Below are 56150 nucleotides of genomic sequence, written 5' to 3'. Positions count from 1 at the left end.
CAGCGCACCGATCAGCGTGGCGGTGCGGACGTCGTTGTCCTTGGCGTGGCCGAGCTCGTGCGCCACCACGCTGACCACCTCGGCCGGCGGTGCCTCCCGCAGCAACGTGTCGTAGACGACGATGCGGCGGGTCGGCCCGAGCCCCGACACGTACGCGTTGACCGCACGTGTGCGCCGCGACGCGTCGGCGACCAGCACGTCACGGACCGGCACCCCGTCGGTGCGGGCGAGCTGGACCAGCTCGGTCCGCAACGGGCCGTCGGCCATGGGCGTGAACTTGTTGAACACGGGCTCGACCAGCACGGGCAGCACGAACGTGAGCAGCACCACGAGCGTGGCGGCGCCGGCGGCGCCCCAGGCCCACCACCAGCGAGGGGCGAAGTGGGTGATCGTGTAGAAGCCGAGCAGGGCGACCGCGCCGATCACCGCGGACACCGCCCAGCCCTTGAGCAGGTCGACGGTCCAGCCGCCCCAGCCCTGGGTCGAGAGGCCGCAGCGGGACAGGACCGTGTGCCGCCAGGCCGCGAACGGCAGGGTCAGCAGGTCGGCCACCAGCACGACGACCAGGCCGCCGAGTACGGCCTGGGCGACCCAGTTGCCGCCGAAGGGCCGGCCGACCGCCTCGATCAGCCGCGCGCCGAGCGGGGTGAGGCCCAGCACGAGGGCGATCACCAGCCCGACCAGCAGGCTCCCGTAGCCGGCGGGGCGCAGCGCGCTGTGGAAGGCCCGGCCCGCGGCGACCTGGTCGGCCGGCAGCGACCGCAGCGCGGCGACCTGGTCGGCCCGCGGCGCGGGCGGCCGGTGCCAGGGCACCAGGACGAGGACGGCCACCGCCAACGCCACCGCGAGCACGGCGAAGGCGACCACGGCCCAGGACCGCGGCGTCATCAGGGCTCGCTCCGCCAAGGCATCGGATCATCTTACGGCGCAGCCCCCGAGCCGAGACGAGGTCCAGGCACCGTCCGACGCCGCCAGCCTGCGGCTGGCCCGCCGCAGGCCACGCCGACCGGCAGAATGCGGCCTACGCCGCGCCGACCGGCAGGACGCGGCCCACGCCGCGCCGACCGGCAGGACGCGGCCCACGCCGCGCCGACCGGCAGGACGCGCCCTACGCCACGCGGTAGCCGCGGCGGTGTGGGGGGCGGGCCATGCGTAGGGCGGCCGGTTGTTGGCTGACCACCTCGACCTCGAAGCCCGCCCGGGCGAAGACCTCGATCGCGCGTAGCTCGTCGGCGTCGAGGCTCTCGATCTCGGCCGGCGCGTCGAGCAGCGCCGTCACCAGGCAACCCGGGCAGGCCGCGCCCCGCACCGCGCAGCTGGAGCAGTCGATGAGCATCACAGGCTCCTGTCTAGGAAGACACCGTCCGTGACAAGAACGCTAGCGAGCGGGTCCGACAAAAATCCCGCTCAGCTCCGGGAGAGCCGCCTGACCAGGGCGTCGGCGCCCATGGGGTAGGCGCCGTGGCGGCGTACGCCGTCGGCTACCTCACGGTCCGAACTTACGACGACGACCGGGCGGCCGCCCGGCTCCGCCCGGACCAGCCGGCGGATCAGCTCGTCGGCGGTCTCGCCCTTGCGGGAGAAGAGCACCCGGACCCCGCGCGGCGCGGGCGGCAGGCCGTGGACCCGCTCGGCGCCGTCGAAGACGACGGTGATCTCGTCGCCGGTCTGCGCGGCGATTCCGCCCAGACCGGTGATCAGGCGCTTGCGCTGCTGCTCGAGCGACATGTCGCCGTACCCCCGCTTGGTGACGTTGTAGCCGTCGACCACGAGATGCGCCCGGGGCAGGGCGAGCAGCTGGTCGAGGCGGGCGGGGTCGTCGGTGTCGAGGGCCCGTGCGCCGGGAGCGGCACCGGGCGCCTCACCCTGCGACTCGGCGACGTAGTCGGCCGGGCGCCGGTCGGTGGGCTCGAGGGCCAGCTCGCGGCGCAACCCGACGGCAGCCTGGCCGATCGTCTCGAGCAGCAGCCACAGCCGCGCGTCGTCGACCGACCGGGCCTCCTTGGCGCTCTGCCGCCCGCTCGCGGCCGCCGTCTCGGCCTCGGCCAGCCGGGCCCGGACCCGGCGCAGCTCGGCGTCGTGGTCAGCCGCCGCCCGGGCGGCCCGGCCCTTCTCGGTGGCCAGCATCTCGGTGGCCTTGCGCTCGCGGCTCTGTATCTCACGCAGTTGTCGCGCCTGCACCCGCAGCTCCTCGCGGAGCTGCCCGAGCTCGGTGCTGACCCGCGCCAGCTCGTCGCGCAGCTTGTCGGCCTCGCTGCGGGCGACGGCGCGGTCGTGCTCGGCCCGGGCGGTGCGCTGCTCGGCCTCGCGGACCAGCCCGGCGATCGCGGCGCTGTCGGCCTCGGCACGCACGGCCTCGCCGGCCGCCTCGACCAGCTCGCGCCAGCCGGCGGGCCGGGCCAGGTAGGCCAGCGCGGCCACCTCGACCGGGTCGGCGGCGGCCGGGCAGATCCCGTCGAGGACGGCCGCGCCCAGGTCGCCGACCTCGGCGATGACCCGCGCGGAGATCCGCTGGCGGAACAGCGAGTCGCTGGCGAGCTGGGCGGCGATCTGCGGACCGCCGAGCCGGGCGCGCCGGTTGGGGGCGAACTTGGCCACGCGGCGCAGCGGCACGGGCTGCTCGTCGAACGGCAGCCCGGGCAGCGCGGAGGCCGCCAGGGCGACCACACGCTGGCGGACCGGCTCCGGCAGGAGAGGCTCGATCTCCGGCTCCGGACCGGCTGACGACGGCGACACCGCTTCCTCGGGAAGGCGGCCGTCGCGCGGTTCGGGCTCGGACATGGAGCAAGTCTCCCACCGTCGGCCACCCGAGCGCCCGTCGATGTAGTCGATCTTTTTCCCACGCGTACGCGAAACGCCTGGGGCCGCTGTGCCAGAAGTGTCGTACCAGTGTTCTAACGTCCTCGCCGTGGTGGATCAGCTCTTCGTCCAGGGCACGCTCGACGGCCTGTTGACGGCCGGCGACGCGACCGACCTGCGCGACGCGACCTTCGTCGTGGTCGACCTGGAGACCACCGGCGGCGCGCCCGACGGCGGCGGCATCACCGAGGTCGGGGCGGTCAAGGTCCGCGGCGGCGAGCAGGTCGGGGTGCTTGCCACGCTGGTCAACCCGGGCCAGCCGATCCCGCCGTTCATCACCGTGCTGACCGGCATCACGCAGGCGATGGTGCTGCCCGCTCCGCCGATCGAGGAGGTGCTGCCCCCGCTGCTCGAGTTCATCCAGGGTGCCGTGCTGGTCGCCCACAACGCCCCTTACGACGTGGGCTTCCTCAAGGCGGCGTGTGCCAAGTTCGGCTACACGTGGCCCAACCCGCGGGTCCTCGACACCGCCGCGCTGGCCCGCCGGGTGCTGATCCGCGACGAGGTGCCCAACCGCAAGCTCGGCACGCTGGCCGCGCACTTCCGCACGCCCAACCAGCCGACGCACCGGGCGCTCGACGACGCCAAGGCCACGGTCGACGTGCTGCACGCCATGATCGGCCGGCTGGGCAGCCACAACGTGACCACGGTCGCCGACGCGATCGAGTTCGCCAAGGCCGTCACCCCGACCCAGCGGCGCAAGCGGCACCTGGCCGACGGGCTGCCGCACGCGCCGGGGGTCTACATCTTCCGCGCCGCCGACGGCCGCCCGCTCTACGTCGGCACGTCGGTCGACATCGCGACCCGGGTCCGCAGCTACTTCACCGCCGCCGAGAAGCGGGCCCGGATCTCCGAGATGCTGGCCGCCGCGGAAAAGGTCGAGGCCGTCGAGTGCGCCCACGGGCTCGAGGCCGAGATCCGCGAGCTACGCCTGATCGCCGCGCACGCGCCGCCCTACAACCGCCGGTCCAAGTTCCCGGAGCGGGTGGTCTGGCTGAAGCTGACCGACGAGGCCTACCCGCGGCTGTCGGTGGTCCGCGCGCTGGCCGCCGGCGACGACGCCTATCTCGGGCCGTTCACCTCCAAGCGGGCCGCCGACCTGGCCGCCGCGGCGGTGCACGACGCGATCCCGCTGCGGCAGTGCACGCTCAAGCTCTCCACCAGGACCACGACCGCCGCGTGCGCGCTGGCTGAGCTGGGCAGATGCGCGGCGCCGTGCGAGCACAAGATCAGTCCGGAGGCGTACGAGGAGGCGGCGGCCGAGCCGTTCCGGGCGGCGACCACCGGCGACCCACGCGCCGTCGTCGAGGCGCTGCTGGGGCGCATCACCGTGCTGGCCGACGCGCACCGCTACGAGGACGCGGCGGTGGTCCGGGGCCGGCTCGCCGCCGTGCTGCGGGCGACGGTCCGCATGCAGCGACTATCCGGGCTGACCACGATCGCCGAGCTGGTCGCGGCCCGGCGGGGTGGCGACGGCGGCTGGGAGCTGGCGATCGTCCGGCAGGGCCGGCTGGCGGCGGCCGGCAACTCCCCACCGCGTCAGCATCCACGGGCGACGATCGAGGTGCTCCGCGCCACGGCCGAGACGGTGCTGCCCGGCCACGGCCCGGTGCCGAGCGCGACCGCCGAGGAGACCGAGCGGATCCTGTCGTGGCTGGAGCGCCCCGACACCCGTCTGGTGGAGGCGTCCGCCGGGTGGGCGTCGCCCGTCCGTGGAGCAGCCCGCTACCGCGAGTTGCTCCGAAAGGCGGAAGCCCAGGGCTAACCTTCGAGACTCACCCGTTCGCCTAGAAGCAACTGACCATTTGGACTACGGTGCGTGACTTAGTCTGGTAGAGAAATGCACTCGTGACTGTCTCGCCCGATTTCCCGGGCGAAGGCACGACTCACGGGTGCCAGCCTCGTCAGGAGGTGTGCGGGCGTGGATGTCGACGCCGGTCACGGCGCCGCGCTGGGTCGTGTGGTGCCTGTCCAATCCAGCGACCTGCCCATCTCCCGCCGGCTACGGACGTTCCTGTCCTGGCCCGGGTCCGACGACGACCCCGTCACGAGACTCGTCCGCACCCACCGCGAGGTGCACTCCGGCGACGCCAACGTGCTCCGCCGGGCCTACGGCATCGCCGAGAGCATGCACCGCGGGCAGTTCCGCAAGAGCGGCGAGCCGTTCATCACGCACCCGCTGGCGGTCGCCCAGATCCTCGCCGAGCTCGGTATGGACACGACGACGCTGGTCGCGGCGCTGCTGCACGACACCGTCGAGGACACCCGCTACACGCTGCAGGCGCTGCACGGCGACTTCGGCCCCGAGGTGGCGCACCTGGTCGACGGCGTGACCAAGTTCGACAAGGCGTTCTACGGCAAGGCGGCCGAGGCCGAGACGATCCGCAAGATGCTGGTCGCGGCCGGCAAGGACGTCCGGGTGCTGATCATCAAGCTGGCCGACCGGCTGCACAACATGCGCACCCTCGACGCCCGCTCCCCCGCCTCCCGCGCCCGGATCGCCAAGGCGACCCTCGACGTGCTGGTGCCGCTCTGCGACCGGCTCGGCATCCAGCTCCTCAAGCGCGAGCTCGACGACGCGGTGCTCTACAACCTCGAGCCCGACGGCTACAGCGTGGTCGACGAGCACATCCAGGCCCGCACGGGGTGGGACGAATACCTGACCGAGGTGGCGCTGCGGGCCAAGGCCACGCTGCGCCGCGGCCGGGTGACCGCGGTGGTCACGCCCCGGCCCCGGCACTACTACTCGATCTGGAAGGACACGGTCGCCGCCGGCTACGCCGTGCCGCATGACCTGCCCCGGATCGCGGTCGTCGTGGACGGCACCGACACCGACTGCTACGCCGCGCTGGGCGCGATCCACGGCTGTTGGCGGCCGGTCCCGGGCCGGTTCAAGGACTTCATCGCGTCACCCAAGAACAACCTCTACCGCTCGCTGCACACCACGGTGATCGGCCCCGACGACCGCTCGGTCGAGGTGCTGATCCGCACCGAGGCGATGCACCAGCTCGCCGAGTACGGCATCGCCGCGCACTTCCGCTACCCGAAGACGCCGGCCGCGATGGCCGAGGCCCGGGTCGAGCAGCTGGCCTGGCTGCGCCGGGTGCTCGACTGGGAGCAGGCCACCTCCGACGCCGCCCAGTTCCTCGAGTCGCTGCGCTGCGACCTCGCCGAGTCGCAGATCCAGGTGTTCGCCGAGGGCCGCCAGGTCGTGCTGCCGTCGGGCTCCACCCCGGTCGACCTGGCCTACGAGCTGGCCACCGAGCGCGGCGAGCACTGCCTCGCGGCCACCATCAACGGCCGCCTGGCCCCCCTGTCGTCCGAGCTCAACGAGGGCGACGTGGTCGAGATCTTCACGGAGGCCGACTCCACCGACGGTGCCCCGGCCGCCGTGCCGGCCGGCCCGCGCAAGGAGTGGCTCGGCTTCGTCAAGTCGCCGCAGGCGCAGATGCAGATCAACCGCTACTTCGCCGACCACGACGAGCCGGGAATCAGCATCCCCGACAAGGTCCGCCTCGGCCGCGCGACGATCGGGCTGGCGCTGCGCCGGCACGACCGGGGCCTGGCCAGCGACCTGCCACTGCGCCAGCTCGCCGACGAGATGGGCTACCCCGACCTGGAGACGCTGCTCGTCGCGGTCTTCGACCGCGCGATCACGCCGGAGTCGGTCGTCGACCGCCTCGTCGCCCTCGTCGACCGTCGCGAATAGGGCCGACCCGGGCGGGCCGGCGTGCCCGCTGCCTTTAGCCTTGCTCTGTGAACTCCCGCCCACGCGCGTTGCGCGCTCTCGTGTACGGAGTCTTCTACCGGCTTCCGCATCCTGTGCGCAGGCGGATCGTGCGGTCGTTCGTGCCCAAGTACATCGTGGGCGGTGTGACGCTGGTGCGCGACTCGGAGGCGCCCGCGCCCGGGCGCCTGCTGCTGCTGCGCCAGCCGCCCGGCCGCGGCTGGGGTCTGCCGGCCGGCCTGCTCCGGCGGGGCGAGGCGCCGATCGTCGGCGCCGCGCGCGAGCTGGCCGAGGAATCCGGCATCACAGTGGACCCCCGGGAGCTGACGCCGGCCGTGCCCAACGCCGTCGTCCACGCCAAGGGCTGGGTCGACATGGTCTTCGAGCTGTCGGTGCCGGCGTCGACCACCGTGCTCGAGGTCGACGGTGCCGAGGTCTACGAGGCGAGGTTCCACCCGATCGACGACCTGCCGCGGCTGACTGTGGCGACCGCGCGGCTGCTGGCCTACTACGGCATCGGGCCGCTGGTGGCGCCGGACGACCCGACCAGCATGGCCCGGCCGACCGCGCCCGCCCGGGATGAGTGATCTCTGCGCGGTGGTGCTCGCGGCCGGCGAGGGCCGGCGCCTGCGACCGCTGACCGAGCTGCGGCCCAAGGCGCTCTGCCCCGTCGGCAACGTACCCCTGCTGGATCTAGCCCTGGATCGCGTCGCCGGCTTCGGGCTGCGCGGGCCGGCGGAGGTCGCGGTCAACGCGAGCTACCTCGGCGCGCAGGTCGTGGCGCACGTCGGCGACCGGGCCCAGCTCTCGGTCGAGCCCGACGGCCCGCTGGGCACGTCCGGCGGGCTCGGCAACCTGCGCGACTGGATCGGCGGCCGCGGGGTGCTGGTCGGCAACGCCGACGCCTACCTGGCCGGCGGCGACCTCGCGGCGCTGCTCACCGGTTGGGACGGCGAGACGGTGCGGCTGCTCGGCCAGCCGGTACGCGACACGCGGCAGCCCGGGCTGTTCAGCGGCCACCGGTTCGCGGGCTTCTCGCTGCTGCCCTGGCACCGGGTGCGCGCGCTGTCGACCGCGCCGGCTGAGCTCGTGCACACGGTCTGGCGGCCGGCCGAGGCCGCGGGCGCGCTGGAGGTCGTGCCGTTCGACGGCGTCTTCATCGACACGGGTACGCCGCGCGACTACCTCGCCGCCAACCTGCACGCGGCGGCCGGCGAGAACCTCGTCGCGGGTACGGTCACCGGCCGCTGCGTGCGATCCGTGGTGGGCGCCGGGGCGGTGGTGGCCGGCGACGTCACCGACAGCGTGGTCTGGCCCGGCGCGTCGGTGGCGGCCGGTGAACGGCTCGACCGCGTGATCCGGGCGGGCCGGCAGCTCACGGTGGCGGGCCGCTAGCATTCGTCCAGGCACGACGAGAGGAGCCCATCGGTGATCACCGCGATCGTCCTGATCGACTGCGCCGCCGACTCGATCCCCGAGGTGGCCCAGCAGCTCGCCGACCTCGACGGCGTCAGCGAGGTCTACTCGGTCGCCGGCGGCGTCGACCTGATCGCGATCGTCCGGGTCCGCGAGTTCGACCAGATCGCCGACGTCATCGCGGGCGGCATCTCCAAGGTCGACGGCGTGATCAACACGGACTCGCACATCGCCTTCCGGGCCTATTCGCACCACGACCTCGAAGAGGCGTTCGCGATCGGTCTTCGTGAGTCCGACTGAGGTCGACCGGGGCACCGACCGCCTCGCCCTGCGCCACTATCCCGCGGCGTCGCCCACGGCCCCGGTCGCGGTGGTGCTGCCGGCGATGGGCGTGGCGGGCCGGTTCTACCGGCCGCTGGCCGAGTCGCTGGGCAGCGCGGGCTTCGCGGTGGTGGTCGCCGACCTGCGCAGCACGGGTGACAGCACGCCGCCTCCGAGCCGCGCGTCGACCTACGGCTACGCGGACCTGGCCGACGACGTGGGCGCGGTCCTCGACGCGCTGAAGGCCGACTACGCCGACCGCCGCACGATCCTGGTCGGCCACTCGCTGGGCGGGCAGGCGGCCCTGATGCACCTGGCGACGACACCGGACGCGCCGGTCGACGGCCTGGCCTTGGTCGCGGCGGCCATCCCCTACTGGCGCGCCTATCCCCGGCACCGCCTCGTCGTGGGCGCCTACATGCAGTCGATCGGCGTCAGCGCCGCCGCGCTCGGCGTCTGGCCAGGGTGGACGTTCGGCGGGCGGCAGGCCCGCGGGGTGATCCGCGACTGGGCGGCGTCGGGCCGCACGGGCCGGTTCCCCACGGTGCGCGGCGTCGACACGGACGCGGCGGTCGGCGCGCTGACGACGCCGGTGCTCGCGGTGAGCTTCGACGGGGACGTCTTCACCCCCCACGAGGCCGCGGACCACACCACCGCGAAGTTGGGCCGGTCGGCGGTCCGCCGGGAGCGCCTCCCCCGGATCGAGGCCGAGGGCCGCCCGGCCCACTTCGCCTGGGTCCGCTCCCCCGCGCCGGTCACCGCCCTGATCAGCGACTGGTCCGCGACTCTCCCGGCCCGCGACTAGCTCGGCCTACTGACTCGATCAGGACGACGTCGGAGAACGTGCGGTTCTGCCTCGACCGGATCGAGGTCGTTCGGCCCGGCTCGTCCACCCTCGTCGTCACCGGATCCGCCACCACGCTTGCCGCCCCGGAACGGGTCTGGACCGTACCTCGAGGGCCGGCCCGGCTGATCGCCGGGCGCACCGCGCCGCGCGGTGGCTCGGCGAGCCCGGGTTCGTGCCCGGAGGCCGGTTCGAGCAGACGCCGGCCCTCGGCTTCCCGCCGGCGGGTCGACAACCTGGCCCCGGCCGGGGCTCACCACCAGTCGTTGTCCTGGCCGGTACGGCGCCTCCAACGCCGCGATCTCCTCGTCGCTGAGCCTTAGGTCCAGGGCCGCTACGGCGTCGGACAGGTGGTGGGGCTTCGTCGCGCCCACGATCGGTGCGGAGACCACCGGCTTCGACAGCACCCAGGCGAGCGCCACCTGGGCCATCGGCACGCGCGTGCGAACGCCACCCGTCCCACGGCGTCGATCACCGGCTTGTCGACGTCCCGGTCGAAGGCCCGGGCGACATCGTCCGCGGTGGACCGGGTCGTTCGCTCCCCCCGGGCCGCGTTGCCCGGCCTTTCGCCAGCGGCGAGTACGGCGTCAGCCCCACGCCCTGGTCGGCGCACATCGGGATAATGTCGCGCTCCTCCTCGCGCTTGAGCACGTCGTCCGGCCGTGCACGACCGCCGCCTGCTGCAGCTTGGCGAACTGCCATGCCCACATGGACGACGCGCCCAGGTAGCGGACCTTGCCCGCCCGGACCAGGTCGTCGAGCGCCGACACTGTCTCCTCGACCGGCGTCGCGTCGTCGAAGCGGTGCAGGTAGTAGACGTCGATGTAGTCGGTGCCCAACCGCCGCAGGGACCCCTCGACCTGTTCGAGGACGGCCTTGCGGGACAGCCCGCTGCCGCCGGGGCCGTCGTGCATCCGCCCGCTCACCTTCGTGGCGAGCACGACGTCCTCGCGGCGGGCGAACCTGGTGATCGCCCTGCCGACGAACTCCTCGGACGTGCCGCCCTGGTAGACGTTGGCGGTGTCCCAGAACGTGACGCCCGCCTCGGCCGCCTGCCGGAAGAACGGGGGGCGGCGGCGTCCTCGTCGAGCGTCCACCGGTGCGGGCCCGCGTCGGCGACGCCGTAGCTCATGCAGCCCAGCGCGATCCGGCTCACCCGCAGCCCCGTCGCGCCCAATCGCGTGAACTCCACCGCGGCACCCCTCCTCGAAGCCGACGGGCGCCAGCCTACGAGACCCTAGGCGGCGCGGCGTTGTTCCGGGGCCACGGCGCCCTTGCGGCTCGACCGGAGCCAGACCGTGATGGGGGCGACCACCTGCGCGGCGCCGCAGCCCGCGCAGACGAGGTCCGGGGAGTTGTCGTCGCGGGGTGCGCAGGGCATCGCCGTGTCGCACACGGCACAGGTGAGTTCCTCCTCGCCACGCATGGCGTCTCCTCTCGAAGAGCGGAAGCCCGAACGCGAGCGGCCGTCATCACCACTCACGGGTCACGCTGCCACGCGAGTCGGGTGCACCGTGGGAACCGGGCGGCGTGTCGCCTCGACAAAACGGGCATAACGAAGGGCGAGGACCTCCCCGAGAGGAGATCCTCGCCCGTCGCGAAGAGGAACTCAGTGCTTGGACTCGATCTCCCGCCGCTCCGGCGGGGCCTCGACCGGCGGGTGGCCGGGTGAGACCGGCGCCTCGGCCGGACGCTCGATCGGCTTGAAGAAGCCCTTCACCGCCGGCCCGAGGGCACCGAGGCGGTTCATCTTCTTCGGGACGACCCAGCCCGCGTACTCCAGTTCCTTGTGGTCCGTCGACAGCGGCTGGTGCACCTCGTAGAACCGGCCGTCGGGGGCCCGGCGGATGATGCCCGTCTCGACACCGTGCGCCAGGACCTCGCGGTCGTGCTGCTGGAGGCCGAGGCAGATCCGGTAGGCCACCCAGTAGAACAGCGGCGGCAGGATCAGCAGGCCGATGCGGCCGGCCCAGGTCATCGCGTTCAGGCTGATGTTGAACTTGTCGGCGATCACGTCGTTGCCGCCGGACAGCGTCAGCACCAGGAAGAACGTCACCGCCATGACGCCGACGGCCGTGCGCTGGGGCACGTCACGCGGGCGCTGCAGCAGGTTGTGGATCTTGTTGTCCTTGTTGAGGCGTGCCTCGACGAACGGGTACATCGTCGACAGGCCCACCAGGATGCCGGGCAGCACCACCGTCGGCCAGAAGATCGGCGGGATGACGTAGCCGTTGCCTATGCCGATGTTGATCTGCCAGGCGGGCATCAACCGCGTCGAGCCGTCGAGGAACATGACGTACCAGTCGGGCTGGGACGCCGCCGACACGACGCCGGCCTCGTACGGACCGAACAGCCAGATCGGGTTGATCTGCATCGCGCCCGCGAGCAGCGCGATCACGCCGGCGACGGCCATGAAGAAGCCGGCCTGCTTGATCGTGTAGCGCGGGAAGAACCGCTCGCCCACCACGTTGGTGTTGGTCCGGCCGGGGCCGGGCCACTGCGTGTGCTTCTGCTTGAACACCAGCGCGAGGTGCACCGAGATCAGCGCGACCAGCAGTGCGGGAATCAGCAGCACGTGCGCGATGAAGAACCGGCTGATGATGATGTCGCCCGGGAACTCGCCGTTGAAGATTGACGAGGTGAGCCAGGTGCCGATCAGCGGGATGGACAGCATGATCGCCGAGGCGATCCGCAGGCCCGTGCCGGAGAGGGCGTCGTCCGGGAGCGAGTAGCCGGTGAAGCCGGCCAGGAAGCCGACCCAGAACAGCAGCGAGCCGATGATCCAGTTGACCTCGCGCGGCTTGCGGAACGCACCCGTGAAGAAGATGCGCAGCATGTGCACGATGATCGCGGCCATGAAGACCAGCGCCGACCAGTGGTGCATCTGACGCATGATCAGACCGCCACGGACGTCGAAGGACAGGTCCAACGACGACGCGTACGCGGCGGACATGTGCACGCCCCGCAGCGGGGCGTAGCTGCCGTCGTACGTGACCTCCTTGAGCGAAGGCTCGAAGAAGAGGGTCAGGAACGTGCCGGTCAGCAGCAGCACGATGAACGAGAACAGCGCGATCTCGCCCAGCAGGAACGACCAGTGGTCGGGGAAGACCTTGTTGATGATGCTGCGCAGCGGGGTGGCTACGCCGAGTCGGTCCTCGACCTCGTTGCCCGCCTTGGCGGGCAGTGCCCGCACGTCGATCTTTCGGCGCTTCACGGCCGCTCCCAGAAGTCAGGTCCGACGGTGGCCTGGTAGTCCGACTTCGCCACCAAGTATCCCTCGTCATCGACGTCGATCGGAAGCTGCGGAAGGCTGCGGCTCGCCGGGCCGAACACGGGCTTCGCGTTGTCGGTGATGAGGAACTGCGACTGGTGACACGGGCAGAGCAGCCGGTTGGTCTGCTGCTCGTAGAGGCTCGCCGGGCAGCCCGCGTGGGTGCAGATCTTCGAGTACGCGATGTAGTCGCCGTACATGAAGTCGGCCCGGCTGAACTTGTCGTGCCCGGTGCCCTTGACGTTGTTGGCCCGCGCGACGGCCGCGTCCTCGGGCCGCAGGTGGATCAGCAGCGTCGGGGAGTCGGCGTGCACGTTGGTGGCGCCCTCCGGGATGCCCGGGAAGACCGTCATCTGGCCGCCGGCGCTCACGTCCGCGGGGCGGATCGGAGTGCCGTCGTCACGGGTCAGCCGGACCAGGCGGGTGCTGCCGTCGGGCTCCGCGATCGGCGCCCAGCCGGTGGTGAACATCTGGTTGTCGGCGTGCGGGTTCTTGATCAGCCCACCGACGATCGGCGCACCGACCACCACGGCGACCGGTGCGAGACCGGCCGCGGCCGCGAGGCCGAGCAGCGGCCGCCGCTTCACGCCCAGTTCCTCGACCATGTAGGCCAGGGTCTGGCCGACGGCCCGGCGGTCGCCCTCGGGCGCGCCGCCGTCGTGCCGGTCCTGGATCGAGACCTCGCGGGGCAGCAGCTTCTTGCCCCAGGTCAGGATCGCGAACGCGAGGAACAGGAACGCCAGGCCCAGGGTGATGCCGAGCAGCGGCGTGTACCACCTCATCAGCGTGTCGCCCTGCTCCCACCGCCACGGCCAGACGATGTAGAGGACCACGAACGCCGTGCCGAACAGGCCGACGAGCAGGAACATCAGCGAGACCGTGCGGGTCATCCGCTTCTCGGTCTTCGAACCGCCCGCGGGGAACTGCGGCTCGTAGTGGACGATCTCGACGCCGTCCTGGCGGGCGGCGGCCTTGACCTTCTCGAACCGGGTCGTACGCGGGTCGTCGTAGTCGATCTCCTCCGGAACGGGCGACCGGTGGCCGTTGCCGTTGTCTCCGGTGGTCTGGACGGTCATGACTTCCCCGCAATCCACAGTGCCGTGAAGATCAGCGCCGTAATGCCGACCACGAAGACCGCCAGGCCCTCCGTCGTCGGGCCGAGCCGGCCAAGGTTGAAGCCGCCCGGGTCACTGTTCGAGTCGCCCAGCGTCTCCTGGATGTAGGCGATCACGTCGCGCTTCTCGTCCGGCGAGAGCTGGTTGTCACCGAAGACCGGCATGTTCTGCGGGCCGCTCAGCATGGCGCCCCAGATGACCCGGTCGGTGGTGTCGCTGAGCCGCGGCGCGAACTTGCCGGACGACAGCGCGCCGCCGCCACCGCCGAACGCGTGGCAGGACGAGCAGTTGAGCCGGAAGATCTCGCCACCGGCCGCGATGTCACCGCCCGAGTGCAGGTCGTTACCCTCCGGGATCTGCGGGCCGCCGCCGAGCTCCTGCACGTACTGCGCGAGCTGGCGGGTCTGCTCCTCGTTGAACACCGGCGGCTTCTCGACCGCCTGGGCGTTCTGGGAGCCGAGCGGCATGCGGCCGGTGCCCACCTGGAAGTCGACGGAGGCGCCACCGACGCCGATCAGGCTCGGGCCGCGCCCCTCGATGCCCTGGGCGTTCATGCCATGGCAGGTGATGCAGCTCGTGTCGAAGAGCGCCTTGCCCTCCATGGCGGCCGGCGACAGCGGCGCGTCCTGCGCGGAGATCGCCGGGGCGAACGCCGTGTAGAGGCCGCCGGCGAGCACGAGCGCGGCGAGCAGCCGGGTCGCCGCGCCGATCCGGCGCCGGACCTTGCTCCGCGGCACCGAGCGCCGCCTGCGCATCCGGGCGAGCAGACCGCCGGACCGGTGCGGAGTTGTCATCAGGCTTTGTCCTTCATGGGTGTGCGACCTTGTCCCTTTGACGATGCGGGGGTCGGAAACGTGACGCTCATGATCACTGGAGACCGTAGATCATGAGGAAGAGACCGATCCACACGACGTCGACGAAGTGCCAGTAGTACGACACGACGATCGCCGACGTCGCCTGCGCCGGGGTGAAGCGCCCCATCGTCGTCCGGATCATGTAGATGATGAAGGCGATGAGACCGCCGGCCACGTGCAGACCGTGGAAGCCGGTGGTCAGGTAGAACATCGAGCCGTAGCCGTCAGCGTTGATCTTGATGCCCTCGCCGACCAGCGTGTGGTACTCGAAGAGCTGGCCGCAGAGGAACGTCAGGCCCATCAGGAACGTGATGGTGAACCAGCGCCGCAGCATGAACACGTCACCGCGCTCCGCCGCGAACACGCCCATCTGGCAGGTGATCGAGGAGAGCACCAGGATGACCGTGAACGTCGTCGCGTACGGCAGGTTCAGATGCTGCGTGTGCTCCGCCCACAACTCGGGCGCCGCGGCGCGGATCGAGAAGTACATCGCGAACAGAGCCGCGAAGAACATCAGTTCGCTGGAGAGCCAGACAATGGTTCCCACCGAGACCATGTTGGGTCTCGTCAGGGAATGGATCCGGCTCTTGTCGATCGCTGGGGCCGCAGTCACGCGGTCATTATTGCGCTCGACCACGCAAGACGATCGTCGGGGTGCGCCCGGCGCGCCGTGGCCCGGCAAATGCCACCAACCCACCCGGGACTAACCTGGCTGCGTGGTACTGGCAGAAGCGACACCGCCGCCGTTCAGCGTGGCATCCGTCTTCACCGAGATCCGGCTCGACAGCTGGCTCACGGTCCTGCTGGTCGTGGCGGCCGGCCTCTACCTGTACGGCGTGCACCGGCTGCGCGTGCGCGGCGACCGCTGGCCCGTCTCCCGCACGGTGTTCTTCCTGGTCCCGGGCCTCGGCGGTATCGCCTCGGTCACGGTCAGTGGCCTGCACGCGTACGACACGACGTTGCTCTCCGTCCACATGGTGCAACACATGGTGCTCTCCATGGTCGCGCCGATCTTCCTGGCCCTCGGCGCGCCGATGACGCTGGCCCTGCGCACGCTGCGTGGCGCCCCCCGGCGCCGGCTGCTGGCCGTCGTGCACAGCCGCGTCGCGACGGTGCTCACGTTCCCGCTGGTGGCGTTCGGCCTGTTCGTGGCCACCCCGTTCGCCCTCTACTTCACGAGCCTCTACGAGCAGACCCTGCGGCACGAGTGGCTGCACGAGCTCACCCACGCGCACTTCATCGCGGTCGGCTGCCTGTTCTTCTGGCCGCTGCTCGGCCTCGACCCGCTGCCCGGCCGCTGGCCGTACCCGGCCCGGGCGCTGCTGATGCTGCTCTCCGTGCCGTTCCACACGGTGCTGGGGCTGACCATCATGCAGAGCAAGACGCTGCTCGGCGGCACCTGGTACCCGGGGCTGCACCTGGACTGGTCCAACCCGTTCGACGACCAGAAGGTGGCCGGCGGCATCCTCTGGGCGGGTGGCGAGTTCGTGAGTGTGACGATGATCGCGGTGCTGGTGGTGCAGTGGATCCGCGCCTCCGAGCGGGAGGCCCGCCGGATCGACCGCGAGCTCGACCGGCAGGAGGCCCGGGAGCGGGCTCAAGATCAAAACGACGCGACGGTACGATCGGCGGCGCGCGACTAACCACGTGGGAGCCTTTCGATGACCGACCGCACGTACACCGTCCTGCTCTACAGCGACGACCCGAAGGTCCGCGACCGGATGCGCCTCGCCGTCGGCACCCGCCCGGCGGCTGACCTGCGGGTCGAGTTCGTCGAGGCCGACGACTACGACGCCTGCGTGCGCCTGGTCGACGACTACGAGATCGACCTGATGCTGCTCGACGGCGAGGCGACCCCGGCCGGTGGACTGGGCCTGGCCCGGCAGATCAAGGACGACCGCCCCAACGCCGCCCCGCCCACCTGTGTGGTGCTGGCCCGGGCCGCGGATCGCTGGCTGGCGGCCTACGCCCAGGTCGACGGCACCCTGATGTACCCGCTCGACCCGATCGAGACCGGCCGCACCGTCGCGGCCATGCTTCGGTCCTACGCCACCGGCGGGCCCGTCACCACCGCCTGACCAGGGGCGCCATCCTCACCCACCCTCTGCCCGCCACGGGAGGCCCGGCATGGGCGATCGGACCTGGCCCAACCTGCTCACCGCGCTGCTGCGCGCCGAGGAGCTAGCGACCCCGGACACCGCCTGGGCGATGGGCGAGATCATGGCCGGCTCGGCCACGCCGGCCCAGATCGCCGCGTTCATGATGGCGCTGCGGGCCAAGGGCGAGACGCCGGCCGAGCTGGCCGGCCTGGTCGAGGCGATGCTCGAGGCGGCCGTCCGGGTCGACCTGCCCGAGGAGCTGCGCACCGACGCCGTCGACGTGGTCGGCACCGGCGGCGACCGGGCGCACACGGTCAACATCTCGACGATGGCGGCCATGGTGGTGGCGGCCTGCGGCGTCCGCGTGGTCAAGCACGGCAACCGCGCCGCGTCGTCGCTGTGCGGCACCGCCGACCTGCTGGAGCACTTCGGCATCCCGCTGGAGCTCGGCCCGGCCGGGGTGGCCCGCACGGTGGCCGAGGCCGGCATCGGCTTCTGCTTCGCCGCCCGGTTCCACCCGGGCATGCGGCACGCGGGCCCGGCGCGGCGCGAGATCGGCGTGCCCACCGCGTTCAACTTCCTCGGCCCGCTGAGCAACCCGGCGCGGCCGCGGTCCGGCCTGGTCGGCTGCTTCGACGAGCGGATGGCGCCGGTGATGGCGGCCGTGTTCGCGGGCCGCGGCGACTCGGCGCTCGTGGTGCGCGGCGAGGACGGCCTCGACGAGATCAGCACCGCGACGCCGACCCGGTTCTGGATGGCCCGCGCCGGCGTGGTCACCGAAGGCCGCCTCGACACCGTCGACCTGGGTCTCCCCCGGTCCGCGCCGGGCGACCTGCGAGGCGGCGACGCCACGTTCAACGCCGACGCCGCGCGCCGGGTCCTGGCGGGCGAGCGGGGGCCGGTCCGCGACGCCACGCTGGTCAACGCGGCCGCGGCCCTGGTCGCCCACGCCGGCGGCGCCGACGACCTCGCCACGGCGCTGCCGGCCGCCCTGGAGCGGGCCGCCGCGGCCGTCGACACGGGCGCCGCCGCGAACCTCCTGGACCGCTGGGTCACGGTCGCGCAGGCGGCCAAGGCCGACGGCCTCTAGAACGAAAGCAACGGTCCGTTCCTAACGCTTTCCGCATAGGAACGGACCGTTCCTAACCCCGCCCGGCGGGGCGGGGCCGCGCTCCCGCGGACCTGGCAGCGGAGCGGTGTCCGGCGGGAGCAACGGTCCGGACCAGCGCGGACCCGGGTAAGGAAATGGACCCGGCCGACGACCGGAACCCGGGCAAAGAAGAAGGCCGACCCGGTCGAAACCGGATCGGCCTTTCTCCGAAGGACGAGCTAGTGCTCGGCGGTGCGGCGGGTGCCGGTGTAGTACTCGAAGAGCAGGCCGCAGGCGGCCAGGATGACCGCGACCAGGCCGATCACCAGCAGCCAGACCTGCCAGAAGACCAGGCCGAGGCCGGCGATCGTGGCGGCCAGCGCCAGGCCGAACGGCCAGTAGCTGCCCGGGCTGAAGAAGCCGATCTCGCCCGCGCCGTCGGCGATCTCACCGTCGGAGCGGTCCTCCGGGCGCGGCTCGATGCGCCGGCTGACGAACCAGAAGAAGCCGCCGCACATCGTGGTCAGCAGGAAGCTCAGCGCCAGCGCGATCGTGCCGACCCAGTCGATGCCCTGGGTCTGCGCGTTGGTCCAGAACGCGTAGACGAACGTGGCCACGAACAGGAAGGCGGAGATGACGCTGAACAGTTTCCATTCGGTGCGCATGGCCGGCCTCTCAGTTGCCCGTGCCGGCGCCCGCGCCGGCCGGGTTGAAGTTCGCTTCGTCGCGGCGCGTCGGGAACGGCGAGGTCGTGGTGGCGAACGGCTCCTCGCCGATCGCCGTCAGCGCCTGCTGCGTCGACTGCCCGGCCTGCTTCGCGGCGATGAACCGGTCGTACTCGTCACCGGAGACCGCGCGCAGCTCGAAGTTCATCATCGAGTGGTAGGTGCCGCACAGCTCGGCGCAGCGGCCGACGTAGGCGCCCTCCTGGTCGATGGTGACCTCGAAGACGTTGCGCACGTTGCCCGGGAAGACGTCGCGCTTGAACAGCAGCTCCGGCACCCAGAACGAGTGGATGACGTCGCGGCTGGTCTCCTCGAACCGGATCGTCCGGCCGGTCGGCAGCACCAGGATCGGGATGATCTCGGTGGTGCCCAGCGTCGAGGTGACGGTCTCGCCGACGCGGTCACCCTCGGTCGGGCCGTTCTGGTAGTTGAACTGCCAGTTCCACTTGAACGCCTCGACCTCGACGGTCACCGCCGGGTCGGCCGTGGTCCGGTTGACGTCGGTCTGCACGATCGCCGTGTAGTAGAAGAGGACGGAGACCACCAGGATCGGCGCGATGGTGTAGAGGAACTCCATCGGCATGTTGAACCGGGTCTGCACCGGCAGCTTGTCGCCGCGCTTGCGGTAGCGGATCACGCACCAGAAGATCAGGGCCCAGACGAAGACGCCCACGATCAGGGCGGCGACGGTGGAACCGATCCACAGGTCGTACATCCGCTTGGACTGCTCGGTGATGCCGTTCTGCGGCCAACCGAAGCCGTCGACATGACTGCCGACGTCACAACCGGAGAGCACCAACAGCAGCGCACCGGCGACGCCGACACCGGCCAACCGGACGGCTACCGGCCGCGCCTTCGAACGCTCTGCGGACACGTTGTGGTCCTGCCCCTCTCGCACCTGCCGTCACCGACGGTCGCACATTACTCGACCAAGGTCCTCACGCCGCTCCGGGGGTCGGCGCGGCGTCGGGGATACCGTTTGATCGTGGGGGTTTCCGAGGCCTATTTCGACGCCGCCAGCGCGGCTCCGTTGCACCCGGCCGCCCGGCAGGCGCTGGCCGCGGCGCTGGACGACGGCTGGGCCGATCCGGCCCGGCTCTACTCGCGCGCCCGCCGCGCCCGCCAGTTGCTCGACGCGGCCCGCGGCGCGACCGCCGAGGTGCTCGGGGTGCGTCCCGACGAGCTGTCGTTCACGGCGGGCGGCACGGCGGCCGCGCACACGGCCGTGCTCGGCGGCCTGGCCGGCCGGGCCCGGGTGGGCGGGCGCCTCGTGCACTCCGCGATCGAGCACTCCGCGGTGCTGCACGCCGCGGAGCGGCACGTGGCGGCCGGCGGCACCGCCGCGTCGGTCGGCGTGGACCGGCTCGGCCGCGTCGACCTGGCGGCGTTCGCGGCCGAGGTCGCCGCGCCGGGCACCGCGCTGGCCGCGCTGATCAGCGCGAGCCACGAGGTCGGCACCGTGCAGCCGGTCGCGGAGGCGGCGGAGGCGGCCGCGGCGCACGGCGTGCCGCTCTATGTGGACGCCGCGCAGTCGGTGGGTCGCGGGCCGCTGCCGTCCGGCTGGTCGATCCTGACGGCGAGTGCGCACAAATGGGGTGGTCCGCCAGGAGTCGGGCTGCTCGTCGTGCGCAAGGGCACGCGGTTCCTGACGCCGGGGCCGGCCGAGGAGCGCACTGACCGCAACGCCGACCTGCCGTCGCTGGTCGCGGCCGCGGCGTCGCTGCGGGCGGCCGCCGCCGAGGCCGCGGATCTCGCCGACCGGCACCGCGCCCTGGTCGACCGGATCCGCGCCACGGTCGCCGCGACGGTGCCCGACGTCGAGGTGGTCGGTGACCCGGCGGCGCGGCTGCCGCACCTGGTCACGTTCTCCTGCCTCTACGTCGACGGCGAGGCGCTGCTGCACGCGCTGGACCGCCGCGGCTTCGCGGTCTCGTCCGGCTCGTCGTGCACGTCCTCGACGCTGACGCCGAGCCACGTGCTGGTCGCGATGGGTGTGCTCTCGCACGGCAACGTCCGCGTCTCGCTGCACCGGGAGAGCACCGCCGAGGAGGTCGACCGGTTCCTCGCCGAGCTGCCGGGGATCGTCGCCGACCTGCGGGCCGAGGCGGGCGTGGTGAACCTCTGATGGAGATCCTGGACTGCCGGGGCCAGCGCTGCCCGCTGCCGGTGATCGCGCTGGCCCGCCGGTTGCCGGACCTGCCGGTCGGCGCCACGCTGCGGGTGCTCGCCGACGACCCGGCCGCCGCGACCGACATCCCGGCCTGGTGCCGGATGCGCGGCCAGGACTACCTGGGCTCCCCCGAGCGGTTCGCCTTCGACGTCCGCCGCGCGGGCTAGTCCTGGATCCAGGACAGGATGCCCGGCAGCGGGTCGCCGCCGACCGAGGTGTCCACGACCAGGCGGCGGCCGACGTACGGCTCGTACTCGGCCATCCGCAGGACCACCTGCTCCCAGTCGGGGTTGACCGGGGCGGCGGCGTGCCGGCTCTCGACCCGCCGCCGGTGCTCGGCCATGTCGGCGCACCAGACCTCGACCACGCGCAGCGCCGCGCCGGTGCGGTCGCTCAGCTCGGGCCAGGCGGCCCGGGCCGCGGCGACGGGGTTGACCGCGTCCACGACGGCGTGCAACCCCATCGCGAGCTGGGCCTCGGCCAGGGCGCCGACCACGCCGTACGCGGCGACGCCCGGCCGGGGCTCGGTCAGCTCGTGCGCCCGCAGCACCCGGTCGACGGTGTCGACGGCGAGCACGGGCGCGGGCAGCGCGGCCCCGACCCGGGCGGCCAGGGTGCTCTTGCCGACCCCGGGCAGGCCGGCGAAGACGACCAGGCGGGGTGTCACCCCTGGAGGTGCGGGCGCACGTCGTCGGCGGCCTCTTGCCCGTACGAGTCGCCGAGTCGCTTGAGGAAGGTGTCGGCGCGCAGGTCGTATTCCTGGCCGCCGGCCGCCTCGAGGACGTGGCCGGCCAGCAGCGAGCCGATCTGCGCGGAGCGCTCCAGGCCCAGGCCCCAGGACAGGCCCGCGAAGAAGCCGGCCCGGAAGCCGTCGCCGACACCGGTCGGGTCGACGGGCCGCACGTCGGCGGCGATCGGCACGTGGATCCGCTCGAGGTTCTTCCCGGTGATCTCGACGCCGTTCTTGCCGAGCGTGGTGACCCGCACCTCGACCCGGTCGAGCACCTCGGCGTCGGACAGGCCGGTCTTGCTCTCCAGCAGCGACTTCTCGTAGTCGTTGGTGAGCAGGTAGGCCGCGCCGTCGATGAGCTGGACGATGTCGTCGCCGCCCATCCGGGCGAGCTGCTGCGACGGGTCGGCGGCGAACCGGTAGCCGCGCTCCCGGCACTCCTGCGAGTGGCGGACCATGCCCTGCGGGTCGTCGGCGCTGATCAGGACCAGGTCGAAACCGCCGACCCGGTCGTACGCGGGAGCGATCTCGATGTTGCGGGCCTCGCTCATCGCGCCGGCGTAGAAGGACGCGATCTGGCACATGTCCTCGTCGGTCGTGCAGACGAAGCGCGCGGTGTGCAGCACCTCGGAGACGTGCACCGAGTCGCAGTCGACGCCGTGCCGCTCCAGCCAGGACCGGTAGTCGTCGAAGTCCTGGCCGACCGCGCCGATCAGCACCGGGTGCAGGCCGAGCTGGGCCATGCCGAAAGCGATGTTCGCGGCCACCCCACCACGCCGTACGACCAGGTCGTCGATCAGGAACGAGAGCGACACCTTGTGGAGCTGGTCCGCGATGAGCTGGTCGGCGAACCGGCCCGGGAAGTGCATCAGGTGGTCGGTGGCGATCGAGCCGCTAACGGCGATCTTCATGTCGGCCCTCGGGGTCGGGTACGGATGGCGCGGGGAAGCTTACCGGCCGGTCAGACACGACGAGCGGGACCGCCCGAAGAGGCGGCCCCGCTCGCGAGAAACGGTGTGGTGCGGCTTAGTGGAACGAGTCGCCGCACGCGCAGGAGTTCTGCGCGTTGGGGTTGTCGATCGTGAAGCCCTGGGCGTCGATCCGGTCGGCGAAGTCGATGGTCGCGCCGGCCAGGTAGGGGGCGCTCATCCGGTCGACGACGACCTCGACACCGCCGAAGTCGTTGACGACGTCACCGTCGAGCGAACGCTCGTCGAAGAAGAGCTGGTAACGCAGCCCGGAGCAGCCACCCGGCTGCACGGCCACGCGGAGCCGCAGGTCGTCGCGGCCCTCCTGCTCGATCAGGGCCTTCACCTTCACCGCTGCGACGTCGGTGAGGACGACAGTCGTAGCCGCCGCGGTCTCGGCCGACCCGGTCTGCGCTGAAGTGGTCACGTGGGATCTCCCTGCTCGCTGCGATCGCCGGTCCCGCGGACCAACGTTGTCCCTCGGGCCAACGCTAGCCCGTCCGCCGGGCATTCCCCATCAGGGTCGTGACCAAAGTTTACTCCGGGGCCCGTTCCTGGGCCGGCTGAGGTGAATGTCACTGCCGTGACCACTGACCGGCGAGTCGTGAGGCGATCTCGCGCAGGCCGGCGGCCGGACGGGCCATCGCCTCCGCCTCGCTGCCGAAGTGGTCGACCAGGCTGTGGGTCTCGGTGATCCCGGCGTTGGCCGCCTCCCGGCGCCCGGTGCTGACCCGGCCGGCCAGCACCACGCAGGGCACGCCGCGGTCACGCGCGCCGCCGGCCACCCCTGCGACCACCTTGCCGCGCAGTGACTGGTGGTCGAACGAGCCCTCGCCGGTGATCACCAGGTCGGCCGCGTCGAGGGCCGTTTCCAGCCCGATCATGCCGGTCACGAGCCCGATGCCCGATTCGCACCGGCCACCGAGCGCCAGGACGGCCGCGCCGAGGCCACCGGCGGCACCCGCGCCCGGGAGCGTCGCGACGTCGGGCGGGCAGGACGGCAGGTCTTTCACGAGTACGCCGGCGAACCGCTCGAGGGCGGCGTCCAGCAGCAGCACGTCGGCGCGGTCGGCGCCCTTCTGCGGGCCGTAGACGCTGGACGCGCCGTGCAGGCCGGTCAGCGGGTTGTCGACGTCGGTGGCCGCGACCAGGGTCGCGCCGCGGGTCATCGGCTGGCCGCCGAGCGCCGCGGCGTGGGCCAGCGCGGCACCGCCGTAGGGCAGCGCGGTGCCGTGCTCGTCCAGCGGTGCGGCACCCAGGGCAGCCAGCATCCCGGCGCCGGCGTCGTTGGTCGCGGAGCCGCCGAGGCCGATCACCACGGTGCGGGCGCCGGCCTCGACGGCGGCGAGGACGAGCACGCCCAGGCCGTACGACGTGGTGATCCTGGGGTTGCGCTCGTGCTCGTCGAGGAGGTGCAGGCCACAGGCCTGGGCGCTCTCCACGTACGCGGTGGATCCGTCCTGGCTCAGCAGCACCTCGGCGTCGACCGGGCGGCCCAACGGGTCCGTGGTCCGGACCGGGATCCGGCGCCCACCGACCGGCTCCGCGAGCACCTCGACGAACCCGGGGCCGCCGTCGGAGAGGGGGCGCAGCGTCACCTCGTCGCCGGGCGAGCGCTCCCGCCAACCGTCGGCGACGGCGCGCGCGACGTCGGGTGCGGAGAGCGTGCCGGCGAACTTGTCAGGGCAGACCAGTAACCGCATAGCCGGCAGTGTGACACCCCACAGTCACCAGGCGGCTGCGGGCGGCCCCGACGGTGGGAAGATTGATCTGTGACGTCGACCTGGACCGAACCCGCCAACACGGCGACCGCCCTGCTCCTGCTGGGGCGCGGCGCCGACCCGTCGTCGGAGAAGGGCGTCGACTGCCCGGGCGAGCTGCCCGCGCCGAGCGACCCCGATCTCGTCGCCCGCGCCACCGCGGCCAAGGCGAAACTCGGCTCGAAGGTGTTCGTCCTCGGCCACCACTACCAGCGTGACGAGGTCATCGCGTTCGCCGACGTGACCGGCGACTCCTTCAAGCTCGCCCGCGAGGCCGCGGCCCGGCCCGACGCCGAATACATCGTGTTCTGCGGCGTGCACTTCATGGCCGAGTCCGCCGACATCCTCACCACCGACGCGCAGAAGGTCGTGCTCCCCGACCTCGCCGCCGGTTGCTCGATGGCCGACATGGCCCAGCTCCAGCAGGTCGAGGCGGCCTGGGAGGCGCTGACCGACGCCGGTGTCGCCGCGTCGACGGTGCCGGTGACCTACATGAACTCGTCGGCCGACATCAAGGGCTTCGTCGGCCGCAACGGTGGCGTGGTCTGCACCTCGTCCAACGCCAAGCGGGCGCTCGACTGGGCGTTCGAGCGCGGGCAGCGGGTGCTCTTCCTGCCCGACCAGCACCTCGGCCGCAACACGGCGGTGCTGGAGATGGGCTACGACGCCGACGACTGCGTGCTCTACGACCCGCACAAGCCCAACGGCGGGCTCACCCAGCAGCAGCTCGGCACGGCCAAGATGATCCTCTGGCGGGGCCACTGCTCCGTGCACGGTCGGTTCACCAAGTCCTCGGTCGACGAGGTGCGCATGCGGGTGCCGGGCGTCAACGTGCTGGTCCACCCGGAGTGCCGCTACGACGTGGTGACCTCGGCCGACTACGTGGGCTCGACCGAATACATCATCAAGACCATCGAGAACGCGCCGGCCGGCTCGGCGTGGGCCGTCGGCACCGAGCTCAACCTGGTCCGCCGGCTCGCCCTGGCCCACCCCGACAAGCAGGTCATGTTCCTCGACCGCCAGGTCTGCTACTGCTCGACGATGAACCGCATCGACCTGCCGCACCTCGTGTGGGCGCTCGAGGAGCTCGTCGAGGGCCGCGTGGTGAATCAGATCACGGTCGATCCGCGCACCGCCGCGCAGGCCCGCACCGCGTTGGACCAGATGCTGGCGCTGCCCTAACGCCGGCGGCTTACTTCTCGGTAACTCATCGTGGCGCCCGGCTCTACCGGGCGCCACAGTCGTCCTGTTTTCGTGCCAGAGAGGCCGGTGTGTGTGGCCCCAGGCCCATCACCGAGCGCTATGCTGCCCGGGCGCCACTCCCGATCAACCCGCGATCCCGGGCCATGGTTACGGCCCCGTCGGATCGCCGCCCGCCCCGGAGGTTGCCTTGCCCGAAGACGTCCTTGTCGTCCACGGCGGCACGCCCTTGCACGGTCAGATCCGGGTCCGCGGAGCCAAGAACCTCGTCTCGAAGGCGATGGTCGCGGCCCTGCTCGGTGACGAGCCCAGCCGGCTCTACGACGTGCCCCGGATCCGCGATGTCGAGGTGGTGCGCGGCCTGCTCGGCCTGCACGGCGTCAAGGTCACCGACGGCGTCGAGGACGGCGAGCTCGTCCTCGACCCGGCCAACGTCGAGCGCGCGTCGACCGACGAGATCAACGTGCACGCGGGCTCCAGCCGGATCCCGATCCTGTTCTGCGGCCCGCTGCTGCACCGGCTCGGCCACGCGTTCATCCCCGACCTGGGCGGCTGCCACATCGGCCCGCGCCCGATCGACTTCCACATCCAGGCGCTGCGCGAGTTCGGCGCGGTGGTCGACAAGACCCCCGAGGGCATGCACCTGACGGCGCCCGCCGGCCTGCACGGCACCAAGTTCGAGCTGCCGTACCCGAGCGTCGGCGCGACCGAGCAGGTCCTGCTGACCGCGGTGCTGGCCAACGGCGTCACCGAGCTGCGCAACGCGGCCGTCGAGCCCGAGATCATCGACCTCATCTGCGTCCTGCAGAAGATGGGCGCGATCATCACGGTGCACACCGACCGCGTGATCGAGATCGAGGGCGTGCCGCGGCTCGGCGGCTACACCCACCGGCCGATCCCCGACCGGATCGAGGCGGCCTCGTGGGCGGCGGCGGCACTGGCCACCCGCGGCGAGATCGAGGTGCTGGGCGCCCAGCAGGTCGACATGATGACGTTCCTCAACGTCTTCCGCTCCATCGGCGGCGAATACAAGGTCACCGACACCCTGCCCCCGCGGGCCGGTTCGCCGGGCACCGAGGGTGGCATCCGGTTCTGGCACCCGGGCGGCGAGTTGCGCGCGGTGGCCCTCGAGACCGACGTGCACCCGGGCTTCATGACCGACTGGCAGCAGCCGCTGGTGGTCGCGCTGACGCAGGCGCGCGGGCTGTCGATCGTCCACGAGACCGTGTACGAGCAGCGGCTCGGCTACACCGAGGCCCTCAACAAGATGGGCGCGACGATCCAGGTCTACCGGGACTGCCTCGGCGGCACGCCGTGCCGGTTCGGCCGCCGCAACTTCAAGCACTCCGCGGTGATCGCCGGCCCGTCCAAGCTGCACGCGGCCGACCTGGTGATCCCCGACCTGCGGGCCGGGTTCAGCCACCTGATCGCCGCGCTGGCCGCCGAGGGCACCTCGCGGGTCTACGGGGTCGACCTGATCAACCGTGGTTACGAGGACTTCGAGAGCAAGCTCTCGGCGCTGGGCGCGCACGTCGAGCGCCCCTGACGCTCTATCGACGCGGGACGAGCTGATCTTGGGGTCGGCTCGTCCCGGCGTGTCCGGGCCAGTTAACCTCGTGGTAAGCGTCGGGCCGCAGAAGGGTTTTCCGTGCAGTCGCTGTTTCGCCGCAAGTCAAACGATGTGGTCGCGGAGACCCCTGAGGCTCCCGAGGCGCCTTCGGCTGCCCGGCCCAAGGGCTACACGCCCGCCAAGGGCAAGGAAACTCCGAAGCGGCCGAGCGCGGCCCGCCAGGTGGGCGGCAACGCCAAGGCGCTGACCAAGGAGGAGGCCCGGGAGCGCAAGCGCGAGCTGCGCCAGGAGGCCGCCGCCGAATACCGCCGCGAGGGCGGCCCGCGTGACCGGGGCCCCGAGCGCCAGCTCGCCCGCAACGTGGTCGACTCCCGGCGCACGGCGGGCACCTACTTCTTCGGCGGCGCGCTGATCGTGCTGATCGGCTCGAACGGCGCGATGCCCGACCTCGTCCGCACGGTCGCCACCTCGCTGTGGGGCGTGCTGCTGCTGGCGGTGGTGGTCGACGCGGTGCTGATCGCCCGCAAGATCAAGCGGCTGGTCCGCGAGCGCTACCCCAAGACCGAGCAGCGCATGGGCGGCCTCTACATGTACGCGATCATGCGCTCGCTCACCTTCCGCCGCATGCGCGTCCCCCACCCGGCGGTCAAGCTGGGCGAAAAGGTCTGACGCCAGCCAATCCCGGATCCGGCCCCCTGCCAGCCACGCTGGTGCGGGGCCGGTTCTCGTTTCACGGCGTTCTACTCCACCCCTGCCAAGCGGAGCAGGGCGGCCGTGGCGGCGGCCGCGACCACGACCAGGACGAAGGGGGCGCGGCGCCAGGCCAAAAAGGCGCCGACCGCTACGCCCGCCGGGCGGGCGACGCCGGCGAAGGCGCCCGCGTCCATGAACGTGGCCGTGGCCGCCAGGGCCGCCAGCAGGGTGGCGGCGGTCATCGGGAGCAGGACCTGGATCCGTTCCGGCAGCGCGACGCGCTCGCGCAGGACGACGCCGGCCAGGCGGAACGCGTACGTGCCGATGGCCAGGCCGACGATCACCGCGAGGATCATGAGGAGACCGTCTTCCGGGGCCTGGGCCTTGCGAGCAGTGCGAGCAGGCCGGTGAGGGCCAGCAGCACCGGCAGGCCGGCGGGCAGGATCGGTGTCGTGACCACCGCGACCAGCGCGCCGGTCAGCGCCACGAGCCGGGTGGTCGGGTCCTTCAAGGTGGGCAGCAGCAGCGCGAACAGGCCCGCCGGGAACGCGGCGTCGAGGCCCAGGGCGTCGGGGTCGCCGGCGTTGCCGAGCAGCACGCCGAGGGTCGCGCCGATGTTCCACAGGACGAACAGCGTGCCGCCGGTGGCCCAGTAGGCGCGGCGGCGGCGCACCGGGTCCGGCTGCGCCAGCGCGAACGCCACGGACTCGTCGATCAGCAGGTGCGCGCCGACGAGTCGCTGCCACCAGCGGGTGCCGATCACGTCGCCGATCGCCAGGCCGAACGGCAGGTGCCGGGCGTTGAGCAGCAGCCCGGCGAAGATCGCGGCGAACGGGTTGCCGGCGGCGATCAGGCCCACGGCGAGGAACTGGGAGCCGCCGGCGAAGACGAGCAGCGACATCAGCACGGTGAGTCCGGGCGGGATGCCGGCGGCGACCGCGATCGCGCCGAACGAGACGCTCACCGCGAAGACGGCGAGGCCCAGCGCGGCGACGTCGCGCACGAGGGCGCGGTCGCCCAGGATGGACCGCACTGCGACAGTCATGGTTACCGATCGTGCCGGGCGCTGCTAGCGTTCGTCAAGTCGAACGATTAGACCGATGGAGCGAACAGTGCCCGAACCGACCATCGCCGCCACCATCGCCACCGCGCTGCGCCACGAGCGCGAGCGGGCCGGGCTGTCGCTCACCGAACTGGCCCGGCGGGCCGGCATCGCCAAGTCGACGCTCTCCCAACTCGAGAACGGCGTCGGCAACCCGAGCGTGGAGACGCTCTGGTCGCTCGGCGTCGCCCTCGACGTGCCGTTCAGCCGGCTCGTCGAGCCGCCGGCGCCCGCGCTGCGGGTGATCCGGGCCGGCGAGGGCCCGCGGATCAGCTCGGACCAACTGGACTACACCGGCACGCTGGTCGCCGCGGGATCGCGGGCGGCGCGGCGGGACATCTACGTGATGACGATCGAGCCCGGCGCCGTCCGGCACGCGCAGGCGCACACCCCGCGCAGCACGGAGCACATCGTGGTGGGCCGGGGCCGGTTGCGCACCGGGCCCGCCGGGGAGACCGTCGACCTCGATCCCGGCGACTACGCGACGTTCGCCGGAGACGTGCCGCACAGCTACGAGGCGCTGGAACCGCACACGTTCGCGGTGCTCGTCATGGAGCATCCGTGACCGGGACGCCGGTGTAGAGGCGGGCCACGACGTCCTCGATGTCGGGCTCCACGATGGACACGTCACGCAACGCCAGGCCGGCCAGCCGGGCCAGCAGCTCGCCGGCGGTCGCGCTGGTCAGGTCGTACTCCAATCGTGCCTGTCCGACCGTGACCAGCGTCGCGCCCGGCACCTCGGGCGGCACCGCGAGCGGCTCCTCCAGCTCGACCACCACCCGGCGGCGCGACCCGTAGCGGGCGTGCAGCGCCTCGATCGTGCCGTCGTGCACCACCCGACCGTGGTCGATGACGAGCAACCGCCGGCACAGCTTCTCGATGTCGGCCAGGTCGTGGGTGGTGAGCATGAGCGTGACGTCGCCGCCGGCACCCAGGTCGGCCAGGAAGCCCCGGACGGCCTGCTTGCTCACCACGTCGAGGCCGATCGTCGGCTCGTCGAGGAAGAGCACCTCGGGGCCGTGCAGCAGCGCCGCCGTCAGCTCACCACGCATCCGCTGCCCCAGCGAGAGCTGGCGGACCGGGGTGTCGAGGAACTCGTCGAGGTCGAGCAGGGACCGGCAGCGGCGCAACCGGGCGGCGTGCTCGGCGGCGGGCACCCGGTAGATGTGGCGGAGGAGGTCGTACGAGTCGCCCAGCGGCAGGTCCCACCAGAGCTGGGTGCGCTGGCCGAACACCACGCCGATCCGGCGGGCCAACCGGGTGCGCTGGCGCACCGGCGAGAGCCCGCAGACGCTGACCTCGCCCGCGGTCGGCGTGAGCACACCGGTGAGCATCTTCAGCGTCGTCGACTTGCCCGCGCCGTTGGGGCCGATGTAGCCGACCATCTCCCCGCGTTGGATCGACAGGTCGACGCCGTCGACGGCGGGCACGACCCGCCGCGCCCGGCGCAGCCGCCCGGCCTTGACCCGGACCGTGAACTCCTTGCGCAACCCGTGCGCCGCGATGACCGTCATCAGGACCCCGTGCTCGTGTAGTGCCGCACACCCAGCCGCCAGACCAGCGCCGCCAGCGCGGTGGCCGGCAACGCGACCAGCGGCGCGACCCAGCCGACCCAGCCGGGCAGGCCGATCGGGTCGGGCCGGCCGAGCAGCGCCAGCGCCGGGTAGTAGGAGACGAAGGCGAAACCCAGCCCGTACGCGAAGGCATTCCGAAACCATCCACTGTAGACACTGATCGGATAGCTCGTGAAATCCCGGCCGCCGTAGGTGAAGGCGTTGCCGAACTCGCCGGATTCGGTCCACCAGAAGGCCACCGATGCCGTCACCACGAAGACGGCGCCGAAGAACACGACAGCGGCGGCCGGCGCGACGATCGCCAGCAGCACCCGGGCGGGCGTCCAGGCGATGTCCGCGGCGGCCAGCGCGACGACGTAGACCGCGGTGCCGAAGCCCGCCCGGGACAGCTTGTGCAGCGGCAGGTCCAGCAGGACGAGTTGCGGCAGCGCGCCCAGCGGCCGCACCAGCACCGCGTCGAACCGGCCCGTGCGTACGTACAGGGTGATCCGCTCGATGTTGCCGACCAGCATGTCGCCCGTGGCGAACGCGCAGGCGGTCAGGCCGGTGACCACGAGGGCCTCGCGCAGGTCGAGCCCGCCCAACTCGCTGGTGACGCCGAACAGCACGAACACCGTGAACACGTCGAGCGCGGTGGCGCCGACGTTGGAGACCAGGTCGATGCCGAACGACAGCCGGTACGAGGTCTGGCTGCGGGCCTGGCCGCGGAGCAGGGCCCAGTAGGCGCGCAGCGCGCCGGGCTCAGCCACCCTGCACCACCAGTCTGCGTTCGGCGGCCCGTTGCACCAGCCGGCAGAGCAGCAGGATCACCACCACCCAGACGGCCTGCAGGGCCACGAGCCAGAGTTGCCGGCCGGTCGGGTCGACCTCGACCAGCACGTCCAGCGGTGTCTGGAACAGGCTCGGCAACGGGGTGAGCAGCCAGAGCGGGACGACCACCCAGTCGGGCAGGAACCGCAACGGAAAGTAGAGGCCGGCCAGCACGCCGGAGCCCAGGGTCCAGAGGACCATCGGGCCGCGGACGTCGAGCAGCCAGTAGCCGGTCGCGTTGACCAGGTAGCGGCAACCGAAGCAGAGCAGCACGGCCAGCACCGTCGACACGACGAACAGCGGCACCGTCGACCAGCGGTGCGGCAGGTAGAACGGGAAGAACAGCGGGCCGGTGAGCACCGGCGGGATCAAGCGGGTGAGCGCCGCGTGACCGGCGCGGCCCAGATCCGTGGCCAGATAACGGGTTACGGAGTCGACGGGGCGCAACAGGTCGGCGACGACGTCGCCGGTGCGGATGCGGTCGGCCAGGTCGGTCCAGCCCCAGAGCAGGACGACGGCCAGCAGACCCTGGCCGAACCAGACGAAGGTGGCGAGCCGGGCGGGGTCGTAGCCGGCGACCGTGGCGGTGCCCGCGCCGGCCGCGACGGCCAGCAGCACATAGCAGCGGAGGAACCCGAACACGGTGTTGGTGAACGCTCCCGCGACGGTGGCCTGCCGATAGGTCGAGTATCGGCGGAATCCCGCGCCCATTAAGGCCGAGAATGTCCTGATATCGGCGGCGACATTCGCATAACGCCGGCGGTGGACAGTGGCGGTGACCAAGTCCACGCCGTTACCCTCCATCCGCGACATACGCCGTATCGGGCCGCATGACAGTATCGGGTGCCGGCGGATGCCGCGCGACACAAATTCCGACGAGGTGACCCGCCGTGATGGATCGACGCGAACCGCGCTCCAGCGGCTCGCGCGCGGGGACAGATCGACGGATCGGCGTGCGCGGATGAGCAACGAGCACGGCGAACGCCGGCGCCGCGACGGCGGGCGCGGGCGCGGCAAGCGCGGCGGTGACGACGCCCGACTAGACAGCGGCTGGGGCGACGAGGACAGCTGGCTGCGCGAGCTCGGTCGCAGCGACTCCGGTTCCACCGGTGGTGGCGGATACAAGGACCCGAACGATCCCTGGGCGTGGGCCAAGGACCGCCCGCCCGCCCCGGGTTGGGCCCCGACCGGCGTACCGGCCGGCCCGGGCGGTCCGGGTTGGGTCGACGGCGCGTCTCCCGGCGGCGGCGCCGGTGGGTCGGGCGGCCTGGGTGCGCAGCGCGCCCCGTCGAGCGAGCCGTCATGGGTGAACGAACGCACCGACGAGTGGGCGGCCGCGGGCGGCGAGCGCTACCCGGGCGAGCCGCCGCGGCGGGCCTCCGCGGGCCGGGCATCGGTGCGCGGCCGGTCGACACCGGAGCCGGTCGCCGAGAGCTACAACGACGACCCGCGGCTGGCCGACCTGAGCGCGACCGACCCGCACATGCCGGATCCGCGCGCACCGCACCCGATCTCTCCCGTCGACGGCGCGGGCCGACCCGCGGCACGGGGTCGCGGTTCGGTCGAGCGGCGGGTGCCGCCGCCGGGCCGCGAGGCGGCCTTCCACGACGGACGCGGGCCCGGCCCCGACCGGGACGACCGCGGACGCGGGCGTGGGCCGGCGTACGAGGACCGCGGGCGTGCGCCTGGGTACGACGACCGCCCGGCGCGCCCCGGGCCGGACTGGGCCGGGCGTCCGCAGTCGCCGGCCGGACCGGACCGGCAGCGGGCGCGGCCCCGACAGGGCTGGGACGACCGGCCGCTCTCCCCCGCGGGGCCGGGTTGGGACGACCGGCCGCACTCGCCCGCGGGCCCGGACTGGGACGACCGGCCGCGGGGCCTTCCCGGCCGCGAGGCCGCCTTCCAGGACGACCGCGGCGGACGCCCGGACGGCCGGGACCACGGCGACGGCCGGCGCGGCCCGGCGGGTCCGGTGTCGCCCGGGTACCCGCGCGAGTCCGACCCGCGCCAGTTCTCCGACTTCCCGGACGAGCGGCCGGGCGGGCGGCGCCCGGCGGGACCACCCCGCCAGGCCGACCGCCCTGCGGCGCTGCACGACGAGGGTCGTCGCGGCCGCCCCTACGACGACCGCGACGCACCGCAACGGACGGACCGTCCCGGCGGGTGGGGTGCGGACGCTGCCGACGGCTGGACCACCATCCGGCCTGAGGGAGGGGATCCGCGCAGGGGCGAACGGCCGGCGCGCCGCGACCGGGACCGCGCCGCGGACCCGGTGTCGCCGGGCTACCGGGACGAGCCGCGCCGGGGCGAGCCGTACCGCGAGCCGGAGCGGCGGCCCTACCGCGACGAGCGGCCGGCCGCGTTCCACGAGCAGACCCCACTGCGCCCCGAGGCGCCGCACCGCGACGAGCGGGTGGTGCCGTTCCGCGACCGCGACGAGCGGCCCGCCGTGCGGCACGACACCGCCGCGCCCACGCGTGACGAACGCGGCGCGCCGTTCCGCGAGCCGATGCCGACCCACGACGACCGCGTCGTGCCCTTCCGCGACCGCGACGAACGACCCGCCGCACGCCACGACACCGCCGCACCACCGCGCGACGAGCGCGGTGCGCCGTTCCGCGAACCCGCGCCGACCCACGACGACCGCGTCGTGCCCTTCCGCGACCGCGACGAACGGCCCGCCGCACGGCACGACGCCGCCGCACCACCGCGCGACGAGCGCGGTGCGCCGTTCCGCGAGGCGACCCCGGCTCGCGACGAGCGGCCCGCCGCACGACAGGACAGCGCCGCGGCTACGCGTGACGAGCGTGTCGTGCCGTTCCGCGAGCGCGACGAGCGGCCCGCCGCGCGCCACGACACCGCGGCGCCCACGCGCGATGAACGCGGTGCGCCGGTCCGCGAACCGGGCCCGGCCCGCGACGAGCGGCCAGCCGCGCGGCACGACACCGCCGCACCCACGCGCGGCAAGCGGCATGTCGATGATCTGCCGACCGCGCCGTTGTCGGCGCCTCCGCCTCGGCAACCGGCGGCGGACGCCCCGCGCCGGTCCGAGCGCGACGGTGGGTCGCCCGAGCCGTGGCTGGTCGCGCCGCCGCCGCCGTTCGTGCCTGAGCTCGGGGAGCCGACGCCGGTCGAGGCGAAGGAGGCCGCGCCCGCGGCCGAGGCCGAGGTTCGCGTGCCTGCGCCGCGGTCGGGTGAGGCGGCGCCCGCCTACCCGCGGCGGATCTCCGACGAGGAGTTGCACGCCGCGCCCGAGGACGGCGCGCCGGCCGCGGCGGAACCCGCCCCGGCCCGGGACGAGGTCGGCTGGTTCGCTGCGGCGGCTACCGCGCCGGCACCTGAGCAAACGCCGGTCGAGGAAGCCACCGAGCCGACCGAGTCCGTCGGGGAGGCCGCCGAGCCGACCGAGTCGGTCGAGGAAGCCGCCGAGCCCACCGAGCCGGTCGAGGAAGCCGCCGAGCCCACCGAGCCGGTCGAGACTGCCGTCGAGCCCGCCGAGCCGGTTGAGCCTCCCGCGCCCGTCGAGGCCGCTGTCGAGCCTCCCGCGCCGGTCGAGGAACCCGTCGAGGCTTCCGAGCCGGTTGAGCCTGTGGCGTCGGTCGATGCGGCGGCACCTGCCGAGGAACCGGCGCCCGCCCCGGCGGCCGAGCCGGTGGAACCGGTCCAGGCAGCTGAGCCGGTGCAGGAGACCGAGCTGGTCCAGGAGACCGAGCCGGTGCAGGAGACCGAGCCGGTCCAGGACAGCGCGCCCGTCGCGGAGACCGCAGCGGTCCCGGACGCGGCCGAACCCGGCCAGGAGGGTGCGTCCGGGCAGGAGGCCGAGCCGGTCAACGACGAGGCCGCGCCGGTCGAGACCGCCGACGAGGTGCCGGCCGTCGAGGCCGGCGAGCCTGCCCCGACGCCCGCTCCCAAACCGCCGGCCGTCGAGGGCATGCGGCTGGATCTGCACGAAGCCCGCCCCGTCTCCACACCGCCGTCGACGGCCGAGCCGGCCACCGAAGCCGTCCCCGAAACGGTCGAAGCGGCGCCGGACGACGCGGACGACGAGCCGGGCGGGGAGACCACCACCGCCGCCGAGCAGGCCGCCGCCCCGGTCGACGACGACGCGGCACCGAGCGGCAGCACCGCCGAGGATGCCGGTCCCGCACCGTCGCGCGTATCCCCGGAAGAACCGCAAGCCGACGCGGAGCCCGCACCGGAAGACGGCGAGAAAGCCTCCGCGGACACCGTGCTGCCGGTGCCGGAAGGCACCGCCGCCGGCGCCGCCACCGCCCTGCGCGCCCCCACCATGCTGCACCCGGTCGTCCCCGCCACCGACGAGGGCGAGGACGAGGACGGGGGCGAGCCCGAACCCGAGCCCATGGACCCGGAGCAGGTGCTCGCCAACTACCAGTGGCGGTTCCACCACGAGACGCTGCGCGAGCTCGTCGAGGACCCGGACGAGCTGCGTACGGTGCGCGATCAGCTCTCCGTCAAGCTCGAGGCCGCCACCGACAACCCGGCGCGGGCCCGGCTGCTGAGCCTGCGCGCCGTCGTCTCGCGGATTCTCGGCGACCTCGGCAAGGCCCTCGCCGACGGCAAGCTCGCCCTCGCGCACGCCGAGGCGACCGGCGAGCTGCGCCGCATCGCGATCGCCCAGGCGCGGCTCGCGCACGTGCTGCAGTGGCGCGGCGACTACGCCGAGGCCGACCGGCTCAATGCGCTGGCCAACTCCCCCGAGCTGCCCGACCGGCTGCGGGCCACGATGCACGAGCACGCCGGGCGGTCCTGCTACGACCAGGGCCGCTACATCGAAGCGTGCAACCACTTCGAGAAGGCCCTCGATCTGCGCAAGGTGGACGATCCGGAGCTGATCGCCCGGACCGAGCAGGCGCTGGACGCCGTGCTGGCCAAGGTGGCAAAGCACGGCCTCGGCCCCTACCCGCGGGACGAGGACGAGATCCTGCAGATCCACAAGCCGCCGAAGCCGATGTTCAGTGACAAGGTGCAGCGCTGGGGCTACGTGGACACCGAGGGCGACTGGGCGATCGCGCCGAGCTACGCCGAGGTGCAGCCGTTCAAGGACGGCGTCGCCTGGGTGCGGCGGCCCGAGACCGAGCCGTGGGAGCTGATCGACGAGTCCGGCGAGGTGCTCATCTTCGCGTCGCTGGGCTACCGCGAGGTCGGCTCGTTCCACGACGGGCTCGCCTGGGTATCGCACAACGGGCGCGGCAACTGGCTCGCCATCGAGAAGTCCGGCAACGTCGCGATCAACATCGGGTTCGAGGACGTACGGCCGTTCCGCGGCGGCGTGGCGGCGGTGAAGCGGGGTGCGTGGGGCGCGATCGACAAGAGCGGTCGCACCGTGTTGCCGCCGCAGTACACCGGGTTCGCGACCGCGCTGACCGACGGGCGCTACGTCGACGGTTTCACCGACGAGGGTCTGGCCGTCGTGGACTCCGGCGGGCGCCTCGGCGTCGTCGACCGCAACGGTCGCGTGATCGTGCCACCGCGTTTCCCGGCGCTGGTCATCCACCCGGTCGCGTTCCTCGTCGGCGGCGGGCAGGGGTTGTGGGGCGCGCTCGACCGCCGCGGCCTGCCGCTGATCGACATCGTGCACGGCAGCCGGAACGCGGTGACCGAGGAGATCGACCGCCTGCTCGCGGACACCAAGCCCGTGCTCTAGCTGTACAGGCCAGCCAAGTTACACATGGGCATGTCGATAGTCTGTCGAACATGAACTTCCGTACCCTAGGCCGATCCGGCCTGTTGGTCAGCGAGATCTCGTACGGCAACTGGATCACCCACGGTTCTCAGGTCGAGGAGGACGCCGCGGTCGCGTGCGTCAATGCCGCCCTCGACGCCGGCATCACGACGTTCGACACCGCCGACGTGTACGCCGGCACCCGCGCCGAGGCCGTCCTCGGCCGCGCGCTGAAGGGTCAGCGTCGTGAAGGTCTCGAGATCTTCACCAAGGTCTACTGGCCGGCGGTCCCCTCCGGCCCGGACGACAGCGTCACCCCCGGCCGGAACGACCGCGGGCTGTCCCGCAAGCACATCATGGCGTCGATCGACGGCTCGCTGCGCCGCCTGCAGACCGACTACGTCGACCTCTACCAGGCGCACCGGTTCGACTACGGCACGCCGCTCGAGGAGACGATGGAGGCGTTCGCCGACGTCGTGCGCGCCGGCAAGGCCCACTACATCGGCGTCTCGGAGTGGCGGGCGGAGGAGCTGCGCGCCGCCCACAAGCTGGCCCGCGAGCTGCACATCCCGCTGGTCTCCAACCAGCCGCAGTATTCGATGCTGTGGCGGGTCATCGAGGCCGAGGTCGTCCCGGCCTCCGAGGAGCTGGGCATCAGCCAGATCGTCTGGTCGCCGATCGCCCAGGGCGTGCTGACCGGTAAATACCTTCCGGGCCAGCCGGCGCCGGCCGGCTCGCGCGGCAGCGACGAGCCGGAGGTCATCTCCCGGTTCATGTCCGACGAGGTGCTGACCGCGGTGCAGCAGCTCAAGCCGCTGGCCGCGGAGGCGGGGCTGACCATGGCCCAGCTCGCGGTCGCGTGGGTGCTGCAGAACCCCAACGTCGCCTCGGCGATCGTGGGCGCGACCCGGCCGGAGCAGGTGCACGACAACGTCAAGGCCGCCGGCGTGAAGCTCGAGGAGAGCCTCCTCAAGCAGATCGACGAGGTCCTCGGCGGGCTGGTCGAGCGCGACCCGGCCCGGACCCAGTCGCCGCGGGACATCCGCGCCTGACGGTGGCGGCGGCGCGGCTTCCCGGCCGCGCCGCCGTCAGCCCGGTCAGCGCTGCCAGAACCGGATGAGGTCGAAGCCCAGCGCGTAGAGCTGGCGGTCGAGGCCGAGCAGGTCGCCGACCGCGTAGACCGCGTCGAAGAAGTAGCGGTTGACCGTCGGCTCCCAGAGCAGCACGAACAGCAGGATGAAGCCGTACGGCGCCAGCACGTCGTACATCCGCCGGGTGTTGGGCTTGAGCCACGGCTGCAGCGCGTTGCCGCCGTCGAGGCCGGGCACGGGCAGCAGGTTGAGCACCGTCGCGGTGAGCTGCAGGAACGCCAGCAGTGCGACCCCGGACCAGAACTCCAGGTGTACGAAGACGTCGGGGTCGAACGCGAACGGGATCACCAGGACCAGCGTGAACAGCACGTTGGTCGCCGGGCCGGCCAGGCTGATCAGCGACTTGCGCAGCCGGCCGCGGATCGCCGCGTGGTCGACCCAGACCGCGCCGCCCGGCAGGCCGATGCCGCCCAGCACCACGACCAGCAGCGGCAGGATGATCGACAGCAGGACGTTGCTGTACTTGAGCGGGTTCAGCGTCAGGTAGCCGCGGTGGGCCACGTCGGTGTCGCCGGACCGGTACGCGACGACGGCGTGCGCGTATTCATGCAGGCAGAGCGAGACCAGCCAGCCGGAGACGACGAACAGGAACACGGCCAGCCGCGGGGTGACCTGGTGCCAGGCCATCAGGCCGCTGAGCGCGAACAGCCCGACCAGGGCCAGGAAGATGGCGCTCGGCCGGAACGCCGCTCGCGGCAGGCCCAGCACGGGCGGGTCCCACCGCCGCCAGTCGCTCATTCGCCCGCGGGGGCCAGGGGCATGCGGTATTCGACCCGGTCGTCCTCGGCGAGGATGACGGTCGCCACACCAGCGCCGGCGAGGTCGCGCCAGGTCTGGCCGATCCACGACTCGGCGTCGGCCTGGCTGCCGAACGTCTCCACCGGACCTGTCACCGGCTTACCGTCCGCACCCTCGTACCGCCAGCTCCACGGCATCCTGTCGACTCCCCTCGGATGTGTCGTCGTCAGACAGCCTAGTCGGGCGACCACCGCTACCCCGAGGCACAGCGCGCGGCCGTAAGGTACGGGGCATGTCCGTAGACGGCTGGCGCTCCGTTCTCGTCCTCGGCGGGATCCGGTCTGGTAAGTCCGAGTTCGCCGAATCCCTGGTTGGCGACACCGGTTCTGTCCGTTATGTCGCGACCGGCTCCCCCGCCGGCCCGCGCGGCGACGACTCCGACGATCCCGACTGGGACGCCCGGGTCGCCGCACACCGCGAGCGCCGCCCCGCGGCCTGGCCGACCGAGGAGACCGGTGCCGACCCCGCCCGGCTGCTGGAGATCCTCTCCGGCGGCAAGGAGGGCGAGACGCTGCTGGTCGACGACCTGGGCGGCTGGGTCACCGGGCTGATCGACCCCGCGCGCCAGCCGGCCGACGACGTGGCGACGATCGCCGACCTGGCCACCGCCGTACGGGAGAGCAACGCGCGGCTGATCCTGGTCACCTCGGAGGTCGGCCTCTCGCTGGTGCCGCTGACGACGGTCGGCCGCGCCTACACCGACGCGCTGGGCACCACGAACCGGGCCGCCGCCGACGCCGCCGACGCGGTGGCGCTGGTGGTCGCCGGGCAGGTCTCCTGGCTCAAGCGCCCCGCCGAGGTGGCGGCGGCCCCCGCCGGCGAGCCGGCGGCCCCCGCCGCCCCGGTCGTTCCGGCCACCTCGCCCGAGGTGCTGACCCCGACCCCCACGCCGGCCGCGAGCGCGGACGGGCCCGCCGCCGACGGGCAGCCGGCCTGGTCCGGGCCGACCATGTCGCTACCCGCGCTGGCCACCGGCCTCGTGATCCAGCAGGGCATGTCCCTGCCGATGCCCGACGAGAACAGCCCGACCCAGGCCCACGACCGGGTGCCCACGCTCGACCTGGGCGGCGCCGGCTTCGGCAAGCTGCAGCGGGTCGTCGAGTTCGCCGCCGCGACCCAGGGCGTGGCCAACCCGCGGCCCTGGCGGTCGCCCCGGGTCGTGCTGATCCGCGGCGACCACAACGGCGGCGCCTCCGCCGGCACGCTGCCCGGCGAGTCCCGCCGGCGGGCCGACCAGGCCCGGGCGGGCGAGGGCCCGATCGCCCGGCTGGCGGCCGACGCCGGCGCGACCCTCCAGGTCGTCGACGCGCCCGCGTGCGCCGCGATGGAGGAGCGCGAGGTGCTGACGCTCGAGGAGGTCGAGTCGGCGCTGCGCTACGGCTGGCGGCTGGCCGAGGAGGCCTCGGACGCGGGCGTCGACGTGCTGGTGCTGGCGGCCTGCGGCAGCGGTTCCGCGGCCGCCGCGGCTGCCGTGCTGGCCGCGACGACCGGTGCCGAGCCCGCCGCGGTGCTCGGCCGGGTGGTCGTGCCGGGCGCCGAGATCGACGACGACGCGTGGATGATCCGCTGCGCCGCGGTCCGCGACGCCATGCACCGGGTCCGGCGCAACGCCCGCAGCGCCAAGCAGGTCCTGGTCGACCTCGGCGGCGGCGACATCGCGGTGGCCACCGGCCTCATCCTCGGCGCCACCGCGCGCCGGCTCCCGGTGCTGCTCGACGGTCCCGTCGGCGTCGCGGCCGCGTTGGTCACCCGCGACCTGGCCGGCCAGGCCCGGCACTGGTGCCTGCTGCCGGACCACGGCGAGGACCCGGCGGTCAAGCTCGGCGCCGACGTGCTCGGCCTGACCCCGATGCTCGACCTGCGGATCGGGCTCGGTGAGGGCGCCGCGGCGCTGGCCGCCCTGCCGCTGCTGCGCTCGGCGCTGACGCTGGCCGCCGCGCTGCCGGTGCACCCGGCGATGGCGCCCGACGACGCGACGCTGGCCGCCCACGACTCGCTCGACGAGCCGGAGGACCCGGCCGAGTTGCCGCTGTCGGCGTGGCAGGGCCACCCGGACGCGGTCGACGACGTCCCCGCGCAGCGGCCGGCCGAGGAAGCGGCGGAGCCGGCCGCCCCGTCCGCGCTGGACAGCTGGTTCGACAACGCCGAAACGGACAAGCCCGCCCGCAGTGCCTGACGGGCTGCGACTGGCGCTGACCACCTTCACGGTCCTGCCGGTCCGCGCCGGCCGGGTCGACCGCGCGGCCGCGGCCACCGCGATGGGGCTGGCCCCGCTCGTCGGTGCCGGCCTCGGCGCCGTGGTCGGGGGCGCCGTGGCCCTGCTGCACGCCGCCGGCGCGCCGGGGCTGGTCGCCGGCGCGGCCGGGGTCGGGCTGGCGGCGCTGCTGACCCGTGGGCTGCACCTGGACGGGCTCGCCGACACCGTCGACGGGCTCGGCTCCTACAGGTCCGGCGCGGCCGCCCTGGAGATCATGAAGCGGCCCGACATCGGCCCGTTCGGGGTGGTCGCGCTGGTCGTCGCCCTGCTGCTGCAGGCCGCCGCGCTGGCCGGGCTCACCGGCCGGGAAGCCGTCCTGGCCGCCGTGGCCGCGCTGGGCACCGGGCGGCTCGCGGTCGCCTGGTCCTGCCGGCGCGGCGTGCCGTCCGCCCGCCCCGACGGCCTCGGCGCGCTGGTCGCGGGCACGGTCGGCGGTCCGGCGCTGGCGCTCGGCACGGTGCTCGTGGCCGCCGCGGCGGTGCCCGCGGTGCCGGGCCGGCCGTGGCAGGGCCCGGCCGCGGTGGCCGCGGGGCTGGCCGCCAGCGGGCTGCTGGTCCGGCACGCCGTGCGCCGGTTCGGCGGCATCACCGGCGACGTGCTGGGCGCCGCCGTCGAGGTGGCGACCAGCCTCGCCCTGCTGGTGCTCGTGCTCCGCTAGCGGACCGACGGGTGCACGAACGGCGGCTTGACGACCTTCATCTCCGCCCGGCGGCCCCGGATGTCGACCTCGACGACGTCGCCGTCCTCGAGCCCGGCCGCCGTGTCGAGCAGGGCCAGCGCGATGCCGACCTTCTTCGTCGGGGAGAACGTCCCACTGGTGATCTCGCCGATCGCCTGGTCACCGGCGTAGACGGTCATGTGCGGGCGGGGGATCGCCCGGCCCACCGCCTCGAGCCCCCGCAGGGTGCGGCGCGGGCCGGCCTCCTTCTCGGCGACCAGCGGCTCGCGACCCCAGAACTCCGGCTTCTTCCAGCCGACCGCCCAGCCGACCCGACCCTGGACCGGCGTGATGTCCGGGCCGAGGTCCTGGCCGTGCAACGCGTACCCCATCTCGGTGCGCAGCGTGTCCCGGGCGCCGAGGCCGCACGGCAGGATCCCGTAGGAGTCGCCGGCGGCCAGCACCGCGTCCCAGACCGCGCCCGCGCCGTCGGCCGGCACGACGAGCTCGTAGCCGTGCTCGCCGGTGTAGCCGGTGCGGCAGACGACCAGCTCGACGCCCGCGAGGGTGGCCGTCTCGAAGCTCATGTAGTCGTGCTCCGTCGGCAGGCCCAGCGCGCCCAGCACCGCCGCCGAGGAGGGGCCCTGCACCGCGAAGATCGCGTACCCGGTGTGCTCGTTCGTCACGGTCACCCCGGCCGGCGCCGCCGCGTCGAGGCGGCGGACGACCTCGGCGGTGTTGGCCGCGTTGGGGATGAGGAAGACGTGGTCGTCGGCGTACCGGTAGGCGATGATGTCGTCGACCACGCCGCCGGTCGCCGGGTCGCAGCAGAGCGTGTACTGCGCCTGCCCCGGGCCGATCCGGTCGAGGTCGTTGGCCAGGCAGGCGTTGACGAACGCGGCCGCGCCGGCGCCACGCACCCGGGCCTTGCCGAGATGTGACACGTCGAAGACGCCGACGCCGGTGCGCACCGCCGTGTGCTCGCGGATCACGCCGCCCCCGGGATATTCCAGCGGCATCTCCCAGCCCCCGAACGGCGCGAACTTCGCGCCGAGCGCGACGTGGCGGTCGTGGACGGGGGAATGGATCGTAGGACCCGGTACGGCGTCGGTCATGGGTGGCAACTTACCGGGATCGGTACGGATGGTTAGCATCGGCGGGACAACACGGTTCCTGGTCGTTAGTTTCGTCCGGAGAGACCGTTCCGCCCTGACCGGCCGGCCGTCATGAGCGGTCGACCCGCAGCCCAGCCCGGAGCCGCCGCGTGACCGCGCCCTTAACGACCGCACTTCGCCTAGTCGACACCGATCCCGCCGAGCTGACCACCGACGCCATCGTGATCGGTGTGCACAGCGTCGCCGGCGGCGACGGCCCGCCGGGACTGGCCGGCGCCCTGCTTCTGGCCAGCGGCGCGGAGAGCATTGCCGCCGCCTTCGACGGCAGGCTGACCGAGACGCTGGCCCGGCTGGGCGCCTCCGGCTCGGCCGGCGAGGTGACCAAGATCGCCACGCTGGGCACCGTGGCCGCGCCGGTGGTGGCCGTGGTCGGTCTGGGCCCCGAGCCGACGGGCGCGGCACCCGCGCCGGAGACGCTGCGCCGCAGCGCGGCGGCCGCGATCCGCTCGCTCGCCGGCAACGCCTCGGTGACGGTCTCGCTGCCGCTGCCCGACGACGAGGACGGCCCGGCCGCCCTGCGCGCCGTGGCCGAGGGCGCGCTGCTCGGCTCCTACAAGTTCGCCGGCTACAAGACCAAGCCGGCGGTCCGGCAGCCGGTCGGCGACATCGCGGTGCACGTGCCGGACGCGGCCGACAAGACCGCCCAGGACGAGATCACCCGGGCGCTCGTGGTGGCCGGCGTGGTCGCGATCTGCCGCGACTGGGTCAACACCGCCCCCAACGAGCTGCGCCCGCCGGCCTTCGCCGACGCGGTCGCCACGGCCGCCCGCGCGGCCGGCCTGGAGCTCGAGGTGCTCGACGAGGACCAGCTCGCCGAGGGCGGCTACGGCGGCATCCTCGCGGTCGGCCTCGGCTCGGCGGCCCCGCCGCGGCTGGTGAAGCTCACCTACAAGCCGGTCGGCGCCGGCGCGCGCAAGCGGGTCGCCCTGGTCGGCAAGGGCATCACGTTCGACACCGGCGGCGTCTCCATCAAGCCCGCGCAGGGCATGTGGGAGATGAAGAGCGACATGGCCGGCGCGGCCGCGGTCGCCGCGACGCTGCTCGCGATCGCCGAGCTGAAGCCGGACGTCGAGGTCAGCGGCTACCTGCCGATGGCCGAGAACATGCCGTCGGCCACCGCGTACCGGCCCGGCGACGTGGTGACGATGTTCAACGGCAAGAAGGTCGAGGTGCTCAACACCGACGCCGAGGGCCGGATGATCCTGGGCGACGCGATCGCCCGGGCCTGCGCCGACGGCTGCGACTACCTGTTCGAGACCTCGACCCTGACCGGCGGCCAGGTGATCGCGCTGGGCAAGCGGGTGGCCGGCGTGATGGGCACCCCGGAGCTGACCGAGCGGGTCCGCGACGCGGGCGAGGCGGTCGGCGAGGCGGCCTGGCCGATGCCGCTGCCCGACGACGTGCGCTCCGGCATGGACTCCGAGGTGGCCGACATCTCCCAGGTCAACGCGTCGATGGACCGGGCCGGGCACATGCTGCAGGGCGGGGTGTTCCTGCGGGAGTTCGTCGCCGACGGCGTGCCGTGGGCGCACATCGACATCGCCGGCCCGAGCTATCACTCGGGCGAGCCGACCGGGCACTGGTCGAAGGGCGGCACCGGTGTGCCGGTCCGGACCCTGCTGGAGCTGGTCGACCGGATCGCGGCCGAATAAGCGGTTCGACACACATCGGGCCCCATCGCGTACGCGGTGGGGCCCTGCTGTTTCTGGGTCAGTTGGCGGCGCGCTTGCGTCGCTCGTTGTAGTCACGCATGCGCTGCGGGTATCCGACGAGCCGCACGTCGTAGATCGGGATGGCCAGCTTGTGCGCGAAGCGGCGCGCGCCCTCGGGGCCGTCGATCCGGCGGCGGGTCCACTCGCCGTCATGTGCGATCAGCATCACTGTGGTTTCCGTGACCGTCGTCTTGGGCTCGATGAACGCCTCGACGCCGCGACGCGAGCGGACAAAGTTCTCAAGGTGGTCGAGATCGGCCTGCGCAGTCGGCCTTCCCGCCTGCCGAGCCGTCGTTGCTTTGCGGCGCCGGAACCAGGACACCGACCCTCCCCTACGAAACGGACATCGAAGAATGCGGCAAGCGTACGTCTTGGCGGCATCCTGGCGGGTACCTCAGTTACCCGGGCAGGCTCCACAAGTGACAAGATGGCCGAGGTAGCCCGCGCGACCTGGGAGATGACTGTGAGCCAGCCGAACGAAACGACTTTCGACGTCGTGATCCTCGGAGGTGGCAGCGGCGGCTACGCGGCCGCGCTGCGCGCCGCACAACTCGACCTGTCCGTCGCCCTGATCGAGAAGGACAAGCTCGGGGGCACCTGCCTGCACCGGGGCTGCATCCCGACCAAGGCGCTGCTGCACGCCGGCGAGATCGCCGACCAGACCCGCGAGTCCGAGGCGTTCGGCGTCAAGGCCGAGCTGCTCGGCGTCGACATGGCGGGCGTCAACACCTACAAGGACGGCGTGGTCGGTCGCCTTTACAAGGGCCTGCAGGGCCTGGTCAAGGGCTCCAAGCTCATCACGTACGTCGAGGGCCACGGCACGCTCGTCGCCCCGAACGCCGTCGAGGTCGACGGCACCCGCTACACCGGGCGCAACGTCATCCTCGCGACCGGCTCCTACTCGCGCAGCCTGCCGGGCCTCGAGCTCGACGGCGAGCGGGTCATCTCGAGCGAGCACGCCCTGACCCTCGACCGCGTGCCCACCTCCGCGATCGTGCTGGGCGGCGGCGTGATCGGCGTCGAGTTCGCCAGCGCCTGGAAGTCGTTCGGCGCCGACGTGACCATCCTCGAGGCCCTGCCCCGCCTGGTCGCCGCGGAGGACGCGGACCTGTCCAAGGCGCTCGAGCGGGCCTACCGCAAGCGCGGCATCAACTTCAAGGTCGGCAAGCCGTTCGAGAAGGTCGAGCGCACGGAAAACGGCGTCCGGGCGACGCTCGCCGGCGGCGAGACCGTCGAGGCCGAGCTCATGCTCGTCGCCGTCGGCCGCGGCCCGACCACCGCCAACCTCGGCTACGAGGAGCAGGGCGTCACGCTCGACCGCGGTTTCGTGACCACCGACGAGCGGCTGCGCACCAGCGTCCCCAACGTCTACGCCGTCGGCGACATCGTGCCCGGCCTGCAGCTCGCCCACCGCGGCTTCCAGCAGGGCATCTTCGTCGCCGAGGAGATCGCCGGGCTCAACCCGCCGGTCATCGACGAGGCGGGCATCCCCCGGGTCACCTACTCCGACCCCGAGCTCGCGTCGGTCGGCCTCACCGAGGCCAAGGCCAAGGAGCGGCACGGCGACGACAAGGTGACCGCCTACACCTACAACCTCGGTGGCAACGGGCGTAGCTCGATCCTCAAGACCCAGGGCTTCATCAAGGTCGTCCGGGTCGACGACGGGCCGGTCGTCGGTATTCACATGGTCGGTGCACGGGTCGGCGAGTTGATCGCCGAGGCGCAGCTGATCTACAACTGGGAGGCGTACCCGGCCGAGGTCGCCCAGCTCATCCATCCGCACCCGACGCAGTCGGAGGCACTGGGCGAGGCCCACCTGGCCCTGGCCGGCAAGCCGCTGCACGCGCACGCCTGATCGGCCCGTCCCGGTCGCATTGACAAAGGAGTCCTGAGAGAGATGCCGGTATCGGTCACCATGCCTCGCCTCGGCGAGAGCGTCACCGAGGGCACGGTCACCCGCTGGTTGAAGCAGGAGGGTGACACCGTCGAGGTCGATGAGCCGTTGCTGGAGGTCTCCACCGACAAGGTCGATACGGAGATCCCGTCGCCGGCCGCCGGTGTGCTCAGCCGGATCGTCGTCCGCGAGGACGAGACCGCCGAGGTGGGCAGTGAGCTCGCGGTGATCGACGGTGATGGTTCCGGCGGTGCCGCGGCGCCGGCGGAGCAGGAAGCGCCGGCCGCCGCCGCGCAGACCGCGCCCGCCGAGGAGGCGGCCGCGGAGCCGGAGCCGGAGCCGGAGCCGGAGGCCGCCGCTGAGCCGGAGCCCGCCCCCGCCGCGCAGGCCTCCGAGTCCACGGGTTCGGGCGAGTCCACTGTGGTCTCGATGCCGGCGCTCGGCGAGAGCGTCACCGAGGGCACGGTCACCCGCTGGCTCAAGGAGGTCGGCGACAACGTCGACGTCGACGAGCCGCTGCTCGAGGTCTCGACCGACAAGGTCGACACCGAGATCCCGTCGCCGGTTGCCGGAACGCTGCTCGAGATCAAGGTCGCGCAGGACGAGACCGCCGACGTCGGCGCGGCCCTGGCCGTGATCGGCGCGGCCGGTGGTGCGGCCCCGGCGGCGGCGCCCGAGAGCAAGCCCGCTCCCGAGGCGAAGGCCGAGCCCAAGGCCGAGCTCAAGGCCGAGCCGAAGCCGGAACCCAAGCAGGAGGCGGCCCCCGCCGCCGAGCCCGCACAGCAGCAGCCGGTCAAGGCGCCCGCGCAGCGGCCGGCACCGGCCCGCGAGCCCGCTCCGGCGGCGTCGCGCCCGGCGCCCACCGGCGACGAGAGCAACGGCTACGTGACCCCGCTGGTCCGCAAGCTCGCCAGCGACCAGGGCGTCGACCTGTCGACCGTGAACGGCACCGGCGTCGGTGGCCGCATCCGCAAGCAGGACGTGCTCGACGCGGCCGCCAAGGCCAAGGCCGACGCGGAGGCCAAGGCGGCCGCCGCCGCGGCTCCCGCCGCCAAGCCCGCGGCCGCTCCGAAGGCGCCCGCGGCCCCGTCGCCGCTGCGTGGCCGGGTCGAGAAGCTCAGCCGGATCCGCCGCACGATCGCGACCCGCATGGTCGAGTCGCTGCAGGTCTCGGCGCAGCTCACCACCGTGGTCGAGGTCGACGTGACCCGCATCGCGCAACTGCGCCAGCGGGCCAAGAACGACTTCCTGACCCAGCACGGCGTCAAGCTGTCGTTCCTGCCGTTCTTCGCGATGGCGGCGGTGGAGGCCCTGCGCACCCACCCGTCGGTCAACTCGAAGATCGACATGGAGGCCGGCGAGGTCACCTACTACGACGCCGAGCACCTGGGCATCGCGGTCGACACCGAGAAGGGCCTGGTCGTCCCGGTCATCAAGGACGCGGGCGACCTCAACCTGGCCGGCCTGGCCCGGCGGATCGCCGACGTCGCCGAGCGCACCCGGGCCAACAAGATCAGCCCGGACGAGCTGTCGGGCGGCACGTTCACGCTGACCAACACCGGCAGCCGGGGCGCGCTCATCGACACCCCGATCATCAACCAGCCCCAGGTCGCCATCCTGGGCACGGGCGCGGTGGTCAAGCGGGCGGTCGTCGTCAACGACCCCGACCTGGGCGAGGTCATCGTGCCGCGCTCGATGGTCTACCTGTCGCTGTCGTACGACCACCGGATCGTCGACGGCGCCGACGCGGCCCGGTTCCTGACCGCGATCAAGGAGCGGCTCGAGGCCGGCAACTTCGAGGCCGAGCTCGGTCTCTGATCTCCCTGTGGAAGGCCCGGCTTCGGCCGGGCCTTTCGCTTTTCCGGCGACACACGCGAGCATGTCGGGGTGCAACCCGCCATGGACCGCCGGCTGACGGTCCTGTTCGCGGTGGCCGCCGGTGTCGCGATCGGCAACCTCTACTGGGCGCAGCCGCTGCTCGACCTGATCGCGCGCTCGCTTGGCGCGTCCCCGACGAGCGCGGGCTGGCTGATCACCTCGACCCAGGTCGGGTACGCGGTCGGCGTCCTGCTGATCGTCCCGCTCGGCGACGTCGTCGACCGCCGCCGGCTCGTACCCGGGATGCTCCTCTGTTCCGCCGTCGCCCTCGTGTGCTGTGCGGTCGCGCCCACCATCGGCGTGCTGCTGGCGGCGACCGCGCTGCTCGGCCTGACGACGGTCGCGGGCCAGATCCTCACCCCGCTCGCCGGTGACCTGGCTCCGCCCGCGCGCCGGGGCCAGGTCGTCGGGGTGGTCGGCTCGGGCATCCTGACGGGCATCCTCACCGCCAGGACCGTCAGCGGCCTCGTCGCGGGCACGACCGGCTGGCGCACGATCTACGCGGCCGCCGCCGTGGTCGTGGTCCTGCTCGCGGTGGTGCTCTTCCGGGTGCTCCCGCCGCTGACGCCCAAGGCCCGCCTGCCCTACCCCGCGCTGCTCGCATCGGTGGCCACGGTGGCGCTGCGCGACCGCGCGGTCCGCTGGACACTGCTGCTGGGCGCGCTCGGCTTCGCGGTCTTCGCGATGTTCTGGACGGCGCTGACGTTCCGGCTCAGCGCCCCGCCGTTCGGCTACTCCCCCATGGTGATCGGCCTGTTCGGCCTGGCGGGCCTCGCGGGTGTGCTGGCGGGCCAGCGCGGCGGCCGCCTGCACGACCGCGGCTGGTCGCTGCCGGCCCAGGGCGCGGCCTGGCTGCTCGCCCTGCTCTCGTTCGTCCTGATCGGTCTCGCGGGCGACTCGGTGCCGCTGCTGGTGGTCGCGATCCTGGCCCTGGACGTCGCGCTGCAGACCAGCTCGCTGCTCAACCGGGCCCGCCTCTTCGACGTCACCGACGAGGCCCGCAGCCGCATCAACACGGCCTTCGTGGTCACCAACTTCGTCGGCGGCGCCCTGGGCTCGGCCGCGGCCACGACCCTGTGGTCGGCGGGCGGTTGGCCGGCCGTGACGGCGGCAGGCATGGCGTGCAGCGGCGTGGCCCTGGCGGTCTGGGCGGCCGGCCGCCGCGGCGCCCTCGAGGTGGCGCCCTCCTGACCGGTGTCCTCCGGATGGACGACGAACCCGGCCATCCACCGCACGACCCCGCCGGCCCGTTCCGCGGCGACGATCGACGCATGGTGATCGAGATATCGGGACTGACCAAGCGGTACGGCGGACTGTCCGCCGTGGACGGTGTCAGCTTCGCCGTCGACCGGGGCGAGGTGTTCGGGATCGTCGGGCGCAACGGCGCGGGCAAGACCACGACCGTCGAGTGCCTGACCGGGTTGCGTGCTCCGGACGCGGGCCGGATCCGGGTGCTGGGCGGCGATCCGGCGACGCCGGCGGTCCGCGCGCGGATCGGCGTGCAGCTCCAGCAGGCGGCGTTGCCGGACCGGATGCGGGTGGGCGAGGCGATGACGCTGTTCGCGACCGCGTACGGGCGGCGGCGACCGTGGCAGGGCCTGCTCGACGAGTGGGGCCTGGCGGACCGCGCGCGGGCGGCGTTCGGCTCGCTCTCCGGGGGCCAGCGGCAGCGGCTGTTCATCGCGCTCGCCCTCGTCAACGACCCGGACCTGGTGTTCCTCGACGAGATCACCGCCGGGCTCGACCCCGAGGCGCGCCAGGAGACCTGGGCGCTGGTGCGCCGGCTGCGCGCGCGGGGCGGCACCGTGGTGCTGGTCTCGCACGACCTGGCCGAGGTGGCCGCGCTCTGCGACCGGGTCGCCGTGCTGGCCGGCGGCCGGCTCGTCGCCCTGGACACGCCCGCCGCCCTCGACCTCGAGTCCGCGTACTTCACGCTGGTCGGAAGGGAATGACTGTGCGCCTCCTGCTCGTCAGCATCCGGATCGAGCTCGCCATGTTCCTGCGCGAGCCGGCCAACGTGTTCTTCACGCTTGCCCTGCCCGTGCTGCTGGTGTCCATCAACGCCGGCAACACACCGTGGCCGGCCCTGCGGGAGGCGGGCCTGACCACGGCCGACGGCATAACGCCGGGCCTGATCGTGATGGTCATCCTCACCGCCGGCCTGATGGTGCTCCCCGAGACGGTCGCCGGCTACCGCGAGCGCGGCGTGCTGCGCCGGTTGCGGGTCAGCCCGATCCGGTCCTGGCAGGTGCTGGCCGCCCAGGCGGGCCTGCAGGCCCTCGTCACGGTCATCGGCCTGGTGCTGCTGACCGGGCTCGCGGTCGTCGCGTTCGGGGCCCGGCTGCCCGTGCTGGCGCCGTTCGTGCTGGCCCTGTCGACCGCGCTGGCGGCGGTGCTCGGCGTCGGGTTCCTGATCGCCGGTCGCGCACCGACCACCCGCTCGGCGCAGGCGATCGGCGCGGCGCTCTATTTCCCCGCCCTGTTCGTGTCCGGCGCCGTGATCCCCGAGGAAGGGCTGCCGGCCGCGGTCCGCGCGATCAACGACTGGCTGCCGTTCAGCTACCTGGTCGACGGCCTGCGCGCGGCGTGGTGGCACGGCGAGGTCGACGGCACCGCGCTCGGCGTCGGCATCGCGACAGCGGCGGTCTGCGCCGCGGCGGCCACCCGGCTGTTCCGTTGGTCGTGATGATCCGGCAGGCTGGTCGGGTGCGGGCTGACCCGGCGGTGGAGCGCGACGTGTGGGACCACGCGGACCTGGCCTGGCACGGGCTCTTCTACCTGATGCTGGTCGGCGCGGCGGTGCTGGGCACGACCCCCGACCGATGGCCGGTCGTCTGGGGGCTGACGCTGGCGACCGTCGCCTGGCATGCCGCGATCGTGCTGCCCGCCCACCGGCCCGGCGTCGACCTGCCGCTGCGGCGCGGCCTGCTGGCCCTGGCCGGCAGCTGCGCCGGCGTGCTGGTCCTCTTCGGACTCGGCGAGGCGCTCACCCTCGGCATCTACGGGCTGATCCCGCAGGCCTTCGTCCTCGCCGGGCGGTGGGGCATGGTCGCCGCGGCGGTCGTCGTCGTGCTCATCGGGTTACGCGTCCGCGACCTGACCGGCGCCGGGTTCAGCGTCGTCGAGCTGCTCGGCACGGTGGTCGTGTCGCTGGCGGTCGGCGCGTTCGTCCACCTGATCGCCCGGCAGGGCCTGCGCCGGCGGGAGGCGTTGCGCGCGCTGGCGGCCGCACGGGCCGAGCTCGCGGCGTCCGCGCGCCGCGAGGGCGTACTGGCCGAACGGCAGCGGCTGGCCGGCGAGGTGCACGACACGGTGGCGCAACTGATGGTCGGTGTCGTCACCCAGCTCGAGGCGGCACAGCGGTCGCTGGACACCGACGGCGCCCGCGCCCGGGGGCACCTGACCCGGGCGGTCGCCGCCGCCCGGGACGGGCTCGGCGAGATGCGGGCGGCCGTGCAGGCGATCCGTCCGGACACGTTGGACGACGGCCTGGTCGCCGCCACCCGGGTGGCGGCCCACCGCTGGTCGCACGACACGGGCCTGCCCGTCGAGGTGCGCGTCCTGGGCGACCCCGGCGACGTCGGTGCCGACACGGCGCACGCGCTGCTGCGCGGGGTGCAGGAGGCGCTGGCCAACGTCGCCCGGCACGCGGGCGCCAACGCCGTCCGGCTGACGATCAGCGCCGCGGACGACCGGGTGACGGTCCGGGTCGCCGACGACGGCCGGGGTTTCGACCCTTCCGACCCTTCCGACCCTTTCGACCCGGCCAGGCGCGACGGTGGGTTCGGGCTCGCCGCCATGCGCGACCGGCTGGCCGCGACGGGCGGCACCGTCTCGATCGACAGCGCGCCCGGCTCCGGCACCACGGTCATCCTGCGGGTGGCGCGATGATCCGGGTGGTCCTGGTCGACGACCACCCGGTCGTCCGCGACGGGCTGCGCGGGATGCTGGCCGACGAGCCGGGCATCGAGGTAGTCGGCGAGGCGACCAACGGCACCGAGGCGGTCGTCGCGGCCCGGCGGCTCCGCCCGGACGTGGTGCTGATGGACCTGCGCATGCCCGGCGTCGACGGCGTGGCGGCCACGGTCGCCCTGCGCGGCGAGCTGCCGACCGTACGCGTGCTGGTCCTCACGACCTTCGACACCGACCAGGACATCCACCGCGCGATCGCCGCCGGCGCGGTCGGCTACCTGCTCAAGGACGCCGCGCGGGGCGACCTCGTCCGCGGCGTGCGGGCAGCGGCCCGCGGCGAGGCGGCGCTGGCCCCATCGGTGGCCGCGAAGCTGATGGCGCGGTCGGCGGGACCACCCACCGACCCGTTGACGGCCCGCGAGCGCCAGGTGCTGGCACTGGTCGCCGACGGCCTGACGAACCGCCAGATCGGCGGGCGACTGCGGGTCAGCGAAACCACCGTCAAGACGCACCTGGTGCGGGCGTTCGCGAAGCTGGGCGTGGACGACCGCACCGCGGCGGTCACCGTCGCCCTGCAACGCGGCCTCCTCGACCTCGGCGCGTAGATGACGCGGGGCCTGACCGTCCTGTTCGCGGTGACGGCGGGGGTCGCGGTCGGCAACCTCTACTGGGCGCAGCCGCTGCTCGATCTGATCGCCGCCTCCCTGGACTCTTCGCCGGCGAGCGCGGGCTGGCTGGTCACGACGACCCAGATCGGGTACGCCGTCGGCGTCCTGCTGATCGTCCCGCTCGGTGACGTCGCGGACCGCCGCCGCCTGCTGCCCGGCGTGCTGCTGGCCTGCGCCGGCGCGCTGCTGCTGTGCGCGACGGCGCCGACGATGCCGGTGCTGCTGGCGGCGGGCGCGGTGCTCGGCCTGACCACGGTGGCGGGCCCGATCCTGATGCCGCTGTCCGGCGACCTGGCCGACCCGGCCACCCGGGGCCGCGTGGTCGGCACCGTGGCGGCGGGCCTGCTGACCGGCATCCTCGCGGCCCGCACGATCAGCGGCCTGCTCGCCGCGGCGGCGGGCTGGCGCGCGGTCTTCGCCCTGGCGGCGCTGGTCACGGCGACGCTCGCGGTGGCGCTGCGCCGCACCCTGCCCGCGCTGCCCCCGCGGACAGCGCTGCCGTACCCGCGGCTCATCGCCTCGATCGCGCCGCTGGCCCTGCGCGACCGCACGGTGCGCTGGACGCTGCTGCTGACGGCGCTGGGTTTCGCCGTGTTCACGATGTTCTGGACGTCGCTGACGTTCCTGCTGAGCGCGCCACCGTTCGCGTACCCGGTCTCGGTCATCGGCCTCTTCGGCCTGGCCGGCCTGGCGGGCGCCCTGGCCGCCCGCCGCGCGGGCCGCCTGCACGACACGGGCGTTTCGATCCCGGCCACGGGCGCGGCCTGGCTGGCGATCCTGCTGGCCTACGTCGCGGCGGCCTTCTTCGGCGGCTCGGTGACCCTGTTGCTGATCGCCGTGGTCGTGCTGGACGTGGCCTTCCAGGTGGCGGCGATCCTCAACCAGACCCGCATCTTCGCCACGTCCACGACGGCCCGCAGCCGCCTCAACACGGCCTTCGTCGTGGCAACCTTCACGGGCGGCGCGCTCGGCTCGGCGGCCGCGACCACCCTCTGGTCAACGGGCGGCTGGCCGACGATCACTACCACAGGCGCGGCCGCGAGCTGCGCGGCCCTGGCGATCTGGGCGATCGGCCGACCCCGCACCCAAACCACTGCCGAGCCGCACCCATCCGACGGTTGACCCGTTGGGCAGGGCCCGCTATGTCCACGATAGACAGCCGACCACGAACCTCGGGGGGTCCATAACCTCGGTAGGGCGAAAGCCACTGACCACCACCCCGACAAGGCGACCGGCAGCTAATGCCCGGCTCGTTCGTCCTGATGCCCAGGGCGCTGAGTTGACTCGACACGAAAGCCGACTTCCTCGGCCCGCCCACGACCTGGTCCACCGCGCCGCCGCGAGCTGAATTGACTCGACACGAAAGCCGAACTCATCCGCCCGCCACGACCTGGTCCACCGCGCCGCGAAACGCCGCATCGACTGTCCGCAACGACCGCATCCACCGGCTTCGAAGCAGCGCAACGATTCCACCGTCGGACACGCGACGGCAGCTACCCCTGAAGATCGACCCGACGAAGCGACCCGACGAGCCGCGACCAATGGACTGTGTCCCCCGAACCAGACACCGGAGTCGACCAGGATGAACTGGGTCAGGGCGGGGGAGGATTTTGTGAGTGCCGACTATAAGGGGCGCGCCTTCTGCGACCTGTCGGCACTCACAGAATTCTCCCCCGCCCTGAAGAGCGACCAACACACCAGACCGACCCCGAGCGAACAAGGACGACCGCTCATGGGACGGCCCCTACCGCCCGACAACCTCAGCAACCTGAGTCCGCGACGACACCCCAAGCTTGTGCAGAATATTGCTGACATGCACAGCCGCCGTCTTGGGCGAGATGTAAAGACGCCGAGCCAGCTCGGCATTGGTCAACCCGTCAGCGATCAGCAACGCGACCTCCCGCTCCCGCGGCGTCAGAGCCGCCGCGCCCGAGACGGCGCGCTCGCCGTCGTCGGGGAGCAGACCCAGCTGTTCCCGGACCCGGCCCAGAGCGGCCACCCGCCACCCGCCCCATCGGGAGAGCAGCTCGGCCGCCCGCCCGGCCTCGACCTCCGCTTCGCCGGCGCGGTCCAGGGCCAGCGCACACCGCGCCGCACCGACCGCCGCCGTGCCACGCACCGACGGCGGCAGGATCTGTGACCCGCACACGGCCTGATAACCCGCCAGCGCCTCGGCCACGCGCCCGCCGACCTCGGCCAGCTGTGCGTCGACCAGCGTGCGGTAGTCGTCCCAGACGTTCTCGTCGAGCAGCGCCCGCACCAGCTCGTGCAGGCGCGGCTCCGGCACCCCGCCCTCGATGGCCGCCGAGAGCAGGTCGTGTGCCTGGGAGCCGCTGCGCCAGCTCTGGTCGGTCACCGCCGCCAGCACGGAGTCGAGCAGCGCCGACACGTCGCCGTAGCCCGGGCGGCGGCACGCCAGGTGGAACGCCAGCCCGGGCACCGTCAGTGGCTCCACGTTGGGGCCTTCGCTGAGCGCGGCGATGATCGCCGCGACACCGTCGTGGGCCCCCGACTCCAGATAGAGGCCCGCCAGGAAGACCGCGTGGTAGTCGGCCCACCGACCCCGCCGCAGATAGGAACGGTCGCGTTCGCGGCCCTGCTCCAGAGCCGCGATCGCGACCGACAGCGCGCCCTCGCGCACGGCGATCCGGGCCTGCCCCTGGAAATAGGCCGCGACCGACAGCGACTCGAAGCCCGCCCGCTCGGCGTCGACCCGCATCCGCTCCAGCAGCTCGGCGTGCTCCGCCGGCGAGTTGGGTGGCACGCCCTGGACCAGCTCGTTGAGCGCCCGGGCCGCGAGCACCCACTCGCCCGCCTTCTCGGCCTCGTCGATCAGCCCCGCCAGGATCGCCTGGCCCTCGGCCGCCGTCGACGGCCACTCGGTCATCGCCAGGCCCTTCTCCACCAGCGCGGCGAGCCGGATCCGCGGCAGTGACAGGGAGTCGGCGATCGCCAGCGCCCGGTCGGCCCACGAGATCGCGGCCGCGATGTCGTCGCGGAGCATCGACGACTGGGCCACCGCGGTCATCGCCAGCGCCTGGTCGGCGCCCGCCGGCAGCTCGGCGATCAGCAGCTCGACCTCGTGGGTCAGCTCGTCCATCTCGGCCAGCTCGTCGGCCTCCCAGGCGAGCCGGATCATCAGGTAGAGAGCCTCGTTGCGGTCGGGGGCCGAGACGGCCCGGTCGCGCCAGCGGCGCGCGTAGCCGATCGCGTCGGTCAGCAGCCCCGCGAGCCAGGCCGCGCGGGCCGCGCCGGACAGCAGCGACGGGTCCTCGGCGTCCTCGGCCAGGCCCATCTCGGCCAGCTCCAACGCCTGGTAGGCGGAGCCGATCGACAGGTAGAGGGCGACACCGCGACGGGCCGCCGCCAGCATGTCGTCGTAGCGTCCCGCCGCCTGGGCGTGGTGGGCGACCATCGCCGGGTCGTGCGGCAGGCGGCCGTCGGCATCGGCCAGCAACGCCTCCAA

General features: G+C 73.1%; 54 protein-coding genes (1 of these 54 cut by a window edge). 28 read left to right on the top strand and 26 right to left on the bottom strand.

Features of this window, described 5'->3' with window-relative positions:
* From Asi02nite_RS06715 to Asi02nite_RS06705, 3 genes are all read right to left on the bottom strand, one after another.
* Positions 1-888: the 5' portion of a M48 family metallopeptidase gene (locus Asi02nite_RS06715; protein ID WP_203711272.1), read on the bottom strand. Its footprint begins 378 nt before the window's first position; the window shows 888 of its 1266 coding nt (coding positions 1-888); the start codon lies at positions 886-888; its stop codon lies off the left edge, out of view.
* Between the two features lie 220 nt (positions 889-1108).
* Positions 1109-1336, bottom strand: coding sequence for a hypothetical protein (locus tag Asi02nite_RS06710; protein ID WP_203711271.1), 228 nt, complete (start codon positions 1334-1336; stop codon positions 1109-1111).
* A 71-nt stretch (positions 1337-1407) separates the two neighbouring features.
* Positions 1408-2781 carry an NYN domain-containing protein gene (locus tag Asi02nite_RS06705; protein WP_203711270.1) on the bottom strand — a complete coding sequence of 458 codons (1374 nt, stop codon included), beginning with the start codon at positions 2779-2781 and terminating at the stop codon, positions 1408-1410.
* A 127-nt stretch (positions 2782-2908) separates the two neighbouring features.
* Between Asi02nite_RS06705 and Asi02nite_RS06700 the strand changes: the two genes are divergently transcribed.
* The 6 genes from Asi02nite_RS06700 (at position 2909) to Asi02nite_RS06675 (ending at position 9128) form a co-directional block, all read left to right on the top strand.
* Entirely contained in the window at positions 2909-4624 is a 1716-nt protein-coding gene (locus Asi02nite_RS06700) for a DEDD exonuclease domain-containing protein (RefSeq protein ID WP_203711269.1), read from the top strand.
* Positions 4625-4780: 156 nt separating this feature from the next.
* Positions 4781-6568 (top strand): RelA/SpoT family protein, encoded by a 1788-nt coding sequence (locus tag Asi02nite_RS06695; RefSeq protein WP_203711268.1) that lies wholly within the window; start codon positions 4781-4783, stop codon positions 6566-6568.
* Positions 6569-6615: 47 nt separating this feature from the next.
* Positions 6616-7173 carry an NUDIX domain-containing protein gene (locus tag Asi02nite_RS06690; protein ID WP_203711267.1) on the top strand — a complete coding sequence of 186 codons (558 nt, stop codon included), beginning with the start codon at positions 6616-6618 and terminating at the stop codon, positions 7171-7173.
* Positions 7166-7981, top strand: a complete 816-nt coding sequence (locus Asi02nite_RS06685; RefSeq protein ID WP_203711266.1) for a nucleotidyltransferase family protein — start codon at positions 7166-7168, stop codon at positions 7979-7981. The genes Asi02nite_RS06690 and Asi02nite_RS06685 overlap by 8 nt, the downstream gene beginning before the upstream one ends.
* A gap of 33 nt (positions 7982-8014) precedes the next feature.
* The gene (locus Asi02nite_RS06680; protein ID WP_203711265.1) at positions 8015-8302 is read left to right on the top strand and encodes an Lrp/AsnC family transcriptional regulator; all 288 of its coding nucleotides are present in this window, start codon (positions 8015-8017) and stop codon (positions 8300-8302) included.
* Positions 8289-9128 (top strand): alpha/beta hydrolase family protein, encoded by an 840-nt coding sequence (locus Asi02nite_RS06675; RefSeq protein WP_239126532.1) that lies wholly within the window; start codon positions 8289-8291, stop codon positions 9126-9128. The genes Asi02nite_RS06680 and Asi02nite_RS06675 overlap by 14 nt, the downstream gene beginning before the upstream one ends.
* Here the strand turns inward: Asi02nite_RS06675 and Asi02nite_RS41450 are convergent.
* The 7 genes from Asi02nite_RS41450 to ctaE form a co-directional block, all read right to left on the bottom strand.
* The gene (locus Asi02nite_RS41450) at positions 9125-9598 is read right to left on the bottom strand and encodes an aldo/keto reductase (protein ID WP_239126531.1); all 474 of its coding nucleotides are present in this window, start codon (positions 9596-9598) and stop codon (positions 9125-9127) included. The two genes, Asi02nite_RS06675 and Asi02nite_RS41450, sit on opposite strands and share 4 nt — an antisense overlap.
* Before the next feature lie 156 nt (positions 9599-9754).
* A complete protein-coding gene (locus tag Asi02nite_RS41445; RefSeq protein WP_239126530.1) occupies positions 9755-10264 on the bottom strand; it encodes an aldo/keto reductase in 510 nt (169 codons plus the stop codon).
* 140 nt (positions 10265-10404) lie between these two features.
* Positions 10405-10593: a hypothetical protein gene (locus Asi02nite_RS06665; protein ID WP_203711264.1), complete on the bottom strand. Its 189-nt coding sequence runs from the start codon at positions 10591-10593 to the stop codon at positions 10405-10407.
* Positions 10594-10776: 183 nt separating this feature from the next.
* Positions 10777-12381 (bottom strand): cytochrome bc1 complex cytochrome b subunit, encoded by a 1605-nt coding sequence (qcrB, locus tag Asi02nite_RS06660; protein WP_203711263.1) that lies wholly within the window; start codon positions 12379-12381, stop codon positions 10777-10779.
* Positions 12378-13514, bottom strand: coding sequence for a cytochrome bc1 complex Rieske iron-sulfur subunit (qcrA, locus tag Asi02nite_RS06655; protein WP_203711262.1), 1137 nt, complete (start codon positions 13512-13514; stop codon positions 12378-12380). Before qcrA ends, qcrB begins: the two co-directional genes overlap by 4 nt.
* Positions 13511-14347: a cytochrome bc1 complex diheme cytochrome c subunit gene (gene qcrC, locus Asi02nite_RS06650; protein WP_203711261.1), complete on the bottom strand. Its 837-nt coding sequence runs from the start codon at positions 14345-14347 to the stop codon at positions 13511-13513. The genes qcrA and qcrC overlap by 4 nt, the downstream gene beginning before the upstream one ends.
* A 73-nt stretch (positions 14348-14420) precedes the next feature.
* Complete coding sequence (gene ctaE / locus Asi02nite_RS06645; protein WP_203711260.1) at positions 14421-15020, bottom strand: aa3-type cytochrome oxidase subunit III; 600 nt, start codon at positions 15018-15020, stop codon at positions 14421-14423.
* 103 nt (positions 15021-15123) lie between these two features.
* Here ctaE and Asi02nite_RS06640 point away from each other — a divergent pair, with 103 nt between their 5' ends.
* The 3 genes from Asi02nite_RS06640 to trpD are packed head-to-tail and all read left to right on the top strand — an operon-like array spanning position 15124 to position 17596.
* Positions 15124-16050 carry a cytochrome c oxidase assembly protein gene (locus Asi02nite_RS06640; RefSeq protein WP_203711259.1) on the top strand — a complete coding sequence of 309 codons (927 nt, stop codon included), beginning with the start codon at positions 15124-15126 and terminating at the stop codon, positions 16048-16050.
* A gap of 18 nt (positions 16051-16068) precedes the next feature.
* Positions 16069-16485, top strand: a complete 417-nt coding sequence (locus Asi02nite_RS06635; protein WP_203711258.1) for a response regulator — start codon at positions 16069-16071, stop codon at positions 16483-16485.
* Positions 16486-16534: 49 nt separating this feature from the next.
* Positions 16535-17596, top strand: coding sequence for an anthranilate phosphoribosyltransferase (gene trpD / locus Asi02nite_RS06630; RefSeq protein WP_203711257.1), 1062 nt, complete (start codon positions 16535-16537; stop codon positions 17594-17596).
* A gap of 239 nt (positions 17597-17835) precedes the next feature.
* On the opposite strand, the gene Asi02nite_RS06625 is transcribed toward trpD, so the two are convergent.
* Entirely contained in the window at positions 17836-18261 is a 426-nt protein-coding gene (locus Asi02nite_RS06625) for a cytochrome c oxidase subunit 4 (RefSeq protein WP_203711256.1), read from the bottom strand.
* A gap of 10 nt (positions 18262-18271) precedes the next feature.
* A complete protein-coding gene (gene ctaC, locus Asi02nite_RS06620) occupies positions 18272-19195 on the bottom strand; it encodes an aa3-type cytochrome oxidase subunit II (RefSeq protein WP_203711255.1) in 924 nt (307 codons plus the stop codon).
* Positions 19196-19306: 111 nt separating this feature from the next.
* Between ctaC and Asi02nite_RS06615 the strand changes: the two genes are divergently transcribed.
* Together Asi02nite_RS06615 and Asi02nite_RS06610 are read left to right on the top strand one after the other, a co-directional pair.
* Positions 19307-20446 carry a cysteine desulfurase family protein gene (locus Asi02nite_RS06615; RefSeq protein ID WP_203711254.1) on the top strand — a complete coding sequence of 380 codons (1140 nt, stop codon included), beginning with the start codon at positions 19307-19309 and terminating at the stop codon, positions 20444-20446.
* Positions 20446-20658, top strand: coding sequence for a sulfurtransferase TusA family protein (locus tag Asi02nite_RS06610; RefSeq protein ID WP_203711253.1), 213 nt, complete (start codon positions 20446-20448; stop codon positions 20656-20658). Before Asi02nite_RS06615 ends, Asi02nite_RS06610 begins: the two co-directional genes overlap by 1 nt.
* On the opposite strand, the gene Asi02nite_RS06605 is transcribed toward Asi02nite_RS06610, so the two are convergent.
* The 4 genes from Asi02nite_RS06605 to Asi02nite_RS06590 all read right to left on the bottom strand — a co-directional run bounded on the left by Asi02nite_RS06605 (position 20655) and on the right by Asi02nite_RS06590 (position 23892).
* Complete coding sequence (locus tag Asi02nite_RS06605) at positions 20655-21158, bottom strand: P-loop nucleotide/nucleoside kinase family protein (protein WP_203711252.1); 504 nt, start codon at positions 21156-21158, stop codon at positions 20655-20657. The genes Asi02nite_RS06610 and Asi02nite_RS06605 overlap by 4 nt on opposite strands.
* Positions 21155-22132, bottom strand: coding sequence for a carbohydrate kinase family protein (locus Asi02nite_RS06600; RefSeq protein WP_203711251.1), 978 nt, complete (start codon positions 22130-22132; stop codon positions 21155-21157). Before Asi02nite_RS06600 ends, Asi02nite_RS06605 begins: the two co-directional genes overlap by 4 nt.
* Positions 22133-22247: 115 nt before the next feature.
* The gene (erpA, locus tag Asi02nite_RS06595; protein WP_203711250.1) at positions 22248-22616 is read right to left on the bottom strand and encodes an iron-sulfur cluster insertion protein ErpA; all 369 of its coding nucleotides are present in this window, start codon (positions 22614-22616) and stop codon (positions 22248-22250) included.
* A 148-nt stretch (positions 22617-22764) separates the two neighbouring features.
* Positions 22765-23892, bottom strand: a complete 1128-nt coding sequence (locus Asi02nite_RS06590) for a glycerate kinase family protein (RefSeq protein ID WP_203711249.1) — start codon at positions 23890-23892, stop codon at positions 22765-22767.
* A 69-nt stretch (positions 23893-23961) separates the two neighbouring features.
* Between Asi02nite_RS06590 and nadA the strand changes: the two genes are divergently transcribed.
* The 3 genes from nadA (at position 23962) to Asi02nite_RS06575 (ending at position 27388) form a co-directional block, all read left to right on the top strand.
* Positions 23962-25131 (top strand): quinolinate synthase NadA, encoded by a 1170-nt coding sequence (gene nadA, locus Asi02nite_RS06585; protein ID WP_203711248.1) that lies wholly within the window; start codon positions 23962-23964, stop codon positions 25129-25131.
* 208 nt (positions 25132-25339) lie between these two features.
* Complete coding sequence (gene murA, locus Asi02nite_RS06580) at positions 25340-26695, top strand: UDP-N-acetylglucosamine 1-carboxyvinyltransferase (RefSeq protein ID WP_203711247.1); 1356 nt, start codon at positions 25340-25342, stop codon at positions 26693-26695.
* A 102-nt stretch (positions 26696-26797) separates the two neighbouring features.
* Positions 26798-27388 (top strand): DUF3043 domain-containing protein, encoded by a 591-nt coding sequence (locus tag Asi02nite_RS06575; protein ID WP_203711246.1) that lies wholly within the window; start codon positions 26798-26800, stop codon positions 27386-27388.
* 71 nt (positions 27389-27459) lie between these two features.
* Here the strand turns inward: Asi02nite_RS06575 and Asi02nite_RS06570 are convergent, their stop codons facing one another.
* Positions 27460-27768 carry an AzlD domain-containing protein gene (locus Asi02nite_RS06570; protein ID WP_203711245.1) on the bottom strand — a complete coding sequence of 103 codons (309 nt, stop codon included), beginning with the start codon at positions 27766-27768 and terminating at the stop codon, positions 27460-27462.
* Entirely contained in the window at positions 27765-28457 is a 693-nt protein-coding gene (locus Asi02nite_RS06565) for an AzlC family ABC transporter permease (RefSeq protein ID WP_203711244.1), read from the bottom strand. The genes Asi02nite_RS06570 and Asi02nite_RS06565 overlap by 4 nt, the downstream gene beginning before the upstream one ends.
* A gap of 67 nt (positions 28458-28524) precedes the next feature.
* Between Asi02nite_RS06565 and Asi02nite_RS06560 the strand changes: the two genes are divergently transcribed.
* On the top strand, positions 28525-29079 hold the full coding sequence (locus tag Asi02nite_RS06560) for a helix-turn-helix domain-containing protein (protein WP_373312172.1): 555 nt from the start codon (positions 28525-28527) through the stop codon (positions 29077-29079).
* Here the strand turns inward: Asi02nite_RS06560 and Asi02nite_RS06555 are convergent.
* From Asi02nite_RS06555 to Asi02nite_RS06545, 3 genes are read right to left on the bottom strand one after another with little or no spacing between them, the layout of a single operon-like run.
* Positions 29063-30028 carry an ABC transporter ATP-binding protein gene (locus Asi02nite_RS06555; RefSeq protein WP_203711242.1) on the bottom strand — a complete coding sequence of 322 codons (966 nt, stop codon included), beginning with the start codon at positions 30026-30028 and terminating at the stop codon, positions 29063-29065. The two genes, Asi02nite_RS06560 and Asi02nite_RS06555, sit on opposite strands and share 17 nt — an antisense overlap.
* Entirely contained in the window at positions 30028-30837 is an 810-nt protein-coding gene (locus Asi02nite_RS06550) for an ABC transporter permease (RefSeq protein WP_203711241.1), read from the bottom strand. The genes Asi02nite_RS06555 and Asi02nite_RS06550 overlap by 1 nt, the downstream gene beginning before the upstream one ends.
* The gene (locus tag Asi02nite_RS06545; protein ID WP_373312170.1) at positions 30830-31687 is read right to left on the bottom strand and encodes an ABC transporter permease; all 858 of its coding nucleotides are present in this window, start codon (positions 31685-31687) and stop codon (positions 30830-30832) included. Before Asi02nite_RS06545 ends, Asi02nite_RS06550 begins: the two co-directional genes overlap by 8 nt.
* 172 nt (positions 31688-31859) lie before the next feature.
* Here Asi02nite_RS06545 and Asi02nite_RS41440 point away from each other — a divergent pair, with 172 nt between their 5' ends.
* Together Asi02nite_RS41440 and Asi02nite_RS06535 are read left to right on the top strand one after the other, a co-directional pair.
* Positions 31860-36563: a WG repeat-containing protein gene (locus Asi02nite_RS41440; RefSeq protein WP_239126529.1), complete on the top strand. Its 4704-nt coding sequence runs from the start codon at positions 31860-31862 to the stop codon at positions 36561-36563.
* A gap of 50 nt (positions 36564-36613) precedes the next feature.
* Entirely contained in the window at positions 36614-37633 is a 1020-nt protein-coding gene (locus Asi02nite_RS06535; RefSeq protein ID WP_203711239.1) for an aldo/keto reductase family protein, read from the top strand.
* 45 nt (positions 37634-37678) lie between these two features.
* Here the strand turns inward: Asi02nite_RS06535 and Asi02nite_RS06530 are convergent, their stop codons facing one another.
* Together Asi02nite_RS06530 and Asi02nite_RS06525 are read right to left on the bottom strand one after the other, a co-directional pair.
* Positions 37679-38470 carry a site-2 protease family protein gene (locus Asi02nite_RS06530; RefSeq protein WP_203711238.1) on the bottom strand — a complete coding sequence of 264 codons (792 nt, stop codon included), beginning with the start codon at positions 38468-38470 and terminating at the stop codon, positions 37679-37681.
* Complete coding sequence (locus Asi02nite_RS06525; protein WP_203711237.1) at positions 38467-38667, bottom strand: hypothetical protein; 201 nt, start codon at positions 38665-38667, stop codon at positions 38467-38469. The genes Asi02nite_RS06530 and Asi02nite_RS06525 overlap by 4 nt, the downstream gene beginning before the upstream one ends.
* A 95-nt stretch (positions 38668-38762) precedes the next feature.
* Here Asi02nite_RS06525 and Asi02nite_RS06520 point away from each other — a divergent pair, with 95 nt between their 5' ends.
* Positions 38763-40706, top strand: coding sequence for a bifunctional adenosylcobinamide kinase/adenosylcobinamide-phosphate guanylyltransferase (locus tag Asi02nite_RS06520; RefSeq protein ID WP_203711236.1), 1944 nt, complete (start codon positions 38763-38765; stop codon positions 40704-40706).
* Entirely contained in the window at positions 40699-41445 is a 747-nt protein-coding gene (cobS, locus tag Asi02nite_RS06515) for an adenosylcobinamide-GDP ribazoletransferase (RefSeq protein ID WP_203711235.1), read from the top strand. Before Asi02nite_RS06520 ends, cobS begins: the two co-directional genes overlap by 8 nt.
* Here cobS and gcvT read toward each other — a convergent pair.
* A complete protein-coding gene (gcvT, locus tag Asi02nite_RS06510) occupies positions 41442-42560 on the bottom strand; it encodes a glycine cleavage system aminomethyltransferase GcvT (RefSeq protein ID WP_239126528.1) in 1119 nt (372 codons plus the stop codon). The two genes, cobS and gcvT, sit on opposite strands and share 4 nt — an antisense overlap.
* Positions 42561-42709: 149 nt before the next feature.
* Here gcvT and Asi02nite_RS06505 point away from each other — a divergent pair, with 149 nt between their 5' ends.
* A complete protein-coding gene (locus Asi02nite_RS06505; protein WP_203711233.1) occupies positions 42710-44272 on the top strand; it encodes a leucyl aminopeptidase in 1563 nt (520 codons plus the stop codon).
* Positions 44273-44330: 58 nt separating this feature from the next.
* On the opposite strand, the gene Asi02nite_RS06500 is transcribed toward Asi02nite_RS06505, so the two are convergent.
* Positions 44331-44654 (bottom strand): hypothetical protein, encoded by a 324-nt coding sequence (locus Asi02nite_RS06500; protein WP_203711232.1) that lies wholly within the window; start codon positions 44652-44654, stop codon positions 44331-44333.
* Positions 44655-44759: 105 nt separating this feature from the next.
* Here Asi02nite_RS06500 and lpdA point away from each other — a divergent pair, with 105 nt between their 5' ends.
* The 8 genes from lpdA (at position 44760) to Asi02nite_RS06460 (ending at position 53806) form a co-directional block, all read left to right on the top strand.
* The gene (gene lpdA, locus Asi02nite_RS06495; RefSeq protein WP_203711231.1) at positions 44760-46187 is read left to right on the top strand and encodes a dihydrolipoyl dehydrogenase; all 1428 of its coding nucleotides are present in this window, start codon (positions 44760-44762) and stop codon (positions 46185-46187) included.
* Between the two features lie 42 nt (positions 46188-46229).
* Positions 46230-48044 (top strand): 2-oxoglutarate dehydrogenase, E2 component, dihydrolipoamide succinyltransferase, encoded by a 1815-nt coding sequence (gene sucB / locus Asi02nite_RS06490; protein ID WP_203711230.1) that lies wholly within the window; start codon positions 46230-46232, stop codon positions 48042-48044.
* An 81-nt stretch (positions 48045-48125) separates the two neighbouring features.
* Positions 48126-49295, top strand: a complete 1170-nt coding sequence (locus tag Asi02nite_RS06485) for an MFS transporter (protein WP_203711229.1) — start codon at positions 48126-48128, stop codon at positions 49293-49295.
* Between the two features lie 14 nt (positions 49296-49309).
* On the top strand, positions 49310-50056 hold the full coding sequence (locus Asi02nite_RS06480; RefSeq protein WP_203711228.1) for an ABC transporter ATP-binding protein: 747 nt from the start codon (positions 49310-49312) through the stop codon (positions 50054-50056).
* A complete protein-coding gene (locus tag Asi02nite_RS06475; protein WP_203711227.1) occupies positions 50053-50790 on the top strand; it encodes an ABC transporter permease in 738 nt (245 codons plus the stop codon). Before Asi02nite_RS06480 ends, Asi02nite_RS06475 begins: the two co-directional genes overlap by 4 nt.
* A gap of 20 nt (positions 50791-50810) precedes the next feature.
* Positions 50811-51995 (top strand): sensor histidine kinase, encoded by a 1185-nt coding sequence (locus tag Asi02nite_RS06470; protein ID WP_203711226.1) that lies wholly within the window; start codon positions 50811-50813, stop codon positions 51993-51995.
* Complete coding sequence (locus Asi02nite_RS06465; RefSeq protein WP_203711225.1) at positions 51992-52621, top strand: response regulator transcription factor; 630 nt, start codon at positions 51992-51994, stop codon at positions 52619-52621. Before Asi02nite_RS06470 ends, Asi02nite_RS06465 begins: the two co-directional genes overlap by 4 nt.
* The gene (locus Asi02nite_RS06460; RefSeq protein WP_203711224.1) at positions 52622-53806 is read left to right on the top strand and encodes an MFS transporter; all 1185 of its coding nucleotides are present in this window, start codon (positions 52622-52624) and stop codon (positions 53804-53806) included.
* A gap of 622 nt (positions 53807-54428) precedes the next feature.
* Here Asi02nite_RS06460 and Asi02nite_RS42260 read toward each other — a convergent pair.
* Positions 54429-55403, bottom strand: coding sequence for a helix-turn-helix transcriptional regulator (locus tag Asi02nite_RS42260; RefSeq protein ID WP_203711330.1), 975 nt, complete (start codon positions 55401-55403; stop codon positions 54429-54431).
* Between the last annotated feature and the right edge of the window lie 747 nt (positions 55404-56150).

Origin of the sequence: Asanoa siamensis (assembly GCF_016862555.1) — a bacterium.
GTDB lineage: Bacteria > Actinomycetota > Actinomycetes > Mycobacteriales > Micromonosporaceae > Asanoa > Asanoa siamensis.
Note: the sequence above shows the minus strand (reverse complement) of the source record. Positions and strands in the feature narration are given on the sequence as shown.

Excerpts from the sequence above, each read along its gene's own strand:
- Asi02nite_RS42260 (WP_203711330.1), bottom strand. The coding sequence starts at position 55,403 with ATGCGGGTCGACGCCGAGCGGGCGGGCTTCGAGTCGCTGTCGGTCGCG.
- Asi02nite_RS06480 (WP_203711228.1), top strand. The coding sequence starts at position 49,310 with ATGGACGACGAACCCGGCCATCCACCGCACGACCCCGCCGGCCCGTTC.
- Asi02nite_RS06525 (WP_203711237.1), bottom strand. The coding sequence starts at position 38,667 with ATGCCGTGGAGCTGGCGGTACGAGGGTGCGGACGGTAAGCCGGTGACA.
- Asi02nite_RS06685 (WP_203711266.1), top strand. The coding sequence starts at position 7,166 with ATGAGTGATCTCTGCGCGGTGGTGCTCGCGGCCGGCGAGGGCCGGCGC.
- Asi02nite_RS06530 (WP_203711238.1), bottom strand. The coding sequence starts at position 38,470 with ATGAGCGACTGGCGGCGGTGGGACCCGCCCGTGCTGGGCCTGCCGCGA.
- Asi02nite_RS06485 (WP_203711229.1), top strand. The coding sequence starts at position 48,126 with ATGGACCGCCGGCTGACGGTCCTGTTCGCGGTGGCCGCCGGTGTCGCG.
- Asi02nite_RS06570 (WP_203711245.1), bottom strand. The coding sequence starts at position 27,768 with ATGATCCTCGCGGTGATCGTCGGCCTGGCCATCGGCACGTACGCGTTC.
- Asi02nite_RS06635 (WP_203711258.1), top strand. The coding sequence starts at position 16,069 with ATGACCGACCGCACGTACACCGTCCTGCTCTACAGCGACGACCCGAAG.
- Asi02nite_RS06600 (WP_203711251.1), bottom strand. The coding sequence starts at position 22,132 with ATGAAGATCGCCGTTAGCGGCTCGATCGCCACCGACCACCTGATGCAC.
- Asi02nite_RS06465 (WP_203711225.1), top strand. The coding sequence starts at position 51,992 with ATGATCCGGGTGGTCCTGGTCGACGACCACCCGGTCGTCCGCGACGGG.
- Asi02nite_RS41440 (WP_239126529.1), top strand. The coding sequence starts at position 31,860 with ATGAGCAACGAGCACGGCGAACGCCGGCGCCGCGACGGCGGGCGCGGG.
- gcvT (WP_239126528.1), bottom strand. The coding sequence starts at position 42,560 with ATGACCGACGCCGTACCGGGTCCTACGATCCATTCCCCCGTCCACGAC.
- Asi02nite_RS41450 (WP_239126531.1), bottom strand. The coding sequence starts at position 9,598 with ATGGCCCAGGTGGCGCTCGCCTGGGTGCTGTCGAAGCCGGTGGTCTCC.
- lpdA (WP_203711231.1), top strand. The coding sequence starts at position 44,760 with ATGGCCGAGGTAGCCCGCGCGACCTGGGAGATGACTGTGAGCCAGCCG.
- Asi02nite_RS06460 (WP_203711224.1), top strand. The coding sequence starts at position 52,622 with ATGACGCGGGGCCTGACCGTCCTGTTCGCGGTGACGGCGGGGGTCGCG.
- Asi02nite_RS06535 (WP_203711239.1), top strand. The coding sequence starts at position 36,614 with ATGAACTTCCGTACCCTAGGCCGATCCGGCCTGTTGGTCAGCGAGATC.
- trpD (WP_203711257.1), top strand. The coding sequence starts at position 16,535 with ATGGGCGATCGGACCTGGCCCAACCTGCTCACCGCGCTGCTGCGCGCC.
- Asi02nite_RS06520 (WP_203711236.1), top strand. The coding sequence starts at position 38,763 with ATGTCCGTAGACGGCTGGCGCTCCGTTCTCGTCCTCGGCGGGATCCGG.
- Asi02nite_RS06565 (WP_203711244.1), bottom strand. The coding sequence starts at position 28,457 with ATGACTGTCGCAGTGCGGTCCATCCTGGGCGACCGCGCCCTCGTGCGC.
- sucB (WP_203711230.1), top strand. The coding sequence starts at position 46,230 with ATGCCGGTATCGGTCACCATGCCTCGCCTCGGCGAGAGCGTCACCGAG.
- Asi02nite_RS06475 (WP_203711227.1), top strand. The coding sequence starts at position 50,053 with ATGACTGTGCGCCTCCTGCTCGTCAGCATCCGGATCGAGCTCGCCATG.
- Asi02nite_RS06590 (WP_203711249.1), bottom strand. The coding sequence starts at position 23,892 with ATGCGGTTACTGGTCTGCCCTGACAAGTTCGCCGGCACGCTCTCCGCA.
- Asi02nite_RS06625 (WP_203711256.1), bottom strand. The coding sequence starts at position 18,261 with ATGCGCACCGAATGGAAACTGTTCAGCGTCATCTCCGCCTTCCTGTTC.
- Asi02nite_RS06705 (WP_203711270.1), bottom strand. The coding sequence starts at position 2,781 with ATGTCCGAGCCCGAACCGCGCGACGGCCGCCTTCCCGAGGAAGCGGTG.
- qcrA (WP_203711262.1), bottom strand. The coding sequence starts at position 13,514 with ATGACCGTCCAGACCACCGGAGACAACGGCAACGGCCACCGGTCGCCC.
- Asi02nite_RS06665 (WP_203711264.1), bottom strand. The coding sequence starts at position 10,593 with ATGCGTGGCGAGGAGGAACTCACCTGTGCCGTGTGCGACACGGCGATG.
- Asi02nite_RS06555 (WP_203711242.1), bottom strand. The coding sequence starts at position 30,028 with ATGACGGTCATCGCGGCGCACGGGTTGCGCAAGGAGTTCACGGTCCGG.
- Asi02nite_RS06610 (WP_203711253.1), top strand. The coding sequence starts at position 20,446 with ATGGAGATCCTGGACTGCCGGGGCCAGCGCTGCCCGCTGCCGGTGATC.
- qcrC (WP_203711261.1), bottom strand. The coding sequence starts at position 14,347 with ATGACAACTCCGCACCGGTCCGGCGGTCTGCTCGCCCGGATGCGCAGG.
- Asi02nite_RS06710 (WP_203711271.1), bottom strand. The coding sequence starts at position 1,336 with ATGCTCATCGACTGCTCCAGCTGCGCGGTGCGGGGCGCGGCCTGCCCG.